Genomic DNA, 56,065 nt, shown 5'->3' on the forward strand with positions numbered 1-56,065 from the left:
CAGCTCCAGGCGCGGAAAACGAGTCAGGTGTTGTAAAGGCATAAATTCTCCGGAAACGGTTGCCGTGACATCCTTTTATTATGAACATCTATAGTATTACGCACATGCCATAACGAAAAAAGGCGCCATCAGCGGCACCTTTATCAGGCAGACAGATAAATTATTTGGTCACATCAGCGCCAAACCATTTTTCAGACAATTTCGCCAGCGAACCGTCTTTCTGCATTTCGGCGATCGCCTGGTTGATGGCGTTGAGCAAGTCGTCATTGCCCTTACGCACCGCCACGCCGGCCTCCTGACGGGAGAATGGCTCACCGGCCACCGCCAGCGTTGCGTTAGTTTTCTTCACCAGATCGAGGGCCGCCAGGCGGTCGACCAGAATCACGTTAATGCGGCCGACGCGCAGATCCTGATATTTGGTCGGATCATCATCATAAGTGCGAATATCGACACCTTTGACGTTCTGGCGCAGCCACTCTTCATAGTTGGTGCCCAGCCCAACGCCGACTTTTTTCCCCTGCAGATCGGCGGCGGTTTTAATCGCGGCTTCCTCGCCCTTTTTCACCAGCGCCTGAATGCCGGACACGGTATACGGGGTGGAGAAATCATATTTCTTTTTACGGGCATCGGAGATAGTGACCTGGTTCACCACCACATCAATACGCTTTGAGTCCAGGGACGCCAGCATCCCGTCCCACTTGGTGGGTTTCAGCTCGGCTTTAACGCCCATATGTTCGGCGAGTTGTTGAGCGAATTCGACTTCAAAACCGGTTAATTTCCCGTCTTCGCCCTGAAAACTGAATGGCGGATAAGTGCCTTCCAGTCCGACCAACAGGGTACCGCGTTGTTTAATCTTATCCAGCAGATTTTCTGCCGCAAAGGTCGGCACGCTGGCGCCGGCCACTACCGCCACCGCCAGCACGCCCATCAGCGCCTGGCGGCCAAATTTAACCAGTTTCATCATTAACTCCGGATATAGAATAGTTGTTATGAAATAGTGTAATGCGCCGGTAAAAAATACCAAAAAACAATTCGCTACCACTTATTCTTTTTTAATATATATCAGAGGTAGATTTTATAGATTCAGGCGTAGCGGCACTGCGGTCGAGAAATTCGGCGTATTTCCGCAGCGCGATGCGGTAATTATCGGTGCTGGTCGCCGGTAGCCACGGTTCAAGCTGTTGCTCCATGTGACGTTGTAACAAAAGCCCCTGCGGCAGTTGATGACGGCTCAGATCATTGCCCAGACGACGCAAACGCACGACATATTCGTGAATGGTACTGATGCGGATATTGGTCTGCTCAAACAGGTATTGTTTAAAACCGAGGATATCAAACCAGCTTTCCTGCTCATGGCACCACAGGTCGCTGCAAAAACGGCACATCGCCGACCACTCTTTACTGGCTTCCTGCCAGGTATGATCGTCCATCGGTCTTTCCAGTTGTGGAATCGCGTTTTTCTTTATCACCTGGCCGTTATGCACCAGCGTCACGCGCTGTAGCGGTTTACGGCAGTGGGCGCATTGGGTTTGGGCAAGTTTAAAATCTTTGAGGTAGCGGCTCAGGGGCCGCGTTCTGGCCTGTTGTCTGGTCATAATTAGCCTGTCAAAAGATGGTCGATGTCAGGATCTTCCCCGCTCCAGGCGGCTGCGCAGGCGTTTTATGGCCTGGCTGTGCAACTGACTGACCCGTGATTCCCCTACCTCCAGCACGGCGCCAATCTCTTTGAGATTCAGCTCTTCCTGGTAGTAGAGCGTCAGTACCCGTTGCTCGCGCTCCGGCAGGGCTTCAATAGCCGCCACCACGCGCTCGCGCAAATCGCTCTCCAGAAGCAGTTGCAGAGGGTTGGTCTGGCGGTGTTCGTCGGTCATCAGCTCAATACTGTCGCCGTACTCTTCCTGCCATTCATCCCAGGAAAAAAGCTGGCTATTGTTGGTATCAAGCAGCATCTGGCGATACTCTTCAGGAGAGAGGTTCAGCCGTTGGGCGACTTCGTTTTCGCTGGCATGGCGCCCCAGTTCCTGCTCGAGTTGCCCGATAGCCTGCGCCACTTCGCGGGCATTGCGCCGCACGCTGCGCGGCGCCCAGTCCCGGCTGCGCAACTCATCGAGCATCGCGCCGCGAATGCGCTGTATCGCAAAAGTGGTGAAGGCCGTCCCCTGCAGGGCGTCGTAGCGTTCCACGGCGTGCAACAATCCGATGCCGCCGGCCTGCAACAGGTCATCCAGTTCGACATTCGCCGGTAGCCGTACCTGCAGGCGCAGCGCTTCATGGCGCACCAGCGGGATATAGCGCAGCCACAGCGAGTGTTTATCCATGACACCGTCAGCGGTATACAGAGAATCCACGATCAACAGCCCTGCTATTTGTAAGTTATCAACCCGATTATCCGTTCCCGCCGGGCTTTTAATCGTCAGAATAGTGGGTGAAATGTGAGGTTATTTGGCAGGATAACCGCTGGCGAAATGTAAAACCCCGCCGCAACGGGGTTCCGGGGTTCGCCCACACCGACGTTGCTATCGGTGCGGGTTGTCGTGCGCTTAACGCAGCAGAGACAGCACGTTTTGCGGTACCTGATTGGCCTGCGCCAGTACCGAAGTGCCCGCCTGCTGGAGGATCTGCGCGCGGGACATATTGGAAACTTCGGTGGCGTAATCGGCATCTTCAATACGGCTACGGGCGGAAGTCAGGTTATCCACCGTATTGCCGAGGTTGGTGATGGCGGAGTCGAAACGGTTCTGTACCGCACCGAGGTCAGAACGCAGCGCATCGACCTGCGCCAGCGCGGCATCGATCACCGCCAGCGGGCTGTCGGTTTTTTTGCTGCTCTGGGCGGCGGAAGCCGTCAGCAGCTCAGTCTTACCGGCGCTGTCAGTACCGATGTACATCTGTTCGCCAGCGGCGTTTTTCACCACCCCGGATGAGTCAACGCTGTAGGATGCGCCGCCCACCTGCAATGAAGCGGTTTTCACCGAACCCGGCGCTTTTTGCAGATCGGTCTCCGTCAGGGCTTTATTGTCGGTGGTGGATTTGGTGGTCAGAATGCCGCTGCCTGCCGCGGTATACACCGCTTTGTCGGTCTGAATTTCCGCGCCGGTACCGGTAGCGGTAGTCGAGGCGGAGATGGTGAAGTTCACCACCGTACCGTCGAGGGTGGCGGAAAACGAGCCGTTGCCGCTGGCGTCTGCGCTACCAACAGTAAACTCAACGCCCTGATAAGTGAATTTATCACCGGCGTTTGTACCAGCGGCCAGCGTCGCCAGATCAGTTGCTTGCGTACCGGGAGTGGCCGTGGTGGTGTAAGCAGTGGAGGCGGCATTGGCCTGTGAGGAGTTGGTGACATAGGCGCCGGTCACGGCGTCAGAATAGATGGTCTGGCCGCCGGCGTTCTTCACGTCGGTACCGCCAATCGCCACGGTATAGGTCTGGCCGCCCACGGCATAGTTATTGGTGCCGGTCGCGCCAAATTTCGCCACCAGGCTATCGGCACTGGCTTTATCGGCGCCGGTCACGGTGAAGTTGCTCAGGTTCAGGCTCTGGGTATCAATCTTTTTCAGATCGATATTGATGATCTCGCCATCGTTGGCGCCAACCTGAATTTTCAGGGTGTTGTCTTCGGACAGCACTTTTACGCCGTTAAACTGGGTCTGCTGGGAGACGCGGTCGATTTCACTCAGGCGCTGGGTGATTTCCGCCTGAATAGAGGACAAGTCGCTATCCGAGTTGGTGCCGTTGCTGGCCTGGACCGACAGTTCGCGCACCCGCTGCAGGTTGTTGTTAATTTCATTCAGCGCGCCTTCGGTGGTCTGGGCCACCGAGATACCGTCGTTGGCGTTGCGCGAGGCCTGAGTCAACCCCTTAATATTGGAAGTAAAACGGTTGGCGATGGCCTGACCGGCGGCATCGTCTTTGGCGCTGTTGATCCGCAGGCCGGAAGAGAGACGCTCAATGGCGGAACTCAGGGAGGACTGGGATTTATTGAGGTTATTCTGGGTCAACAGCGACAGGCTGTTCGTATTAATGACTTGTGCCATAGTTCAGTTCCTTCGTTGATTCACTGGGAGTTGGGCTGTTGCCCGCGGCTTGCGCCGTCTCCCCATGTATCGGCACGCGGTTTTTGAACTTTAGGAAATTTTTGCACCTGCCATGAGCGATCATTAGCCGCCGAATTAGCGCCCGGAACAGAGATTATTCCGCCTATTAGCGCTACAAAAGAGCGTTAAACTTTGCCCGCAAATTGCCGATACCCTGCGATATCCTGTTCGCGATCATAAGGAATGACTAATGGCTTCGATTTCATCTCTGGGCATCGGCTCTAACCTGCCACTGGACACCTTGCTGACTAATCTCACGACGGCGGAAAAAGCGCGCCTGACGCCGATTACCAGGCAACAGTCGGCCAACAGCGCGAAGCTGACTGCCTACGGTACCCTGAAAAGCGCGTTAGAAAAGTTCCAGACCGCCAATACCGCCCTCAACAGCGCCGATCTATTCAAAAGCACCACTGCCACCAGCAGCAGCGATAAACTCGCCGTCACGACATCGGCCGGCGCGGCCGCCGGCACCTATACCATCAGCGTCAGCCAACTGGCTCAGGCGCAGTCGCTGGCCACCCGCACTCTGACCTCCAGTTCCGCCCCCCAGGGCGACAGCGCTATTGCTTCCCGTACCCTGGTCATCAGCCAGAAGGGACGCGACAAGCCGCTGGAGATAGAACTCTCCGCCGAACAGACTTCACTGGAGGGGATCCGCGACGCCATTAATGAGGCGGACGGCGGCGTGACGGCCAGCATCGTCAAACTCAAAGACGACAGCTACCAACTGGTGCTCAGCGCCACCGACAGCGGCGTGGATAACGCAATGACGATCTCCGTTTCCGGCGACGCTACCCTGCAAAACCTGCTCGGTTACGACAACAGCACCGGCAGCGGCGCCATGACTCAGTTGGTGGCGGCACGCAACGCGCTGCTCACCGTCAACAACATCGCCATTGAGCGCGCCAGCAATACCGTGACCGATGCGCCGCAGGGGCTAACCCTCAATCTCAGCCAGACGCTGGAAAACGCCACGGTGATCGTCAGTAAAAGCAACGACAAGGCGACCAGCGCCGTCAATGACTGGGTAAACGCCTGGAATTCGCTGGTGGATACGTTCAACTCCCTGACCAAATACACGGCCGTCGACCAGGGAGCCGAAACACAGGACGCCAGCAATGGCGCCCTGGTCGGCGACAGTATCGTACGCAATATCCAGACCGGTATCCGGGCGCAATTCAGCAACAGCGCCACGGGCTCCACCTTTAAGACCCTGGCGGAAATTGGCGTAACCCAGGATCCGACCACCGGAAAGCTGAAAATTGACGATGACAAACTGCAAAAGGCGCTCACGGATAACAGCAGCGCCACGCGTCAGTTGCTGGTCGGCGACGGCAAAGAGACCGGCATCACCAGCAAAATCGCCGGGCTGGTCAGCGGCTATCTGGCTGACGACGGCATTATCGACAGCGCCAAAGACGGAATTAACGCCACCCTGAAAAGTCTCACCAAACAGTATCTGGCGGTCAGCAACAGTATTGACGAAACCATCGCGCGCTATAAAACCCAGTTTACCCAGCTTGATACCATCATCAGTCAGCTTAACAGCACCAGCTCTTATCTGACCCAGCAGTTTGACGCACTGAGCAGTTCCTGACAAAAGAGGTCGTTATGTACAACAGCAGTGGCACCACCGCCTATGCGCAAATCGGCGTAGAAAGTGCGGTCATGAGCGCCAGCCCGCACCAGCTTATCGTCATGTTGTTCGACGGCGCTCTGAGTGCGCTGGTACGGGCGCGCCTGTTTATGGACCAGGGTAACGGCGCCGCCAAAGGTGCTGCCCTGAGCCAGGCAATCAATATCATCGATAATGGCCTGAAAGCCGGGCTGGATCCGGCTCAGGGGGGAACGCTGCCGGAACAACTGGCCGCGCTGTATGATTACATGGTACGCCGCCTGCTACAGGCCAATCTGCGTAATGACAGGCGCGCCATCGAAGAAGTGGAAACCCTGCTGAGCGGTATCGCCGACGCCTGGAAACAGATTTCCCCCGCCCAACAACCGGTACAGGAGCCAGGCTAATGTCAGCGCATCCGGAGTTCTTGAGCCGCTGGCTGCGCGTGGCGATGCTCAGTGAGTCCCTGCTGGAGCTGGCGCGCTGCGGCGAGTGGCAGCAACTGGTGGATCAGGAAGTTAGCTACCTGCAAAGTATTGAAAATGTCATGCGGCTGGAGATGCCGCCGGACCTCAGCCCGCCGGTACGCCGCCATCTGCGCCAACTGGTCGGCAACGTGCTGGACAATGAGCAGCAGTTAAAAACGCTGCTCCAGAAACGTATGGAAGAACTCAGCGCGCTGATCGGCCAGTCGGCGCGCCAGCAAAACATCAACAATACCTATGGCCGGTTGTCCGGGGTGCTGCTGATGCCGGAGTCGCCACGCTAAATCTTTCGTCATTCCCCTGCCGTTTTGCTTAACATCCGTCATACTCCAGAAGTCCCTTCCTGACTTCTGGAGCACAAGTCATGAATAATCCGGTTATTTTGCAATGCTTTCACTGGTATTACCCCGGCGGCGGCCAATTGTGGCAGGAGGTCAGCCAACGTGCTCCCCATCTACAAGAAACGGGTATTTCGATGGTCTGGCTGCCTCCGGCCTACAAGGGCAGCAGCGGCGGCTATTCCGCCGGTTACGACAGTTACGATCTGTTCGATCTGGGAGAGTTTGATCAAAAGGGGTCGGTGGCCACCAAATACGGCGACAAACAGCAGCTTCTCGACGCTATTGCCGCGCTGCAGCAGCATCATATCGCGGTGTTGATGGACGTGGTGGTGAACCACAAGATGGGCGCCGATGAGAAAGAGCCGGTACGGGTTAACCGGGTCAATCCGGACGATCGTACCCTGATCGCCGATGAGGTTATTGAATGCGAAGCCTGGACCCGCTACACCTTCCCGGGGCGCAGCGGAAAGTATTCGCAATTCATCTGGGATTTTCGCTGCTTCAGCGGCATCGACCATATCGAAAATCCCGACGAAGACGGCATCTTTAAAATCATTAATGACTATACCGGCGATGGCTGGAACGATCAGGTTGACGATGAGCTGGGCAACTTCGACTACCTGATGGGCGAAAATATTGATTTCCGCAACCGGGCGGTTACTGAGGAGATCAAATACTGGGCGCGCTGGATGCTCAGTCAAACCCACTGCAACGGCTTTCGGCTTGATGCGGTTAAACACATTCCCGCCTGGTTTTACAAAGAGTGGATCGACCACGTACAGGACGTGGCGCCTGAACCGCTGTTTATCGTAGCCGAATACTGGTCCCACGAAGTGGACAAACTGCAACAGTACATAAGCCAGGTCGAAGGCAAAACCATGCTGTTTGACGCCCCGCTGCAGATGAAATTCCACGAAGCCTCGCGCTCCGGCCGCGACTACGATATGAGCCAGATCTTTACCGATACGCTGGTCGAGGCGGATCCTTTTCACGCCGTCACGCTGGTGGCCAACCACGATACTCAACCGCTGCAATCGCTGGAAGCGCCGGTGGAACCCTGGTTTAAACCGCTGGCCTACGCGCTGATTCTGTTGCGCGAAAACGGCGTGCCATCGGTCTTTTATCCGGACCTGTTCGGCGCCAGCTATGAAGATACCGGCGGCGACGGCAACAGCTACCAGATAGAGATGCCGATCATCCATCAGCTCGACGCCTTAATCCAGGCGCGCCAGCGCTTTGCCCACGGCGTCCAGACGCTGTGGTTCGATCACCCGAACTGTATTGCTTTCAGCCGTAGCGGAACCGAAGAGGCGCCGGGCTGCGTGGTGGTGATATCTAACGGCGATGACGGGGAGAAGACCCTGACGCTGGGAGAGAATTACGGGCAAAAAACCTGGCGTGACTTCCTCGGCAACCGGGAGGAGACCATCGCCACTGACGAACAGGGCAGCGCTACCTTTACCTGCAATGGCGCCAGCGTCAGCATTTGGGTCATGGAAGAGGTACTGTAATCGTCCGGCCCGCCAGCCACGGCGGGCCATCGCGCGATCAGGGCAGCGGCGAAGAGAGCGACTGTTGCGCCAGCGCCTGCGCGCAGGCAGCGGTTGGCCGCTCCACGCGCTGTAGCGTCATGCCGTCATAGGACAGCGTAGCGTGAGTACGCTCAATCGGGTACACATCAAGTTTTTCCGTGACATTGACCAGTTCTCCGTCGTCGATGGTCAGTTTACCGGGTAGCGCAATCACCCGCTGCCACTCGCGGCAGTCGAGGGTGTCCCCCTGCTCTGTCACAATCAGACTGGCTATCGCCTCCGGGCTGACCAGCGCGCTCTGCGGCCCCTGGGATTGCCAGTACCCCGCCAGCCCCGACGGCGCCGGCGCCTTCACCACCTGACGGTAATCATTCACCTGGGCGCAGCCGCTGAGAACCAGCAGCGCGGCAACGGTTGCTAACTTTTTCATTGTTTTATCCGGCTGATAAGCAAAAACATATTCTGGCATTAATGGCCGCCGCTCGCCAGCGCCCGAACGGCGGCGCAAATATCGATCCCCCACGATTTTTAGATTTTTTATGGGCCTTCCCGCCGCAGAAGGCGTATTATTGCGCGCTCCTGTTGCGCCTGATGGCGCGTTTTAGTTCCGTCTGAGTTCAGAGGCTAAAATTCATGTCATGGTCTGACTTTAAACAACACTATCTGATTAAGTTCTGGTCACCGGTTCCGGCTGTTATCGCCGCCGGGATCCTCTCCACCTACTACTTCGGCCTTACCGGCACCTTCTGGGCAGTCACCGGCGAATTCACCCGCTGGGGCGGTCAGTTGTTGCAACTGCTGGGCGTCGATACTGAAAACTGGGGGTATTTCAAACTGATTGATCTGCACGGTACGCCGCTCACCCGGGTGGATGGCGTGATGATCATCGGTATGTTCGGCGGCTGTTTCGCCGCTGCCCTGTGGGCCAACAATATTAAGCTGCGCCTGCCGCAACACCGTATCCGCATCCTCCAGGCGCTGGTGGGCGGGATTATCGCCGGCTTTGGCGCCCGCCTGGCGATGGGCTGCAATCTGGCGGCTTTCTTTACCGGCATTCCCCAGTTTTCGGTACACGCCTGGTTTTTCGCCCTGGCGACCGCCATTGGCTCATGGTTCGGCGCCCGCTTCACCCTGCTGCCGCTGTTTCGTATTCCGGTTAAGCTGCAAAAAGTCAGCGCCGCCCATCCCCTGACCCAGAACCCGGACCAGGCGCGGCGGCGTTTTCGCATCGGCATGCTGGTGTTTATCGGCATGGTCGGCTGGGCGCTGCTCACCGCGGCAAACCAGCCGAAACTCGGGATCGCCATGCTGTTCGGTATCGGTTTCGGTCTGTTGATCGAACGGGCGCAAATCTGCTTTACCTCAGCGTTCCGCGATCTATGGATCACCGGCCGCACCCAGATGGCGAAAGCGATTATTCTCGGGATGGCGGTCAGCGCGATCGGCATCTTCAGCTATACCCAGTTAGGGGTGGCGCCGAAAATCATGTGGGCCGGACCGAACGCGGTGATCGGCGGTCTGCTGTTCGGATTTGGTATTGTGCTGGCCGGCGGCTGCGAAACCGGCTGGATGTACCGCGCCGTGGAGGGCCAGGTACACTACTGGTGGGTGGGGCTGGGCAACGTCATCGGCTCCACGCTGCTGGCCTTCTTCTGGGATGACCTGTCCCGACCGCTGGCCACCAGTTGGGACAAGATTAACCTGCTGACCACCTTCGGGCCGCTGGGCGGCCTGCTGGTCACCTATCTACTGCTGCTGGGCGCGTTTTTGCTGGTGCTCGGCTGGGAAAAACATTTCTTTACCACCCGTAACCGGACCCCGGCGGCCGTGAAGGAGAGCGTATGACCACGATAGTGCCTGATTTCCGTCTCGATATGGTGGGCGAACCCTGCCCCTATCCGGCCGTGGCGACCCTGGAAGCGATGCCACAGCTGGAAAAAGGGCAAATCCTTGAAGTCATCAGCGACTGCCCGCAGTCAATCAATAATATCCCGCTGGACGCCCGCAACCACGGCTATACGGTGCTGGATATTCAACAGGACGGCCCTACCATCCGCTACCTGATTCAGCGTTAAACATCCTCTGATTTTGCCGGGACCGCGTAGGCCCCGGCTTTCACCATAAACTCTTCAACCCGTTTAATTCGCGCCACGGCATCATCACCCTGGCGCGCCACCAGCGACGCCAGCAGACATTCCGCCAGCCCCATCCCGGCAATCACCGACGGGAAAAATGACGGGCTATCGGTAGAAAACCACAGCGACGCCGTAGCGCCCGCCGCCAGCGGCGATGCCGGGGTATCGGTCAGGGCCACCACTCTGGCGCCTATCTGGCGGGCGGCCTCCAGCACCCGCAGTGACTCCCGCGAGTAAGGCGCAAAACCAATGATCACCAGTACATCATCGGGACCGATTTCACGGGTAAACATCTCATCATTGCTGGCGAAGCCGTCAATCAGCGACACCTGCTTCTTAAACAGCCGGTAGACATAATAAACCGACCAGGCAATCGGAAAACTGGCGCGGAATCCGCAAATATAGACGTGCTGCGCGCTTTCCATCAGATCCACCGCGGCGGTCAGTGATTCACGATTCTCTTCGCTGGTGCGCTCCAGATTGGCATGATGAGTATTGAACACCTCGTCATACAGCCGATCGCCTTCTCCTTTTTCCACCAGGCGACCGGCGCGGACGCCGTAACTTTCATGCTGGAAGCCGACCGAAACAATAAAGCTGTTTTTCAGTTCTACCCAGCCGCTGAATCCGACCCGCTGGGCCAGACGCAGCAGGGTGGCGGGTTTCACCTGCGCCAGAGTGGCGAAGGCACGCATCGAAAGGGTAATCACATCATGGGTATGAGACAGGGTAAAATCAGCCGCGCGCTGCAGTTCCGGAGTGAGCTGAGGGTAAAAATCAATGATCGTCTGACGAGGATTCATGCACGGACATTCCTGATTGTCGCCGCAGACCACCCATTGATCTGCGTATAACAACAATCTAGCGGATTCAGATGCGCAACTTAAGACCCAGACGCATCCCTCCCTGCAATGAGTGCTTTTCAGTAGGGAAAAATGTGACAGAGATCGGTTTATACCGCCATGGACATCACTTCCTGATAGGCTGCCACCAGTTTGTTGCGCACCTGAATTCCCATTTGCAGCGAGACCGACGATTTTTGCAGATCGACCATCACATCATTCAGCGCTACCCCCGGCGTCCCCAGCGTGAACTGTTCAGTCTGCGTGCGGGCGTGATTCTGTACTGCGCTGATTCTGTCGAGCGCCGCGGTCAATTCGCCGGCAAAACTTACCGTCGACCGGACACCGTTGTCCTGCCCCGCCGCCAGCGCGGTGGCCTGCAACTGCTGAACCACACCGTCAATTGCCTGAATGCTCATAGCGCCTCCTGTGAAATCTCTACTCAGGCTACCACGCCCTCGCAGCACTAAAGAGGCTAAATAACCCCAAAAAACAGCGTTATCCGACGCATCGAATTTGCGCGCTGCGAAAATAATGTCACGGTCAGTATGACGAAAGCGGCCGTTCTTTCAGGGGGCATTTTGTTGAGTTTTTCTTTTTCCGCGCGCCATGCGCTGAGCCGCGAGGCCATCCATGAGTGAGACCGTCTCCGGCGCAACGCTACAAACCCGGGCGCAAGCGTGGCTTGGCCGGCTGCGCGCCGCACCGGGCCTGGCGCTGATCGTCAGCGCGGCGGCGGCTATCGCGATAGTTTTCGTGATGGTGATGTGGGCCAGATCGCCGGATTACCGGGTCCTGTTCAGCAATCTGTCCGATCGCGACGGTGGCGAAATCATCGCCATGCTTAATCAGATGAATGTCACCTATCAGTTTTCCCCTGACGGCGGCGCGCTCCTGGTGCCCTCCGACAAGGTTCACGAACTGCGGCTGCGGCTGGCGCAGGCCGGGTTACCGAAAGGCGGCGCCGTCGGTTTTGAACTTCTCGATCAGGAAAAATTCGGCATCAGCCAGTTCAGCGAACAGGTCAACTACCAGCGGGCGCTGGAAGGCGAGCTGGCGCGCACCATTGAAACCCTGGGGCCGGTAAGCAACGCGCGGGTGCACCTCGCCATTCCGCGCCCCACCCTGTTTGTCCGCGAACAAAAAGCGCCGTCCGCTTCGGTCACCCTGACGCTACTCAGCGGACGGGCGCTGGATGAAGGGCAGATCAACGCCATTGTCCATCTGGTCTCCAGCGCCGTATCCGGCCTGCCGCCGGGCGGCGTAACGCTGGTGGATCAAACCGGTCGGCTGCTGACTCACGGCGCTGGCGGCGATCGGGACTTAAACAATAGCCAGTTGAAATATACCGGTGAAGTGGAAAACCGCATTCAGCAGCGTATTGAAGCCATCCTGCAACCGGTGGTCGGAAGCGGCAACGTTCACGCCCGGGTCAGCGCCCAGCTCGATTTCGCCGATAAAGAACAAACCGAGGAGCAATATCGACCAAATGGCGATCCGCAGCAGGCGGCGGTCCGTTCGCGCCAGCTCAATGAAAGCCAACAGACCGGCTCCCCGTATCCCGGCGGCATCCCCGGCGCCCTGTCGAATCAACCGGCGCCGGCCAACAGCGCCCCGATTACCGCCCCGGCGCGCAACGCCGCCAGTACCGGAACGGCAAACACCGCCAGCCAGGACAGCCAGAGCAAACAGCCGGGCAGCAATCAGCGGGATGAAACCACCAACTATGAACTGGATCGCACTCTGCGCCACACGAAGCTGAACATTGGCGATATCCAGCGCCTGTCGGTGGCGGTAGTGGTGAACTATCGCGCCACCGCGGACGGTAAACCGCTGCCCCTGAATGCCGATCAGTTAAAACAAATTGAAGCGCTGACCCGCGAAGCGATGGGCTTTTCCGCCGCCCGCGGCGACACCCTGAATGTCGTCAACTCTCCGTTTGTCGCCAGTGATGAAAACGCCAGCGCCCTGCCATTCTGGCAACAACAGTTGTTCATCGACCAGATGCTGGTGCTGGGCCGCTGGCTGGTGGTCCTACTGGTCGCCTGGCTGCTGTGGCGCAAAGCGGTACGCCCGCAACTACTGCGCCGCGAGGCGGTACTGAAAGCCGCCGCCCAGCCGCAGCAGATGCGCCAGACGGAAGAGCCGGCGGTGGAAGTCCGGCTCAGTAAAGATGAACAGCAACAGCAGCGCCGCAACAACCAGCGCCTGAGCGCCGAGGTAATGAGCCAGCGTATTCGCGACATGGCGGACAGCGATCCGCGGGTGGTGGCGCTGGTGATCCGCCAGTGGATGAGTAATGAACTATGAGTGATCTCAGCGGAACAGAAAAAAGCGCTATTTTATTGCTGACTATCGGCGAGGATCGGGCGGCGGAAGTGATGAAACACCTCTCCGCCCGCGAGGTACAGCACCTCAGCGCCGCCATGGCCAACGTGCGCCAGATATCCAATAAAACGCTTACCGATATCCTCCACGAGTTCGAACAGGAAGCCGAACAGTATACGGCGCTGAGCGTCAACGCCGGCGATTATCTGCGCAGCGTACTGGTAAAAGCGCTGGGCGAAGAGCGGGCCGCCAGCCTGCTGGAAGATATTCTTGAGACCCGCGACACCACCTCGGGAATCGAAACCCTGAACTTTATGGAGCCCCAGAGCGCCGCGGACCTGATTCGCGACGAACATCCGCAGATTATCGCCACTATTCTGGTCCACCTGAAACGCGCCCAGGCCGCCGACATTCTGGCGCTGTTCGATGAGCGCCTGCGCCACGACGTGATGCTGCGTATCGCCACCTTTGGCGGGGTTCAGCCGGCGGCGCTGGCGGAGCTGACCGAAGTACTCAACAACCTGCTCGACGGCCAGCACCTTAAACGCAGCAAAATGGGCGGCATCCGCACCGCAGCGGAAATTATCAATCTGATGAAGACCCAGCAGGAAGAGGCGGTGATCGGCGCGGTACGCGAGTTCGACGGCGAGCTGGCGCAAAAAATCATTGATGAAATGTTCCTGTTCGAAAACCTCGCCGACGTCGACGACCGCAGTATTCAACGGCTGCTTCAGGAAGTGGAAAACGAATCGCTGCTGATTGCGCTCAAAGGGGCGCAACAGCCGCTGCGCGAGAAATTCCTGCGCAATATGTCGCAGCGGGCGGCGGATATCCTGCGCGAAGATCTCGCCAATCGCGGCCCGGTGCGTCTTTCCCAGGTGGAGAACGAGCAGAAGGCGATTCTGCTGATTGTCCGCCGCCTGGCGGAAAGCGGCGAGATGGTGATTGGCAACGGCGAGGATACCTATGTCTGACCCTCTGGACTGGCAGCGCTGGCAGCCTGATGATCTGGCCCCCGCGCCATTCGCTCCCGTCATAGCGCAGACGCCTGCGCCGCAGACGCAGCCGGATATCCCGCGGGATGACGCGGCGCCATCGCTGGCGGAACGCCAGGCCCGGGCTGAAGAACAGGGCTTTAACGACGGCTTTGCCCGCGGCCAGCAACAGGGTCTGGAACAGGGGCGCCAGCAGGGTTTTCAGCAGGGTCTGGAACAGGGCCTCGCCCAGGCAAACCAACAGCAGGCGCCGCAGCAAGCGCGAATGCAGCAACTGGTCAACGAATTCCAGCATACCCTTGAAGCGCTGGACAGCGTTATCGTCTCACGCCTGACGCAGATGGCTCTCGAAGCGGCGCGTCAGGTTATTGGCGAGAGTAGCCATATCGATAACCGCGCGCTGGTCAAACATATTCAGCAACTGATGGCCCAGGAGCCGATGTTCAGCGGTAAACCGCTGTTGCTGGTGCATCCGGAAGATCTCAGCCATGTGGAAACCATGCTCGGCGCCACCCTGAGCCTGCACGGCTGGCGGCTGCGCGGAGACCCGACGCTGCATCCCGGCGGATGTAAGATCTCCGCCGATGAAGGCGATCTCGACGCCAGCGTCGCCACCCGCTGGCAGGAATTGTGCCGCCTGGCGGCGCCGGGGGTTCTGTAATGGCCGCCCGCCTCGCCCGCTGGCTGGGCCAGCTCGATCAGTTAGAAAATCGCATCACGCAGTTACCGCGGGTACGCCGCTACGGGCGCCTGACCCGGGCCGCCGGACTGGTGCTGGAAGCCAGCGGGCTGCAACTACCGCTGGGAGCCACCTGCGTGATTGAACGCCAGCAGGGTCGGGATGTGGAGAGCGAAGTGGTGGGCTTTAACGACCAGCGCCTGTTTCTGATGCCGCTGGAGGATGTGGAAGGTATTCTGCCCGGCGCCAGAGTCTACGCCCGTGGTAGTGCCGACAGCGGCCGAACCCTGCCGCTGGGCCCGTCGCTGCTGGGACGCGTGCTGGACGGCGCCGGTCGACCGCTGGACGGGCTGGCGCCGCCGGACAGCGCCGAGCGCGGCACCCTGAGCAGCACGCCGTTCAACCCCTTACAGCGCTCGCCGATTGAGCATATTCTTGATGTCGGTATTCGTCCGGTCAATGCGTTGTTAACGGTGGGCCGCGGCCAGCGTATGGGGCTGTTCGCCGGTTCCGGGGTCGGAAAAAGCGTTCTGCTCGGCATGATGGCGCGCTACACCCGGGCGGACGTCATTGTGGTCGGGCTGATTGGCGAACGTGGACGGGAAGTCAAAGACTTTATCGAAAATATCCTTGGCGCCGAAGGACGCAGCCGATCGGTGGTGATCGCCGCGCCGGCTGATGTCTCCCCGCTGCTGCGCATGCAGGGAGCGGCATATGCCACGCGCATTGCCGAAGACTTCCGCGATCGCGGGCAGCACGTCCTGTTGATCATGGACTCGCTGACCCGCTACGCCATGGCTCAGCGGGAAATCGCTCTTGCTATCGGCGAACCGCCGGCCACCAAAGGCTATCCGCCGTCAGTGTTCGCAAAACTGCCGGCGCTGGTGGAGCGCGCCGGTAATGGCGCCCACGGCGGCGGCTCCATTACCGCGTTCTATACCGTACTGACCGAAGGCGACGATCAGCAGGATCCCATCGCCGACGCGGCGCGGGCGATTCTTGACGGCCATATTGTCCTTTCCCGACGCCTGGCGGAAGCCGGACACTACCCGGCTATCGACATTGAAGCCTCAATAAGCCGGGCGATGACCGCGCTGATTGACGACAGCCACTCTGCCCGGGTCAGGCGCTTTAAACAGTTGTTGTCCAGCTACCAGCGCAACCGGGATCTGATCAGCGTAGGTGCCTGGAGCCGCGGCGCGGACCCGCAGCTCGACGCCGCCGTCGCGCTGTGGCCGCAAATGGAAGCCTTTCTACAGCAGGATATTCACCAACAAGCGGACCAGGAAACAGCGCTGCATCAGCTTGCGCAGCTGTTTCCTGACCCCTGAAATGCGCGGAGAGAATCATGAAACCCTCCAGTCCTCTGGTCATTCTGCGGGAGCGGGCGGAAGCAGCGCTGGAAAACGCCACCCGAAAACTGGGTGAAGTACAGCGCCAGCATCAGCACGCCGGGGAACAACTGGAGGCGCTACTGACCTGGCAGCAGGAGTACCGCCATAGCCTGAATAACAGTATGCAAAGCGGTATTACCGGCCAGCGCCGGGAGAACTACATCCAGTTTATTCAGTCGCTGGAGCTGGCGATTGAGCAACAGCGCCAGCAACTGATGCGCTGGAGCGAAAAAGTCGCCCAGGCTCTGAACGACTGGCGCGATCACCAACAGCGTCTGTTGACCTGGCAGACCCTGGAAAGCCGTAAGGCCAGCGAAGCGCAGTACCAGGCACAGCGCCAGGAACAGAAACAGATGGATGAATATGCCCGCCGGGCCAGCAGGGGAAAAACATCATGATCGCTTTACCCGCGCTGACCAGCGGCAGCGAATCGCCGGCTCCGACCCCGGCATCCGCCGCCCCCTCTGACGACGGCGCTTTCCCGGCGCTGCTCAGCGCGCTGCAACAAACGCTCGCGGCCTCCCCTTGCAGCGCGACGACCTCCCGGCACACGGTGACTGCCGTGCTTGCGGGAGAGAAGCGGACAGTCGTCGCGACCAGTAAAATCCCTGCGCCGCTGGCTATCGCTGGCGCGGCTCCAGAGCGCGGAAATCCGCGGCGTCCGGGTCCATCGGCAGGGAGCGCCAACGCGGACGCCGCGGATGACAGCGCCGCGTCGCTTCCGGCGCTGCTTATCGCTATGCTTCCCGGGGCGCCGCCGCAGGATTTACCACCCCTGACGGCCGTCGCTGACGCCGATCGCCCGGCAAACGCTCCGCTGGCGCCTGCGACGACTGGCGCTGCGCCGCGTCAGTCTGGTTATGACGCCGCGCTGCCCGGGCACATCACCGCTAACCCGACATCAGCAGTTAGCGCCGCCCCGGAGACGATCGCAACACCAGCGCCAGCCGCAGACGGTTTCAGCGCGCCTGCGCCACGGCATACCGACGCAACGCCGCTGCTTCAGGCGTCGCCGACGCCACCGGCGCTGCCTCATGTCGCCGTCCCCGTGACGCTCCCTGCCGCCGCGCCACCATCGCCATCACCCGCCCTGCCGACACTGTCTCTGGCGGAACCGCCCGGTCAACAGCCCTGGCAGCAGACCCTGGGCCAGCACATCACACTACTGACGCGCAGTGGAAAACAGAGTGCCGAACTCAAACTGCATCCCGATAACCTGGGCCAAATCCAGATCACCCTGAAGCTGGAAGACAATCAGTTGCAGTTACAGATGACCGCCGCCCACGGCGCGGTACGTTCAGCGCTGGAAGCGGCCCTGCCGGTGTTGCGCGCCCAACTGGCGGAGAACGGCATCGACCTCGGGCAAAGCTCCATCGGCCAGCAGGGAGAACAGACCTCGTCACAGCACCATCACGGGCGGGAATCCCCCGCCCATCAACCGCGCATTGCGCACGATGATGACACTCTGGCGATTCACAGCGCCATAACTGACCCACCGCAGGGCATATTGAGCGTTTTTGCCTGACGGCGTACCAGCTAAACGCCCGAGCTAACGCTGTTATTGGCGTCTGTTTCGGGCTTTGGCCTGGCGGAGTGGCGGGATAATCCCGGGTAGCTGTATTGATACAGGACCTGCGTTCCATGACTGATTCCGCATTAACCCGGCGCCGTAAACGGACGCTGTTATTGCCATTACTGATTGTCATTACCCTTATCGCCTGTGCCGGCGCCGGTTACGCCTGGTGGCGGCTACAACACCAGGACACGTCGCAGTCCCTGAAAAATCCGCCGCCGGCGGCGCCGGTGTTCTATGCCCTGGAGACCTTTACGGTAAATCTCGGCGACGCCGACCGGGTGCTGTATATCGGTATCACACTGCGCCTGAAGGACGAAGAAACCCGGCGACGGATGAATGATTTTCTGCCGGAAGTGCGCAGCCGCCTGATTCTGCTGTTTTCCCGCCAGGATGGCGCTACGCTGGCCACCGACAAGGGCAAACAGGCGCTGATCCAGGACATCAAAGATACCCTGAAAAAGCCGCTCGTCCGCGAACAGCCGGACCAGATCGTCACCGACGTTCTGTATACCGCGTTTATTCTGCGCTGACGCTATGGGCGACAATATCCTTTCCCAGGCCGAAATTGACGCGCTGCTCAATGGCGAGAGCGACGATCGGGCCGAGCCGCGCAGCAGCATACCCGCCGACGACGTGCGCCCCTACGATCCCACCACGCAGCGCCGGGCGGTGCGCGAACGGTTGCAGGCGCTGGAAATCATTAACGAACGCTTTGCCCGCCAGTTCCGGATGGGACTCTTTAATTTGCTGCGCCGCAGTCCGGACATCACTGTCGGCGCGATCGGCATTCAGCCGTACCATGAGTTTGCCCGCAATCTGCCGGTGCCCACCAACCTGAATCTGGTGCATCTTAAGCCGCTGCGCGGCACCGGACTGTTCGTGTTCTCCCCCGGTCTGGTATTTATCGCCGTCGATAACCTGTTCGGCGGCGACGGGCGCTTCCCTACCCGGGTTGAGGGGCGCGAATTCACCCATACTGAACAGCGGGTGATTAACCGCATGCTGAAGCTGGCGCTCGACGCCTACAGCGATGCCTGGAAGGCAATTCACCCGCTCGAGGTGGAATACGTCCGCTCAGAGATGCAGGTGAAATTCACCAATATCACCACCTCGCCCAACGACATTGTCGTTAATACCACCTTTCACATCGAGATCGGTAATCTGGCCGGGGAATTCAATATCTGCCTGCCGTTCAGCATGATTGAGCCGCTGCGCGAGGTGCTGGTCAATCCGCCGCTGGAGAACTCACGCCACGAAGACCAGCACTGGCGCGACACGCTGGTGCGCCAGGTGCAGCAATCCGAACTGGAGCTGATCGCCACCTTTGTCGATATCCCGCTGCGGCTGTCGCAGATCCTGAAGCTGAAGCCCGGCGACATCCTGCCGGTCGACAAACCCGAGCGCATTATCGCCCACGTGGATGGCGTACCGGTGCTAACCAGCCAGTACGGTACGCTCAATGGCCAGTACGCGCTGCGCGTTGAGCATCTGATTAACCCAATACTGAACGCCCTGAATGAGGAACAGCCCAAATGAGCGATATCAACCAACCGTCTGACGATCGCAGCGATGCAGCGGACGATCTGTGGGCTGAAGCGCTGAACGAGCAGAAGAACGCCACCAGCGGCGCGGAGACGGTTTTTCGCCAGCTCGATGCCGGCGAAGCCGCCGCGTCGCTGCAGGATATCAATGTGATCATGGATATCCCGGTCAAATTGACCGTGGAGCTGGGACGCACGCGCATGACGATTAAAGAGCTGCTGCGTTTGACCCAGGGAACCGTCGTGGCGCTGGACGGTCTGGCGGGAGAACCGCTCGATATCCTGATTAACGGTTACCTGATAGCCCAGGGGGAAGTGGTGGTGGTGGCGGATAAATATGGGGTACGCATTACCGACATTATTACCCCTTCCGAACGTATGCGTCGCCTGAGCCGTTAACCGATGACCAGTAGCGCCACGATTAGCGCCGCCGCGCCAACCCTTTCCGCCACCCTGATTCAGGTCAGCGGCGCCCTGTGCCTGATTGTACTGGTGATCCTCGGCGCCGCCTGGCTGGCGCGGCGCTACGGACTGGCGCAGCCGCGCTCGCGGCACGGCGAACTGAATATCTGCGCCAGCGTCAGCGTCGGCCAGCGCGAAAAGGTGGTGATCGTCGCGGTGGAAAACGCCCGCCTGGTACTGGGGGTCACCGCCAGTCAGATCACCCATCTGCATACTCTCCCGGCGGCGGAACAGACGGTGCCGGCGGATAACCAAACGCCCGGAAATTTCCGCCAGATGATGCGCGCCCTGCGGCAGCGCGACGGGGGAAGCGCATGATGCGCTACTACCGGATATTCGCCGCCCTGCTGCTGCTCGGCATCGCCCCGCCGCTACAGGCGCAGTTGCCGGGAATTATCAGCCAGCCGCTGGCCAATGGCGGCCAGAGCTGGTCGCTGCCGGTCCAGACGCTGGTATTTATCACCTCGCTGACCTTCCTGCCGGCGCTACTGTTAATGATGACCAGCTTCACGCGCATCATTATTGTCTTTGGCCTGCTGCGCAACGCGCTGGGTACGCCTTCCGCGCCACCCAATCAGGTGCTGGTGGGACTGGCGCTGTTTCTGACATTTTTCATTATGTCGCCAGTGGTGGATAAGATTCACAGTAGCGCCTGGCGCCCGTTCACCGAAGATAAAATCGCGCTGCAGGAGGCCCTGCAACGCGGCGCCCAACCGCTGCGCGAATTTATGCTCGGCCAGACCCGGGAGACCGATCTGGCGCTGTTCGCCAGACTCGCCAGAACGCCGCCCATCGCCGGCCCCGAAGCGGTGCCAATGCGCATTTTGCTGCCGGCCTACGTGACCAGTGAATTAAAAACCGCTTTTCAGATCGGCTTTACCATTTTTATCCCTTTTTTAATTATCGATCTGGTGGTCGCCAGCGTACTGATGGCGCTGGGGATGATGATGGTACCGCCGGCCACCATTGCGCTGCCGTTCAAACTGATGCTGTTTGTGCTGGTGGATGGCTGGCAGTTGCTGATCGGTTCGCTGGCCCAGAGTTTCTATAGCTGACGGAGGTAAGTGATGACGCCGGAATCGGTCATGATGCTCGGCACCGAAGCGATGAAAGTAGCGCTGGCGCTGGCCGCCCCTCTGCTGCTGGTGGCGCTCGTGACAGGGCTTATCATCAGTATGTTACAGGCGGCGACCCAGATAAATGAAATGACCCTGTCATTTATCCCGAAAATTGTCGCGGTTTTCGCTGCTCTGGTGGTGGCTGGCCCGTGGATGCTCAACCTGTTGCTGGACTATGTGCGCACCCTGTTCAGCACTATACCGGCAATGATCGGTTAGGCTGGCGGATGCTGCAGTTTACCAGTCAGCAATGGATGTACTGGCTCAATCTCGGCTTCTGGCCTTTCTTACGTATTCTGGCGCTGATTGCCACAGCGCCGCTGCTCAGCGAAAGGCAGGTTCCAAAGCGGGTAAAGCTGGGGCTGGCGCTGGTGATTACCGTCGCCATCGCCCCGGTACTGCCGCCCGCGCCGCAGGTTCCTCTGTTCTCCATCGGCGCCGCCGGGCTGATTGTGCAGCAACTGCTGATTGGCACCCTGCTGGGATTTACCCTGCAACTGGCGTTCGCCGCGGCGCGCCTGGCGGGGGAAACCATCGGGCTGCAGATGGGACTGTCTTTCGCCACCTTTTTTGACCCTGGTAGCCGGCTGAATATGCCAGTACTGGCGCGACTGCTGGATCTGCTGGTCATGTTACTTTTTCTGACCTTCAACGGCCACCTGTGGCTGTTGTCGCTGCTGGTGGACACCTTTCATACTCTGCCGGTAGGCCAGCTCGCCATAGACCGTAATATCTTCCGGGCGCTGGCTGACGCCGGCGGGCTGGTGTTCCTTAATGGGCTGATGCTGGCTCTGCCGCTGGTGACGCTGCTGCTGGCTCTGAATCTGGCGCTGGGACTACTTAACCGTATGGCGCCTCAGTTGTCGGTATTTGTTATTGGCTTTCCACTGACGCTGACCGTCGGGATTATGGTGATGGCCGCGCTAATGCCGCTGCTGGCCCCGTGGAGTGAACGGGTATTCAGCGAACTATTCGATCTTCTGGCAGAAATACTCCACCACATGCCGTCTCCATAGCGGCCGGAATACGTCTGGCTCCCCCATCACGCTATTTAACGGTTCTCCTGCACAATGGCGCGGCGTTATTTAAGCACTCTTTTCAGGGATTTTTATCGGGATATCTGACTAGCCCGGCTTCCATTGTTGGTTATTTTTGCGCCACTCGTGGAAGTGCTTTCACTATAAATGCCTTTTTGTTTAACAGTTATTAAACAACATTCCAACCGGATATTATAATATGACCAGTATCATTCAGAGAGCCGATAAAATATAACCGCTTCCCCGGAGACCCGCTTCTGTCGCGCCCGGAAGAGCGGAAATTCCGCGTCACCGCACAATCGGCAGGCTGTAACACGGATATATCGGCAGTTCACTATGGCCCGTAAAGACAATGGAGAAAAAAAGCTCATGGTTGCCGCCATTATCATCGCTACTTTTATTATCAGCGTTATTTACGCACATTCCCGGGGCGTGGAAAAACAGAAGTTTTCCCGCCAGCTATTTGACCATTCGACATTTATGGCGCCGGTTAATATGTTTATGACCGGGTTTTCGCGCCTGCCGACCAGACAACCCTTTTTTGATACTGATACCTTTCCGGAACTGCAAAAACTCAGCGACAGCTGGCCGGTGATCCGTGAAGAAGCATTGCGCCTCCAGGATCATATTAAAGCCGCGCAGGCGCACAATGACGCTGGCTTTAACACTTTTTTTAAACGCGGCTGGAAGCGCTTTTATCTGAAATGGTACGGCGACGCCCACCCTTCGGCGCAAGTCCTGTGCCCGGAAACCACCCGCCTGGTCAGCGAGATCCCCTCCATTAAGGCGGCGATGTTTGCTGAACTCCCGCCCGGCGCGCATCTGGGAAAACATCGCGATCCGTATGCCGGCTCGGTGCGCTATCATCTCGGGCTGGCGACCCCCAATGACGATCGCTGCTTTATTGAAGTCGACGGACAGCGCCACAGCTGGCGCGACGGGGAAGCAGTATTGTTTGATGAAACCTATGTACACTGGGCGCAGAATAAAACCGACCACACGCGGATTATCCTGTTTTGCGATATTGAACGGCCGATGAAATGGCGCTGGGCGCAGCGGGTTAATCAGTGGACTGGGGCAACGCTGATGGCAGCCGCCAGTTCACCTAATGACGACAACGACCGCACCGGGGCAATTAACCGGATTTTTAAATACGTCAATGCGCTGCGCGACGCCGGACAGCGCCTGAAAAAGCGCAACCGTCGGCTTTATTATGGACTGAAGTACCTGATCATTATCGCCATCTTCGCCGCCATCATTATTTCCGGCATCATGTAATATCGCGTCCCGCCGCGGCGGGGCGCTATTTACTCGACTTTTTCAACAAAAATCCCGTCCGGGTGGCCCGTCTCATTAAAAAACCAGATGCCCATCGGGTAGTCTTCAAGGGACACCAGATACATCGTCCCTTCGCTGAACTCCTCTTTTGCCAGAACCACTCCGGCCCGACGCGGCCCGCCATCGGTCTTGACTGTCACCCGATCGTTGATATTCATATAACCCCCTGTGTCTACTACTGAAAGTAGTGTAGCCCAAAACCACCTGCCGGGCAGCAGCCTCGCGGCTGGTCGCCGGTTTATTCACCGCCCGCCCGCTTTACCAGCCGCCCAGGCGGTCCCCGACCAACGTCCGGGACCGCGCCGCCGCTTGCGACATGACTTTGTGTATATACTTAAAGGTGGGGTAAACAACCAGAGGCAGAAATCATGAAGATGGCGAAAGTCTATAGCGAGACGGCGCACCGCGAGGTGGATGTCGACGTCGATGCGCTGCTGGCGGCAATCAACGAAATCTGCGAAGGCGATATTCGCCATGGGCAGACCCCGGACTATCCTCACCGGGTGAGTATTGATGGTCGGGAATTTCACACCTACAGCGAACTGGCGGAAGCGTTCGAACTGGATATTCATGACTTCAGCGTTGGCGAGATCAATCGCTGAATAAAAGCATCCCCGCCGAAGCGGGGATGGAATTTGCTATTGCAAAAAGCACTCAAAAAATTCGTTACATCAGGAAATCCGATGTAGCTAAGACCTTATCGTCAAACATTTTGCGGTACAAGAACATATTTCTCATATGAAAATTCTTAATCGTTCTTTTTTTAAACCCCGGTTTCTCTGATACCTTTCTCCACGCGGGTTATCCGGAATTTTTTTCATCTGGCGGACAAATATACTTTAAGAATAGTCCTGGACAACATTTAACTTAAATATCTGGTCAGATGAGCAGAAATATCCACTGTTCCATAGACCACATTCCTACGCAGACCATCAGGACGCCACGACCCGGTTACGGCCGCCGGTCTTGGCTTTATACAACCGCTCATCGGCCAGCGACTGTAAACGTTCGAAATCATAGTCCCCCTGCTCCTGAGCGCTACTGACGCCAAATGAAGCGCTCAGCCGCAGTGTGGTCCCCGGCTTCACCAGCAGCTCTTTATTGTGAATCCGCAGCCGAATACGTTCGGCAATACGCCGGGCATCCGCCAGCGTCGCCCCCGGCAGCAGCACTGCAAACTCTTCTCCGCCCACCCGGCCCGCGATATCCTGCCCCCGCAACGCCTGACTAATCAGCGCGGCGGCATGGGCCAGCACTTTGTCGCCGGCGTCATGGCCATAGTTGTCATTCACGTTTTTGAAGTGATCGAGATCGAGCTGGATCACCGAAAACGCTTCGCCGCGCGCCGCACAATCGCGGGAGATCCGGTGGGCGCGGTCAAAAAACGCCCCGCGATTCAATAAACGGGTCAGCGCGTCATAGTTCGCACGCCAGCTAAGGGCGCTTTGCAGATTCATCATGCCGGCGACCAGCCTTCTGACCACCAGCCAGCAGGCGATGAGCATTCCGGTGGATAACAGCCAGAGCATCGCCAGCACAATACTGATTCGGCCAAATTCGCCATGTACCCCTTCCTGCAGGGTATGAATTTTGATTAACACGCCGCTGAAGTTATGCAGCCTTGCCCAGGTGACAAAGCGACTGTCAAACCGCAACTCTCCCTGATTAGCCTGTTCCATGGAAGACGCAATCTCCGCGCGCTGAGCGGCGCTAAACAGCGATGAGACCGGCAGCGCGTCGTCACTGGAGGCAATAATGTTAAAGCGGTTGTCGTACAGCAATACCGTCCCTTCGCGATCCTCATGCATGGCTTCCACCAGGAAACGGCGCATAGAGCGCATGGTGAAATCCATCCCCAGTACACCGTACCAGCGCTGCTGGTAATCCAGCGGCACACTGGCAGTGATCACCTGATCGTCCGAACTGCGCGGATCCCAGCTATGATTCCATAAAATCCCCCTGGCGCGGTTATTCTGCCAGGCGTGTTCGGCAAAATAGGGCCGCTTCACCAGCCGCTCATAGCGGGAAATGATCTGCGGATCGTCGGCAGTGGGCGTGCTGGTCAGGTAGAAACCGGCCCGAGAGGTATAGAACGTCCGGCGCTGCAGGTCCATCGTGTAGTCGGACAGTTGCATGATGTAGCTAAATTCCAGCGCCGCGCTGATTTCGTTATGCAGATAGTCGGGATCGCGCGCCAGTAGCGGGTAGTGGGAGACCAGCGCATCGGAGACGCCGTTAATCGGGATACTGCGGTTAAAATCCAGCAGCAGTTGCCAGGAGGGCAGTACCCGGCGTTCGTCAAATTGCGCCAGAGCACGGCGCGATTTATCTGTTGAAATGGGCGTCTGGAGAGCATAATGCATGACGTTGCGGTAAAACAGCAGATTGTCGATGCTGTGCTGCAACTGGCGATCGAGAGCAGTGGCGATATTTTCCAGGCTATTGCGCTGGCTGGCGGCATAGGCCTCTTCCAGCACCGCCACTTCACGCCAGGTCAGCAACGTTGAAAACGCCAGCACCATCATAAAACAGACGTTTACTACTCGCTGCGGATTTTTAACACGGCGGAATTTAAACTGGAAAAGTTGTTCAGGCACTACCACACTCCCGGGTTGCTGGTTAACGACAGCGCTTTGCTGCCACGCTAAGGAGCAATCTGATTACCCATGACATATAAATGATAATTATGCATAAAATAAACAAATAACCCAGAATGCCATTTATTACCAGGAATCCGCTGTGACCGATCAGACCCCGCACGAACATCTGGTTATCGCCCTTGCTGAATGGATCGAAGATCACCTCGACAGCGGCATTGCACTCCCGGAACTGGCCGCCGTTTCCGGGTTTTCGGTGTGGTATATGCAAACCATTTTTCGTACCACGACGGGTATCGCCATCGGACGCTATATCCGCGAACGAAAACTCACCGAGGCGGTGAAACGCCTGCGCACCACCGACCAGCGGATCCTCGATATCGCGGTGGATTATGGTTTTAACTCCCAGTCGCAGTTCGCCACGCTTTTTCGCAAATACTTCGGCATTACCCCGCAGGCCTGCCGCCAGAATCCGCATCTCGCGCTACCGCTAACTCCCCCGCTGACGCCCGAATTACTGCGCGTTGCATAGATAAAGCCCGGCCAAATGACCGGGCTTCAACTGCCGGGATGGCAGCACAGCAGAGAGAGATTGGATGTTGCCCACGCAGATTTTTCTGCCGCCGGCTTACGCCTGCGGGGCCGGGATTACTGAACCCCGCGACTCACATCTTTGGGCTGGCAGGAGTATGGCGCTCAGGCCACCGCGGCCACCTGTTTTTCCCCGGGGAGCAGTTCCTCTTCATGAAACGCTTCACGCCGCACGCTAAACCCGTCATACCAGCGGCATTCCACCATTCCGCCGGAATATCCGGTGACAATCATGCGTTCCCCGCCATTTTTGTGCCTGACTTCATCGCTGACGACATAGACCATAACTGACTCCTGTATCAGAGGTGAAAACCTCTACAGTTATAGTCAAAAATGACGACCTTTGCCTGGAAAAACCACGCCTTTTAATGCGCCGCTTTTCCTCGCAGCCGCGAAATACCCGTTACCGCCAGCAGCACTATACCGCCGACAATGAAGCCCAATACCACGTTAGCCAGGCTGGGGATAAGTGCCCCTACCCAGGCGCCGCTCTGCGTCGCCCACCCCTCCACCAGATGGTGAACCGGCGCCACGCCGTGGACCAGAATACCGCCGCCGACCAGAAACATTGCCAGCGTCCCTACCACTGACAGCACCTTCATCAGTTTCGGCGCCAGCGCCAGCAATCCCTGCCCCAGCACCTGAGCGATGCGCGAGGATTTCTCCGCCAGCCAGTAGCCCATATCGTCCAGTTTGACGATTACCGCCACAATGCCGTAGACACCCACGGTGACCAGAATGGCGATCCCCGACAGCACCAGAATCTGATTCATCAGCGGGGCTTGTGACACGATGCCAAGGGTAATCGCGACAATTTCCGCCGACAGAATAAAATCGGTCCGTACCGCGCCTTTGACTTTGTCCCGCTCAAAGCCTTGCGGATCCTGGGCCGCCAGCGCCTCAAGCCGCTGTTGACGCGCCTCGGGAGACACCTTTTCTTTACGCTGCGCCAGAGAGTGCAGCACTTTTTCCACCCCTTCATAGCACAGGAACGCGCCGCCAATCATCAGCAACGGCGTAATCGCCCAGGGAATAAATGCGCTGATTAATAACGCCAGCGGCACCAGAATCAATTTATTGATAAACGACCCTTTAGCCACACTCCAGACCACCGGCAATTCGCGGTTGGCCCGTACTCCGGTGACCTGCTGGGCGTTCAGCGACAAGTCATCTCCCAGCACCCCTGCCGTTTTCTTCGCCGCCAGTTTGCCCATCACGGAAATGTCGTCCAGCAGCGTCGCGATATCATCAAGTAGAGTTAATAAACTGCTCCCGGCCAAGATAATGTTCCTTCTTTGAATTGGTTTCTGCACATTGAGTATGGTGTAAAAAACCAGAGTCTGATCCCGTCGACTCCGTCAACTGAAATTGTAACCTCTCTGTGAAGTAAAGTGCTCGCCAGCTCGCAAAAATTAACGTTAACTATCCTTCCTGATCCTGACTGCTGTTGCGAGGGAATATGCATCCTGGCCGCCTGTTGCCACTCATTGGCGCACTTTTTGCGCTGTATATCATCTGGGGTTCCACCTATTTCGTGATTCGCCTTGGCGTCGCCAGTTGGCCGCCGCTGACCATGGCTGGCGTGCGCTTTCTGTGTGCCGGCCTGTTGCTGATGGGCTTTTTGCTGCTACGCGGCGAACGCCTCCCACCGCGGCGCCAAATCCTCAACGCGGCGCTGATCGGCTTCCTGTTGCTGGCGGTAGGCAATGGCCTGGTCACCGTGGCGGAACACCAGGACGTGCCTTCAGGCATCGCCGCCGTCATGGTCGCCACCGTGCCGCTGTTCACCCTGTGCTTCAGCCGGTTATTCGGTATCGCCACCCGCAGGATTGAGTGGCTGGGGATCGCCATCGGTCTGTGCGGGATTATCATGCTCAACAGCGGCGGTAACCTCAGCGGAAATCCGTGGGGCGCGTTACTGATTCTGGTGGGGTCCCTGAGCTGGGCGTTTGGTTCGGTGTATGGCTCGCGCATTGCGCTGCCGCAGGGGATGATGGCCGGGGCGATTGAGATGCTGGCTGCCGGGGTGATTTTGATCGTCGCGGCGCTGCTCAGCGGAGAAAATGTGCTGGCGGCATCACCGGATTTGCAGGGATGGCTGGCCGTGGGCTATCTGGTCGTTTTTGGCTCGATTATCGCCATCAACGCCTATATGTACCTGATTCGCAATGTCTCGCCGGCGGTGGCGACCAGCTATGCCTATGTCAACCCGGTGGTGGCGGTATTACTGGGAACCGGGTTTGGCGGTGAGCGCCTGTCGACCGTGGAATGGCTGGCGCTTGCGGTTATCATCTTCGCCGTCCTGCTGGTCACGCTCGGCAAATATCTGTTGCCGGCGAAGGGGCAACCGCGCGCCCTGAAGAAATAATCCCTCCGGCACGGCCTTAACGCGGGCGAATCCCCTGAATATCGATCTCCGCCCGCTGGCCGCCGCCGCAAATCCACTCTTCCAGGCGCTCACTGAGCGCCGCGTCAGCAAGCTTTTCTCTGCCCCGTAGCGCGCATTCCCAGACCACCAGCACCCGCCATCCCTCTTCCAGTAACCGGGCACTATCCCGCTCGTCCCGCGCCACATTCTGGCCAATTTTATTCATCCAGAATTCAGTACGCGTCGCCGGTACTTTAAATAAATAGCAATCATGGTGATGCCAGAAACAGCCGTGAGTAAAAATTACGCAGCGATATTCATCAACCACAAAGTCAGGACGCCCGGCAAGCGTCCGATCCTGGGCCCGCCACTCGAAACCAATCTGATCGAGCAGCCCGGCGAGGCGTTTTTCTATTGCCGTGTCATGGGTGGCGATAGCGCGCATATTTTTACTGCGAATCGCCTTGCTGTGCACATCCGCCATTTCCTGTCCCCCGGTTAACGTTTTTGCACCGCCTGGAGAATTTTCGCTTCCAGCAGCCGGGCCACGGCGGCAAATGCCGGCACTACCACCGAATTACCAAACTGGCGGTAGGCCTGTGTATCCGAAACCGGGATCCGAAAATGGCTGGCTCCGGGCGCCTCAAATCCCATCAGCCGGGCGCATTCGCGCGGCGTTAAGCGACGCGGACGACGCGCCATATTGCCGGGATCGCCAAACTGCTTCTCACCCAGTTCCCGATCCCAGCCGCGATCGACCAGGATTTCCGCGCCATCTTTGTAATAGCGCGCCGACAGTGTACGCGCCACGCTGTCGGGGTTGAGCGGGTTCACCAGCCCAAATCCGAAGCCATTGCCCTTCGCCTGATGTTTTTTTGCGTACTGATAAAGGTAGCGCCACAGGACCGGGGTGAGGATATAGCGACTGTCCACCTCGTGGTCCAGCAACTCACCGAAGGATGGCCGTCGGGCTGGATAAAACTGTGGTAGATCGCGCAGCGTAAACCCGTGATGCAACTGGAGATCGCGGCGAAACCCTACCAGTACGATACGTTCACGGTGCTGCGGGAGGAAATGTTGACCATCAATAATTTTCGGATCATTGGCCCCGGCGACATCGGCATCCGCCACCTGATAACCCAGTTGATCGAGGGTTTGCATGATGATGCGGAAAGTGTTGCCTTTATCATGACTTTTCAGATTCTTAACGTTTTCCAGCACGAAAATAGCCGGACGTTTTGCGGCGATAATCCGCGCGACGTCAAAAAACAGCGTTCCCTGGGTTTCACAGGCAAAACCGTGCGCCCGTCCCAGCGCGTTTTTCTTCGACACCCCCGCCAGAGAGAAAGGCTGGCAGGGGAAACCCGCCAGCAGCACATCATGGTCGGGCAGCGTCGCCTGAACGTGCGCCATCGCCATATCATCGCTGACGTCCTGGCGATTACTTAAGGTGACATCGCGGATGTCTTCATTAAACTGGTGCTCCGGGGAGCAATACCAGTTGGCTTTATAGGTGCGCACCGCGAATTTATTCCATTCACTGGTAAAAACGCACTGCCCGCCAATAGCTTCAAAACCGCTGCGGATACCGCCAATACCGGCGAACAGATCGATAAACCGGAAGCGATAATCCGGGTAATAAGGCGGCGGCGACGGCAGCAGCGCCCGCAACGTCCGCCGTTCATTTTCCGACAGAGCTATCGCCCCGTCTGCCGCCCGCAGTAGCTGCGCCCGCGACCATTTATTTTCGCCCAGGCTCTGCAGAGCCTGTAGTACGCCAGTTATCGCGTAAATTTCCAGCGTTTTTTCCAGCAGTTCCACCTGCGATAGAGGCGAGGTGTGCAACAACTGCGACGCCGACGGCGCCTGCGGAATTTTTACTTCGGACATCGTGTCAACCCATAAAAAAATAGTCGCCACAGAGTACCATAGTTCTGTGCGCTTGCCTGGTGGCAATTAGTCCGCTTCTGGCCTGCCTGGCGAGAACAGAAAGCGTTCCAGAACCCGGGGATCGGGATTCATCGGCTCGCCCTGTAATTCAGCGCTAATTTTGGCCAGGAAATGCACCATGTAATTGGCATTGTGCATCGCCAACCGTTTACCCGCGGCGGTGCGCATTGTTTGCGGCAGGGTGAACAGCTTGGTCTGGAAATGATCGAGCGCATAGCGTTTATCATCCAGCTCGCGATGCAACGCCAGCGGATCGCCGCCTTCAAAAATATCGCATCCCAGCGACGCCGCTACGAACAACATTCTCGCCAGACCAATGGCGCCAAGCGACTCCAGACGATCGGCATCCTGAACAATGCAGGCCTCCGGGGTCCGCGGGACAATCCCGGCGCTAAAGCTATGGGCCTCAATAGCATGGAACACGGCGTCATAATGTTGCGCCGGATAATCAGGAAAGTGGTCGCGCAAGATGGTTATCGTTTTCTCTGCAGCCAGGGAAGAGGCGCGATGGCGCTGCGGGTGATTCTTAGGGAGATTTACCACGTCATGGAAAAAGCAGGCGGCCACCACCACCAGCGGGTGGGCAGGCATATCGGACATTATCTGCTGCGCAGTATGCCATACCCGGCGCGCATGGCCGGCATCATGCGCTTTATCACATTGAGAGATCTGAGATTGCAGGTAGTTTTCAAAACGAACCGGCCAGTTATCCATCGCTCCTCCTGGTTAAGATGCGGGAGGACGGAATATTACTCTTGCTGCGGGCCTCCTCTCGGCCGAGTGTACCACGCCAGCCAGCCCAACAGCGCGCCAACAGATCCGAGCACCATAAAGCCTAACAACGCTCCCAACCATTTTCCCGAGGTCGATCCCATATCCCCGCCGACACTGGAGTCGATACTGCTGACCACCCAAAAATAACGCGCCATTACCCATAGAGACCAGACGCAAAACCCGTAAAACAGCCACAGCGCCAGGCGCCCACCGGGATTTCTTGATATTTTTTCATCCATTATTCGAGACATACCTTCTCACAACAACACGTGCTTACCTGCAACAGCACTTACCCTCATGTGATTTGAATCACATTTTAGTGCAAGAAAATCCAGATCGGGAACAAATTTACACTGTGCTATTTTTTCGCCATTCCCCCGCGGCGCGCCTCACTGTGATGTTTTTTTCGCCTCTTCAGCACAATAACCAGACGAATACATAAGAAAAACTAATCAAATCACCATGCAATAGGTTGACTCATCATGATAAATTAATGAATGGCCTCTCCACTGTCTGATAATCACCTGTCTGCATAATTTTTTATTCACCGGGCAGACTCTTACGCCTATAATTTCCGCCGTTATTAGCCCGTTGTACTTATTACCCTTTTCTCTATCACATCCTTCATTGAGTGGTACGCCTGGTTTTTTAAAAGCCAGGCGCTTTTTTAATCATTAAGAAAAGAAATATTCTCACTGATTTATAAGACATCAAATATATTCATAATTGAAATTTTCAAAATCAAACCATAAAAATAACATATAGTTACATTCCGAATTATTTAGCAACAACTTGTTACGCCCTTCTTTTATATTCAGAATCCGATTTGCAAGCGGTCGCGTTTTTCATTTTTGTTCAAACTTCAGAACATTTTACAAAACCGTCCATGTCGTAGTGACTATAAGGAAATAGCTTCATGAAAAGAAAAGTACTGGCACTCGCGATTCCAGCGCTGTTAGCCGCTGGGGCTGCTAACGCGGCAGAAATATACAACAAAAATAGCAACAAACTGGATTTATACGGTAAGGTTGATGCCCGTCATCAGTTTTCTGATGACGCAGGTGCAGATGGGGATAAAACTTATGCCCGTCTGGGTTTTAAAGGCGAAACACAGATCTCCGACGAGCTGACCGGATTTGGCCGGTGGGAATACAACATGCAGGCCAACGGCGTTGAAACGGGCGGTCAGTCCTGGACACGTCTTGGTTTCGCTGGCTGAATACGGCTCCCTCGACTATGGCCGTAACTACGGCGTTCTGTATGACGTAGAAGCCTGGACGGATATGCTGCCGGTATTCGGTGGCGATACCTACACCAGCGCCGACAACTACATGGTTGGTCGCGCCAACGGCGTTCTGACCTACCGTAACACCGATTTCTTCGGTCTGGTAGACGGCTGGAATTTTGCTCTGCAGTACCAGGGCAACAATGAAAGCGCGGGCAACGGTAACGAAGGCACTAACAACGGCCGTAAGAGCAGCAAAGCCAATGGCGACGGTTGGGGTATCTCCACCAGCTATGATTTCGGCATGGGGATTGCCGCCTCCGCAGCTTATGCTTCATCTGACCGCACCACCGATCAAACTCGTACTGGCAATGCCAACCAGTACTTCGCCGGCGGCGACACCGCTGAAGCCTGGACCGTTGGCCTGAAGTATGATGACAATAACATCTACCTGGCTACTATGTACGCTGAAACGCGTAACATGACGCCGTTTGGCTCTCTGGGCGGTATTGCTAATAAAACCCAGAACATTGAAATTGTTGCCCAGTACCAGTTCGATTTCGGTCTGCGCCCGTCCCTGGCTTACCTGAAATCAAAAGGCAAAGATCTTGACGGAAACGGTTATAATAAAGATCTGGTAGAATATGTTGATATTGGCGCGTATTACTACTTCAATAAGAACATGTCCTTGTATGTTGATTACAAAATCAACCTGCTGGATGAAGATAAGAACAAAACCTACGAAACTCACGGAATTTCTACCGACGATGTCGTAGGTATCGGCCTGGTATATCAGTTCTGATTTCCTTTCCCCCAGGGCCCGCTCTCGCGGGCCTTTTTTATCTCTGCCAGCAGCCCCTGTTTATCTCTCCTGAAAATCAGCTTAATTACCCCTTTCAAATGCTTTATGGCGCAATAGCTATTTGTGCCTGATGACATTACTCATTTACCTGTAACACTCACACCTCATCTTAAATAAGAGATTTAAACCAGTTTCATTTTCCATATCGATGTTCATCCCTGGCCACCCGGGCAGTCGAACCAGCCTGTCTGGCTAAAATCGATTAATCCTTCTTATACATCAAGTTACAACATGTTGTTTTTTAAGATTAAATTCCGAAACATTTCGGAGAGAAATCCCAAAATGCAACCCAGATAACAAAAAAATCATTTTCAGGTTGAATTAATTCGCAATTTTCAATAAAAAATGAGGCGCTGTAAGTAAATGTAATAAACAGTTACAGTGAAAATAATTGCGTAAGCAATCAAAAACAATAAGGACATAACAATGAAGATTAAGTTGATAGCAGTGGCAGTAACGTCCATGTTGGCTGCAACCGTGGCAAATGCGGCAGAAGTATACAACAAAGACGGTAACAAACTTGACATGTATGGCCGCGTTAAAGCCATGCATTACTTCTCTGACAACAAAGGTGTTGATGGCGATCAGACCTATGTTCGTCTGGGCTTTAAAGGCGAAACCCAGATCGCTGACCAGCTGGTTGGCTATGGCCGCTGGGAATACCAGTTCCAGGGTAACCGCGTTGAAGGCGATACCTCCGGCGACAAAACGCGTCTGGCTTATGCTGGTCTGAAGTTTGGTGAGTACGGTTCTCTCGACTATGGCCGTAACTTCGGTGTTAACTATGACATTGGCGCCTGGACCGATATGCTGCCTGAGTTCGGTAACGACACCACGACTCAGACTGATATCTTTATGACTGGCCGTACCACTGGCGTGGCAACCTACCGTAACAACGATTTCTTCGGTCTGGTTGACGGCCTGAACTTCGCGCTGCAGTACCAGGGCAGAGAAGAAGGTAACCGTACCGTAGCTAAACAGCACGGTGACGGCTGGGGTATGTCTTCTTCCTACACCTACGAAGGTTTTGCAGTAGGTGCGTCCTATGCGAAATCTGACCGTACTGATGCTCAGGTTGTTTCCTCCGCTCGTGGCGAAAACGCTGAAATCTGGAACGTGGGTCTGAAATACGACGACAACAACGTCTATCTGGCCGCGCTGTATGCTGAAACCCGCAACATGACTACCTATGGCAGCAGCATCGCCAACAAAGCTCAGAACTTTGAAGTCGTTGCTCAGTATCAGTTCGATTTTGGTCTGCGTCCGTCCATCGCTTATCTGCAGTCTAAAGGTAAAGACCTGAACGGCGGCTGGGGTGACGAAGATCTGATGAAATACATCGATATCGGCGCAACCTACTACTTCAACAAAAACATGTCTGCATTTGTTGACTATAAAATCAACCAGCTGGACAGCAACCGCTTCACCAGAGCACACGGTCTGAACACCGACGACGTTGTTGCGCTGGGCCTGATGTATCAGTTCTAAGTCAACTGTTGTTGATAACACTCTCGGGCCGCAGTTTACTGCGGCCTTTTTCGTTTCAGTAAAATGTGACGAACATCCACCGTGCCCACGCGTCGTTCCCTGAGGCAGATTCAGAAAGATTCTTATTGACTAAAAAGGATGCATTCAGCCCGACAGGCTGGCATGAGTGTGATACGGGTCGTAGACGTAAAGCGTGGTAAGTGTTTGAATACTGGCGGAGAGAGGGGGATTTGAACCCCCGGTGGAGTTGCCCCCACTCCGGTTTTCGAGACCGGTCCGTTCAGCCACTCCGGCATCTCTCCGTGCTGATGGTTGCCATCATGCCAGGGAATTTGGCATTTTAACAGACCTGAGTTCATCAATTTCGTTCAAGTGACGACTTTACGAGCAGCTGAAAATGATTAAGTGGCCCTGGAAAACGAATGATATTGCCGACGCAGCACCTTATCCCTGGGATCAGGCGCTGGCGATGCCAATTCTTGCTTCGCTGAATAGCGGCGAACAAGAACGACTGATTCGTATGGCCGGGAAATTTCTGCAACAGAAGCGTCTGGTCCCTCTGCAGGGCTTTGAACTGGATGAACTGAAGTCTGCCCGTATCGCCCTGCTCTTTTGCCTTCCGGTGCTGGAACTGGGATTTGAGTGGCTGGACGGCTTCCATGAAGTCATGATCTACCCCACTCCCTTTGTGGTGGACGACGAATGGGAAGATGATATCGGTCTGGTACATAATCAGCGAGTGGTGCAGTCCGGGCAAAGCTGGCAACAGGGGCCGATTATTCTCAACTGGCTGGACATTCAGGACTCATTCGACGCCTCCGGATTCAATCTGATTATCCATGAGGTAGCCCATAAGCTGGACATGCGTAACGGCGATCGCGCCAGCGGCATTCCATTTATTCCACTGCGCGAAGTTGCCGGCTGGGAGCACGATCTCCATGCCGCGATGGAAAATATTCAGGATGAGATTGATCTGGTCGGAGAGAGTACAGCCAGTATTGATGCCTATGCTGCCACCGATCCAGCCGAGTGCTTCGCGGTGCTTTCCGAGTATTTCTTTAGCGCGCCGGAGTTGTTCGCGCCCCGTTTCCCTTCACTGTGGCAACGGTTCTGTCATTTTTACCAGCAGGACCCGTTACAGCGGCTTACCGATCAGAGTCCGGGGAGCGAAACGCTACATTAATCACTGCGAATGATGGATATTCAGTCAACTGAATCAATATGTTAGATTTCGAGTTGACAGTCAGTAACGGCCCGATTATTATGCCGGGCATTCAAGCGATTCCTCTGTAGTTCAGTCGGTAGAACGGCGGACTGTTAATCCGTATGTCACTGGTTCGAGTCCAGTCAGAGGAGCCAAATTCCGATTCTTACGCTATCTTATTAGTCCTTATTTGATATTGATTCAATAAGTTAGCGTGAAAATCTTTCCAGATGTGTATTCAGTTTTCCCTCCGCATCCGGTTAATTTGGGGTCAGGTTGGTTCGATTCTGGAGTGACCCCCAAATGTCTTTAAACGATTCAAAAATCCGTAACTTAAAACCCTCTTCAAAACCCATAAAACTGTCTGATTCGCACGGTCTGTATCTGCTGGTCAATCCGGGCGGTTCGCGTATCTGGTATCTCAAGTATCGCTTCAGTGGTAAAGAGTCCCGCGTCAGTCTGGGCGCATATCCTCTGGTTTCACTTGCTGAAGCAAGACAACGACGTGACGATATCCGTAAGCTACTGACGCAGAATATTAACCCCGCCCACCAGCGCATGTCTGATAAAGCCGCAGCGTCACCGGAAAAGTATTTTAAAGCCGTGGCGCTTGCATGGCACAAAACCAACAAAAAATGGTCGCCTGATTATGCCGCGCGTATCCTCGCCAGCATGGAAAATCATATCTTTCCGGCGATTGGTCATCTGCCTGTCACTACGCTGAAAACGCAGAATTTCACTGCGTTACTGCGGGTTATTGAGGATAAAGGTTTTCTGGAAGTCGCGTCCCGAACCCGGCAGCAACTCTGCAACATCATGCGTTACGCCGTACAGCAGGGATTCACCGAAAACAACCCGGCACAGCATCTGGAAGGCGTCACTGCGCCGCCGGTTAAAAATCACTATCCCGCCCTGCCGCTGGAGCGGTTGCCCGAATTGTTTGAGCGCATTGGCGACTATCAGCAGGGACGGCAGCTTACGAGGCTGGCGGTGGTGTTGACTCTCCACCTGTTTATCCGTTCCAGCGAGCTGCGCTTTGCCCGCTGGGGTGAGATAGATTTCAGAAACAAAATCTGGACCATCCCCGCCACAAGGGAAGCGATTGAGAAAGTCCGTTTCTCTGGCCGTGGCGCAAAAATGCGTACTCCACATATAGTGCCGCTTTCTCGTCAGGCTATCGCCATTCTGAAGCAGATAAAGGAAATCTCCGGCCATCTGGAACTGGTGTTCCCCGGCGACCATAACCCGTATAAGCCGATGAGCGAAAACACTGTCAACCGGGCGTTGCGTCTTATGGGCTATGATACCAAAACTGATGTCTGTGGGCATGGATTCCGGACAATGGCGTGTAGCGCATTAGTGGAAACTGAACTCTGGTCACGGGATACCGTGGAGCGGCAGATGAGTCATCAGGAGCGCAACAGCGTTCGGGCGGCGTATATCCACCGGGCTGAACATCTCGACGCCCGTACAGCCATGATGCAGTGGTGGTCGGATTATCTGGATGTAAGTCGCGAGGGGTACGTTGCGCCGTATATTTATGCGCGGCGGCATAAGGCGGCCTGAGACAGTGGCTATATAATTTGTTAAAAATGAAAAAGCAGATCCTGATTGAATCCGGATCTGCTTTTTACATTAGGCAATCGCTGCCAGACAATCTGCACCAGAAACGCCATAACTGCACCAGTTCAGTACCACCGCTTACCTGCGCCAGTCTGCCGTCGCCTGTTTGTGTCAGGACTGCGCCAGATCTTATCGAATAAACATCAAACTGCGCCAGTGTTACGGCCCTTTCAGCCCTTTGGCCTTTTCCGGTCTGGCGCTGTTACCCTTAGCCGCCCTTTACCCTTTCCGGCCTTTTTCCTTTGCTGGCGCAATCGCCAGAAAAATCGTCAAGCTGCACCAGAAGCCTGCCAATAGGTCATACCGTTCAGAAGCATCGTTATTGAGAGGAAACCGTACAAAAAATTTCTACGTAGAAATTTCTTCGGTGGATAACGATGAATAAAGGGTATTTTATAATGTGATGGCTATCAAAAATCGATCATCCAAAAATAATTCATTGATTTATAATGAATAACCATGAATTTAATAGTCGATGATTATTGTTTTTATCAGTATTGATAGGAAAGTATACAAAAAATTTTGGCCCCAAAATTTTTTGTACGAAAACCGATGAATAACGCGAAATTAATAGGAAACCATCCAAAATTATTTGGGGCAAATAATTTTGCCCGAAAACCGATGGATAACTCGATCTTTTCAAAGCAACGGCTATCAATCAGTATCCTTTCTTCCGTAAACCTGCGCCACATACCGCCCGCGCCCGTCGCCGTGCCCCAAATCCATCGCCGTCATTGCCAGCGCTTCCTTCTCACAAAATCCCTGCGCCAGATAATGACGGATCGCATCCTGTGCCCAGGCATAGCGCAACGAGTGCGGGGAATACGCGCCCGTTAAGCCGAGACGTGCCGCCTGACTGTGCCAGTATTTCATCGCGGTTTTCAGATCCGGCTTATCTATCAGCCTGCCGTGACGATCTTCTGCCACCGCCAGCGCATTATCCAGCACTTTTTTAACTACGCCAGCATCAAGAATAATCGTCTCGCGGGGCCGTCCGCCTTTAGTGCCGAACACCACGGTTAACCGGAACTCACCGCGTTCCAGCGATTGCTTCCACGTTCTTAATGACTGCGCACTTTGTACCGCCTCCTGCGAACGCAGGCCCATCAGCCTTGAAAGTTCCAGTGCTGCCGCCATCCCCGGATCTTTTACACGGGCGGTTTCCAGCACATGGCGGTAATGCTCCGGCGTGATGGCCTGCTTCGTACCGTTACGGGATACGCCAGACAGGCCCAGCGAGCGGTTATTCAGCCGCTCACTCTGCGCCAGCCTGTCACGCCCGGCCTGTTTCAGAATGCAGCGCACCGCCGCCATCTCATTTTGCAGGGAACGCTTTGTGATACCCTGCGCCAGCCGTTCACGGACATAGCCCTCAATATGCCGCGCCTTAAGCTGCTCCACCCGGCGGATCTGCACATTCTGCGCCAGTACCAGACGTTCACAAAACCGCTGCGCCAGCTTAATGCGGTCGTGAACGGTTTTATGGCTGCCTCCCGCCTGCTGCGCCAGCCGCTTCATTTCCTGCTCCAGTATTCCCATGCATTCCCCTTTCATGATTGCCGCAAACTCATCTCCAAAAAACCAACACTGATACAGCTCTCCCCGGCGCACAGGCCGATAGCCCCTGTTTTTTTGTCGGGGCTGCGAACGATACCTGAGCGCCGGGGCGGCAGCTGTTGAGGTGTGGTGGGGCTTCGGTTGTGCTCTCAGAGCAGCCGCCCGCTTGCGCGGGTCATCCCCCGGATCGTCCAGATCCGCCTCGGTATCGGTTCATGTTCTCCTTATGGGTAAATGGCCTGAAAAGGCGGTGTCAGAATCCAGCCGTGAGCTGGCGCAGTTGAGTTTTCTGGTGCAGGTCGAAAGGGCTTGCGTGCGTCACTTTCCCGCTTTACGCGGTTAAAGTGACGCACGGGTCTGGTGCAGCATCTTAAAATTTATCGTTAGTGCAGTTTTACGGTCACGCGGCAGCAAATGCCTTGCGGCAAATGCAGGCCGCAGCCCGTAAGGTAAAAGGCGCTGAGTGTGTCAGCAGATACAGGTTAGCCAGGAGAATTCCGGCGCGGTGCAAATTCAGACCAGCAGGCTGGCGCAGTAAAAGGACGTATCGTGTCAAAACTTGGGCCTCCGCCGCGATAATCTGCGACCCGGTGTTTGCAGAGGTCTGCACCGGTAAACGGACCAACCGTCCTGATAACAGGCACTTCTTTCAGGTTGTGAAGCGTTGGGCGCTGTCAACGACAGCATAGGGCGAGGGGGAGACTATGCCAGTGCCGCTGGCGCGGAAAGAAGAAACTGTTTTTACCTGCAACAGGATTTTTTAATCACTTGTCGTTATAAAAAATGAGGGCGCTATACGTGACAGCGCCCTCGTTCAGGTTACATAAAAAGCATCAGCTCAGAATAGCTTCCAGTCGGGCCAGCACTTCATTCACGACAGCGTCGGGTATACGTTCCAGTCGCTTACCATTTCGGGCGCCCATATCAATGGTTCTGGGCTGGTCGCAGCGGATCACACCCGTTGTTTTGGTTCCCGCCCCCTCCAGTGAGACGGTAAACCCGGCTGCGCGGGCGAAGTTTCCACCGCTGGTGACGGGAACAACAACGGGTAGGCGGGTCAGCTTGTTAAACGCTGCCTTCGATACGATAAGCACCGGACGTTTTCCGCTTTGCTCGTGGCCGGCAATCGGATCCAGTGAAACGAGCCAGATTTCCCCTCTGTCCATTTACAGGATCTCCTTGCCCACCGCAGGCGCATCAATCCATCCCCGATCCTCTTCACTCATTTCGGCGTGCGGATCGCACTGCGCCAGCAGCTCCTCAAGCGAATAGCGGGGCCGTTTCTGGGGTTCAATAATCAGGCAGCCATTATCAATGGTCATACCCACTTCGCTGTCCGTCGACAGCTCCAGCGTTTTCAGCACGGCGGGAGGAACCGCCAGCATGATGGATCCGCCGACCTTTTTCAGGCGAGTTGTATACATAGAGCACCTCCGAATATTATATTTTAATATAACATCAACGGCAGGCGATGCACAATTATTCATCAGATTCATTGTGATTTCCTTAGCGTAATAAAGCGTGAAGAAAGCCTTAATCCATCGAAGGACAGATCCGGCAGTTTTCAAAGGCGGCATTGCCGGTAAAACGGCGACCATGCTGATACATCAGACGCTTCTTTCAGGTCATGAAGCATTTCGTGCAGACGGGAGCTTAGTTCGTGGTAAGAAGGCCGATAATAAAAACTGTTTTTGCGGTTCAAAGGATTATGACAAATCAGATAAACGAAATGCGGCGCAGTTTCCGTATCAGAGCTGCGCCGTAGGGACTCAGCGATAGCGCGAAGGCCAGATTTTTTCAGGCGCAACATCTAACGCTTCAGCAATCAATCTTTCACCTTTGGGCCAGCGGCGGGTAAGCGCATTAGCCAGCGTGGAGGACGCCAGCCCAGCCTGACGCAAAAGCGCTGACAGCGAAGTGCCACGTTTTTTCAGCCTGGCGATAATGTCGGCAGGATGCCAGTCAGACTGCATCATGCTTTGGCCTCCACACCGTCGATAAACTTCACGCCACCGGCAGTACGCAGCCAACGCGGGGCCTTCATTTCGGCGGCAAAATACCAGACCAGTTCACATAATAAGCCTGTTATCGTCTGCTCCACTTTTGGCTGCATCCCCTGCCCGATAAGAAGTTGCGCCAGCGTCAGTGAGTAATCACAAAGTAATTCAGCGTCGGGGACAAATCTGGGCATATCGGCAGGTAGAGCATCAACGGTCAGGCTGTCAGTCAGATGGGACGGGATGGGGTCGTTCAGAGTGGGTTGCAGTAGAGTCAGACAGGCGGCAAGCCGCCCGCAAAGCGCCAGCCTCAGCACCGGATCGTCGCTTTCGATCAGGGTTTCGGCGAAGTTTTCACAGTGATCGGCCAGTACGGTAAAATCTGTGGCAGCGCTGAAGGGAACGGAAAGTAACTCTCTGGGTGACTTAATGAAAGATAGAGTGAAATCTGGCATAAATGCCTCCGTGACATTTTTTTGAGATGGCCACATAAAGTGGTGCCGGGAGGCTCAAAACGGCTTCACGAAACCGCGGACTTATTTCCCCGAAGGGTGTTGTATTAGTCGCCCTCCCGACTTTGTTCGGGCAGCATACTCCCTCCGTTCTTACGAACGGAGGGTACAAAAAAGCCAACACTGACGGGGTTGGTTTTGGCCGCGTGAAAGAGGTTTTGAGTCCTCGTTTACTAGGATACCAACGATTAGGGGCTGACGGCAAGAGGGGGTTATGGAAGATGGATCGATATTCATACAATCGAAATCTCATTAACTCGTCATTTATATAAATTCTGACACGTCCTGAAGCCCATATTGTGAAAGGTATCACTCCAGAAAACCGTCCTCATAAGTTGGATCGCCTACAATAATTCGTTGCTAAGTTTAAAAGCGGAGAGAGAAGCTTGGATATAGTGGGATTTGTTCGCGTTACTTATTGTCTACAAGCTCAATAATTATTATTGAAGATCTGTCAAAAAATCATATATCCATTACTAACCCTTCGTAAATAATGAGTAATATAAACATTCTAAATGCCATATCTTTGGCACAACTTACAAAATTAAAAGGCACATTATATTAAAATAACATGCCTTACAATTTATTATTTAGAAGAAGCACGAACACACTTCTTACCATCAGGGTCTATATCTATTAAAGTGTATTTATACTTACCACCTAAGTTGCCTAGTACTTTGCTCAAGTTAGCAGTTTCAGTTTTATGCCGTGTATCTTTTGATATACACATAATAATCTGTTTTTCTGTTAAAGACGCATATTTCAGTAAGGCAGACATACTCTCAACATTCATAGCATGTTGTCCTGGTTCATCCATAACCAAGAACCCTGGATGATTTTTAGATGATTCTAGTAATGTCAGATAAAAAGCCCATTGAGCACGGATAAAATCGCTTGCAGACGAACTAAGTCTAATAGGTTGAACATTCCCTCGAATAATAACAACTGGAAGCAGTCTTGATGGAGGTTTATTCTGTATAGTTATATGATTTATATCGTTGCTTGTGTAAAAGAAATGTTCCTTACTTAATAACTGTTTAAATCCACCAATAAAATTAGATATTTTTACATTATCTCGCTCGTCAGAAACTTTTAAGGATTTTTTTTCATCTTTAATTTCTGACAATTCCACCAATATATCTTTGAGTTCCTTTTTTATTCTACTGAAATCATCTAAAAGCCTGTTGCAATCGTTTATTTTTTGACCTATAGTTATTTCGTTAAATATAAGGGTCCTGATATTTTTATCTTGAGATGATGATATGTCTTTTCTTAGGTTTTTAATCTCTTCTTTCTTAAGAAAAATTTCTTTTGACAAAAAAGAGCTCACGTCATTAAAGTTAGAATCCAATTCCTTATATTTTCTTATATAAATATCATATAAGTTTCGTTGACTTTTAAGAAAGCTTATCGAATCCTTTAAACTAACCTTGGAACTATCAATTTTCAGTCTTGATTCAACATCTAACTCATGATCACATACAGGGCATAGAATGAGATCTTCAGCATCAGGCATAAAACTATCCAACTTTATAGCACTATCTAACCTTTCAATCTCAATATCAATCTTTTTAGTTTCCTCAAAGTAGCCATCTATTTTTCTCTGTTCCTTTATTTTTTCATTAGTTATAGTTCTCAACTGTCTATTCAATAATGTGATTTCTGACTGTAACTTTAACTGAGATTTTTTAATATTATCTGGAGTGTTAGAACTCTCTTCACTTTTTATTTTCTTAAGAACATTAGAGCGTTCACCAATTAAATTTGATATGTAATCTTTTAGATCAATCCAATCTCTTTTTTCTTCAGAAATGACGCTTAATGATGATAATGAGACTCCTTTTAGATCATTCTTTATTAAATCAGGATAAATACCTCTCAAAGAAAATCCTTGCGAAGTTGCTCGCTCGCTAATTTTTGTATATCTCATACCCCATTCATCTTTTATATTTTTTTCACGCTGTAGTAAAATATCATTTCTTATTTCATTATCTAGGCTTTCTAGTTGCAACAAGAACTCAACAAGTTTTTGTTTTGCATCTTTAATTCCAAAGTTTGGCATCTGTGCAAAAAAATCAGACCATCCCTTTGTTTGTTCAATAAGAGCACAAGGAAATACATTCTGTAGGTATAAACTTTTACCTTGGTCTAAAGCATCCTCATGAACGATTGGTAATTTAATACCTAAAAATAAGGTTAACCAATTATAAAAGCCTTCAGGTCTATCATGATCCCCTCCAGAATGTAAGTAATACGAGGATGTACTACCATTTTCTATCACTATAATTTTATTACAGCTTTCATTGTTAAAACTTTTTATATATCTCTTTAATGTTGCTTCACGAATTCCATTTTTTATAATCAACTCTGCATAAGAATTTGTAACCTGAAGAGTGTTATTATCGTATTCAAATTCTTCAAACAAACTCTTGTCAAGAACTAAACTCCTATTTCCCCCTAGTAACTGTTCCATTCCTAAACAATAATAAATACATGAGACTATCGTTGACTTCCCACTTGAATTTTGCCCTGTTATAATATTCAAACCACTGCTAAAACCGTAACAAAAACCGAACCTTGTAGCATGATACTTTACATCTATAAGAACCTTTATTTGCTTTATTTCCATGATCTCACCAAATTAGTTTTTGATTATCTAATTTTTTCAAAGTTAACGAATGCGCCAATCTTTGAGCAGATATATTTATTTCTGAAAATAAACCTTCATTTATCATCTCTTCGACGTAACTATTACCATTTTCCGTCATATGAAATTCTAATCCAGTAGATTTCCTTTGGAATGAAAGAAGTCCATAAGAGCATAACATGACTAATAACGGTTTTAATAAAGGATTGATATTCCATGTAGATACATATTCATGATCTGTTAGGACTGTATTATTCATGACACAATCAAAGGAAAAATTGATATAATTAATTCTAACTGATTTACATCTACCTCTCACAGCATGGTATATGATGAACATTATAATTGCCGAATAGATCTCATTTGTATTAAAGCTACTAGCCAAAACTCTTTTATTTTTTAGTTTTATTTCAATCATCATTTTCATCCATAAAATCTAAATCACAATTGGCAAGCCAAAAAGCAATGTCTCTGTTACAAAGCATATGAATATCATCATCAGATAACCCTACAGGACGCAGGGCTCCTGCCAATGTAGTGAAATAATCATCACTTATTTTATGATATCGGTTATTGGCCTCAACTCTACTGGTAGCATAAAAGGTCATATCTTTATCACAAAAAGCCGAATGAGCATATGAATATCCTTTTTCGAATTCAGGTGTAACCCTCATTCTTTCGCCATATAAATAATCACCAATCATAAGACCTCTAATTACTTTCCCTTTTACAACATCTAATTTGTTTTTATTATGCAAAACACTCAACTTTCTATTGATATTATTAGCATACTCAATATTTTTTGAGTCATTTTCCCACTCATCAATAGTAGAGTCTAAAATTTCTTTTCTCATTATATTTACAGAATCTATTATTACATCACGACCATAATTATATTCACTATCATTATAAGCTTTTAATGAAGACTCTAAACTTAAAAAACCATTAGCATTACTACACACTACTTTTGCCAACATTCCTTCATCAGGAATTGATGTTATAATACCGGTTAGGATTAAATACTGATGTGTCTTAAGAAAAACTCCAGCACCAGAAATGCCTTCCATTGCATTTGCTCCCCAATTTCCTGATGAATCGCCTAATATATCCTTACTCACATTAATGATAAAACACGAATCATCATGTTGTTCTACTTGCTCTTGAGAATATAGAATCGCAGGCATAGACATAGTTATTGATTTAACTTTAGAAATTAAGTTCGTTTCTGGTTTCAAAGTCCCTGAAAAAAACACAATAGTATTTAGTTCATTAATATTACCAATTAGATAGAGTATTGCAATATCTTTTTCAGCACAAAACTTGCAGTCAGAAACTGAATAAATAGAACCACGTTCATTTTTTATTTTAATTCTATGAAAATAATTATCCATATGAGAGACAGCTGTACTAATTACATGATATGCAGTGACTACCAATATATAATTCTCATTTTTAAAAATCACTGCACAACCTTTGAATTCATCATCAACGAAAACAAACGCCATGACATCTTTTATTTTATTAACCTGTGACATTATCATATGAACACCTCGGTAGATATTATTCTATGAATTTTTATACCCAACTCATCTTCATTAACAACATCAAAAGATGACGGATGTTCATAGTTAAAATAGAAATAAACCTCTGTAAACCCTTTTGATCTGACACTAATTATTATTTTTGACAGAACTTCTGAGTCAGGATGACTATATGGTCTACTACCATCTGTTGATATGATGAATCTATTGCATGATATAAGATTAAGAAATTCAACAGTCGTATTATGCCTGCTGCCATGGTGAGATATTTTTATCAAATCAACATCTAGAACTTGGATTTTACGTGTAAACAATATTTTTCTTAACGATTTTGATATAACACTAGGGTGTGAATCCCCTAATAACAAAATCCTCTTATCATTATATTCAGCTAGCAAAGCTATTGAACTTGTATTTATAATATCCTTACATGGATTATTATCAAATTCTTCCACCATGATATCAGACGTTACAGAAAACCTCTTTTTTCTTGCTGAGACTTTGTCATTAACAATATGATGCTGGCATCGTCCATTATGAAACTCATTCCATTTTTCAGCTAAAATTTTAAGATGTTCATTATCAGGTGACAGAGCAAAAAAACTTGCCCCATCAACATTAAAATAATCACCAGAATTCATATTTTGTATATTTATTCTTAATTTTTTAACACTTTCACTTAACAAATTTCCATGATGATAACCTACCTTGTCATCATTTTTATATCTTATTAATTCTGGAGTATTAACAAAAAACTTCAAGTCAGGATGAAATGATTTTATTTCTGAATGGCTAAATATATGCAGAAAACCACCTATATGATCATAATCAATATGAGTAAGAACGAAAAAGTCAATTTCTTTTATAGGAGGTAATAAAGGATTTCGATCTTTCCTTAAGGTAGCAGGGGTTCCACTATCAATGAGCATATGATGCTTTTTCCATGATAAAAGCAGCGAATCACCTTTTCCAGCCTTGAGGACTAAAACTCGCATATCAATCTTCCTTGAAGAGATTTATATCAATAGCTACACATTGATTACACTAGAGTTTCCCATAAGCATCCTAGCATCAAGTATTCATATTTACACCATGTACAAATAAACACTGTATTTATATACATAAAAAGTTAATAGCTATAGGAAATGGGCTTCTCTTTGATATTGAAGGCTAAAGGCTTTGGGGAAAGCCCGAACTACATAAGTATATTTCAACGCAAAAAATTGCAGCTATGCCGTAGTAAGCATTCAATAAAAGGTGGTCATTCTGGTGGTCTTGACAACCACAACTTTTAGGTTTAGCTTACCTATCAGCCAGTTAATGGCTAAGGCGATCCCAGTCAGAGGAGCCAAATTTAAGAGAGCAGACGTTTCATCACGTCTGCTTTTTTGTTTTGTAGCGCGGGTGCGCCCTCCCGGATTCACCCGCCGCTCATCAAATCTGGTAATCAATCGCCGCTTCTGCGCTCTCCATCGCCTGGCGTTTGATATCCTCCACTGACAGCGCGCTGTTACACAGTTCGATAAACCGCCAGACATAATTTCGCTGCAGTTGGCCACGCTTAATCCCCAACCAGACAGTATTGGCATCGAATAAATGCCGGGCATCGAGGCGAATCAGGCGCCGATCGTCCAGCTCGTCGCTGGCCTGTTCAGCCACCAGACCAATCCCCAGCCCCAGCGCGACATAAGTTTTAATCACATCCGAGTCCTGGGCGCTGAGCACCACATCGGGAAGCAGGCCGCGACGGGAAAAGGCTTCGTCAATGCGCGAACGGCCAGTAATCCCCTGGCGATAGGTAATCAGCGGCCAGCGGCTGATATCGTCCAGCGTCAGCGGCACAGCCTGTACCAGCGGATGCCCTTCCGGCACCAGCAGACTATGGAACCAGCGAAACCACGGATAGGCAACCAGTTGCGGGTCATTACTCAGCCGCTCACTGGCGATACCGATATCAGCTTCCCCGCTTTGCAGCAGAGCCTCAATCTCCTGCGGCGTCCCCTGAATCAGCTCCACCCGCACCTCGGGAAACAATTCGCGGAAAGATTTTATCACCGGCGGCAGGCTATAGCGCGCCTGAGTGTGGGTAGTAGCAATCGTCAAAACGCCGGAGGCATCATTGGCAAACAAATCCGCCAACCGCCGGACATTACTGGCCTCGTTGAGAATCCGCTCGGCGATCGCCAGTAGCGCCTTCCCGGGCTCGGTCATGCCTAACAGGCGTTTACCACGGCGGACAAAGATTTCGATACCCAATTCGTCTTCCAGCTCGCGGATATGGCGGCTGACGCCGGATTGAGAGGTAAAAAGCATGCTGGCGACCTCGGTCAGATTGTAATCTCGCCGGGCCGCCTCCCGGATAATTTTTAATTGCTGGAAATTCACAGTGTCCCCACAGGCCTGTCTGACATATCTCTATTGATAAAGTCTCAGCCCGGGCGCCACAAATAATAAAAATATGCAATTTATAGCATTACGGAATAAGTCATTAGCTGGCCAGCATCAGTTCCCGGCGCTCGGGGACCGGACTGGTCGCCAGAGTCATCAACAACTCCCTGACCGCCTGAGCCTGCGGCGTCAGCGAACGACAGGCGCACTGGTTCAGCGACAGCGGCAGAGTCAACCCCGGCGCGGTAATCTTTGCTATCCATCCCGCGGTCTGGTTTACCAGCGCGCGCGCCGCGGACTCCGGCAGCACAGTGGCCCCCATGCCGCTGGCGATCGCCGCCGCCAGCATAGAAGCCGACTCAATTTCACCGATAATATTGGCTGACAGACGGCGCAGGGTGAACGCCTCGTCAATGCGTTTGCGCACCGCGCTATAGTCCTGAGGCAGGTAAAGCTGCATTTGCGCCACCTGAGCCAGTTCCACGCTTTGCCCCGGGTAATCGCCGGTGCCGACCAGAAAGAGATCTTCTTTGAACAGCGGCTGGCTGATAATACCGGCGCCAGGCGAACGATCGTAAAGCACCGCCATATCCAATTGACCGCTAATCAGGCGCTCATTCAGCAGCGTCCCGCTGTTTTCGTGCAGATACACCTGAATATCGGGAAGTTCCGCCCGCACGGCCTGCAACAGCGGTATGGTAATCGATGCCGCCGCAGTCCCCGGCGCCAGGCCGATGGAAACTTGACCACGCAGGGTTTGCCCGACATTGTTTACCGCCATCTGCGCCTGTTCGCACTGGCGTAAAATAGTTCTGGCATGGGTATAAAGTATTTTCCCGGCCTCGGTTGGGGTTACGCCGCGTTTACTGCGGATCAACAGCAACTGGTTCATTTCCCCTTCAAGGGTCGCCACCTGTTGGCTGAGGGCGGGTTGGGCAATGTGCAATACTTCAGCGGCCTGGGTAAGGCTGCCAATATCAACAATTTTAACGAAATACTTCAGCCTTCTTAGATTCATTTTGCCTCCTGAAGGGAATGCCAGTGCCGGATATAGATTTGATGGTCAGTTTCAGGATTTGCAATATACTTGCCAGGATTAGCCTGCCAGTGGCGCTTAAATTAACTTACTGAATGATAAGTGAAACATATTGTGTTGCGTCGAACCTCCCCAATGCCGAGGTTTTTCTTATGCCCCATTCGGAGGAGACGCACTAAAAAAGTGCACAGTTTGCTGATTTTGTCAGCGATCAATTTCCGCCACTGCCCAGCCCTTTGACAAGCCCGCAACGGGCCGTTATTATGCGCCCCGTTCACACAATTCCTCTGTAGTTCAGTCGGTAGAACGGCGGACTGTTAATCCGTATGTCACTGGTTCGAGTCCAGTCAGAGGAGCCAGATTCAGAAAAGCCTGCCTGCGAGCAGGCTTTTTGCTTTTCGTCGGTTTGATGTAGGGAGCGAATCATCCTCCTGAGCTACGCCGCTCGTCCCCTGCCGCCATCACTTTCGCTGACGGCCGCGAACCTTCTCCCCGGACTCTTTCTGGTATGCTGCTTCAGGCAGCCTGCACAGCTCAGTCGGACGCTGTTCCAGCGGCCAGGTCGAATTGCGACTCAGGCAAATACCAACCTGTGATCTGTCTATCGGGGAAATGATGAAATATCAGAAGGCATTGCAGCGGCTATTGTTAGACGATCCGCTAAGGATGAAGGCTCTTTACGCTGTTCAGGCGTTAAAACTTAGCGATAGCTGGATCGGCGCCGGATTTGTGCGCGATGCAGTCTGGGACCACTTACACGGATATGGGCACAGATCCGTCGCGGGTGATGTGGATGTTGTCTGGTGTGATCCGCAACGCTGTCATCCTGCTCACGATAGCGGCCTGGAAGAGCAGCTTCGTCAACAATCTGCAACGTTCAACTGGTCGGTAAAGAATCAAGCCAGAATGCATCAACGCAACGGTAATAACCCATACCGCTCCACAGAGAATGCTCTACGGTATTGGCCTGAGACAGCAACGGCTGTCGCAGTCAGAGCAGGAGGCCCGGATCGTATTGAGATTATTGCGCCTTATGGACTTGACGATTTGTTTGAATTACGTCTCCGGCCCACCCCTCAATTCAGGAATGAAAAACTGGATGTTTTCAGGCAACGCTTAGCCACAAAACGCTGGCCAGAGCGCTATCCCCTGTTGCAGCTCATCGCGCCCTGATAATCAAACTATCGATATAGCAATACGCCACTCAATCAGCGACCGTCAGATACATAGTCAGCCGCTTCAGGCGGAGAGCCAGCCTGACAGTGTGGTGTATTTATCACCACGCAGCGAGTCGGTGCCCTCCGGGCTCACACTTTTCAGGTTTAATAATTCCTATATATAAAACATGTGTTATCATTCACCCGTAAATACCTCTCAACTCAACCCGAGGCTTTGATGCTGGAGAATGTAATCATCTGATAATCAGCTCCCCGACCTTTTCAGGCCGGACTGGTTATCAATGCGCTGAAATCGAATGCGAATACCGCTGTGTATTTGCACGTTTTGCACATGATGATTAAACAGGTTTTCCAGTATGAATTTATCCCGTCAGGAACAACGTACCTTACACGTTCTCGCCAAAGGTGGACGTATTGTGCACGTCCGTGATGCGTCAGGCCGCGTCACGTCCGTTGAATGCTATAGCCGAGATGGACTGTTACTCGCTGACTGCACCCTCGCCGTCTTCAAAAAACTTAAAACCAAAAAGCTGATCAGGTCCGTCAACGGTCAGCCCTACCGCATTAATACCACCGGGCTGAACAACGTTCGCCCCCAGCCGGATAACCGTTAAGGAGAGAATGATGGATATCCCACGTATTTTTACCATTAGCGAAAGCGAACACCGCATCCATAACCCGTTCACGCCAGAAAAATATGCCACGCTTGGCCGCGTATTGCGCATGAAGCCGGGTTGGCGAATTCTCGATCTGGGCAGCGGCTCGGGTGAGATGCTATGCACCTGGGCCCACGAACATGGGATTACCGGCGTTGGCATCGACATGAGTCCACTCTTCACCGCGCAGGCAAAACGGCGCGCAGAAGAACTCAACGTCACTGAACGCGTGCATTTTATCCATAGCGACGCCGCCGGTTACGTCGCCGATGAAAAATGCGACGTGGCGGCCTGCATCGGCGCTACCTGGATTGCTGGCGGCGTCGCCGGGACCCTTGAACTGCTGGCGCAGAGCCTCAGGCCAGGCGGAATGCTGCTTATCGGTGAGCCGTACTGGCGTCATCTGCCTGAAACTGAAGAGCTGGCCCAAGCCTGTGGCGTCACATCCGTGGCCGATTTCCTGACCCTTCCCGACCTCGTCGCCTCTTTCGACGCACAGGGTTATGACGTGGTGGAGATGGTGCTGGCAGACCAGGAAGGCTGGGACAGATATGAAGCCGCGAAGTGGCTGACGATGCGCCGCTGGCTGGAGCAAAACCCGGATGATGAATTTGCGCAGGACGTTCGGGCAGAGTTGACTATCTCGCCCAAACGCCACGTCACATACACGCGGGAATACTTTGGCTGGGGAGTGTTTGCGTTAATCGCGCGGTGAGGTGAAACAGAAGGCCTCCGGCGCCGGAGCCTTACTTAGTAAGGGTGCAACTGGCGGGTGAACTTACCCGCCGGCTGTTAGTAGCGAACAACCTGCCAGACACCGCAAGGCGGCCGGCATGCGCATGCCGGCTTGCTCACATTTCCCTCTCACTTACAAGCGCCAATTGTGAAGAAATAATGAATAAGAATGAATAAATCATGAATATTCACCACGCCAATATGAAATACAAATAACAATCATTATCATGCGCATTCTCTAAATATGAATAAATAATGGAGAGTTTGGGGATGACGATGTCAAGGATTCACACCATGCGTCCACTGGCGCTGTTTTTAACCACGTTGATGGCGAGCAGCGTATTTGCCGCGGAAAACGAGGATCAGATGGTGGTGCGCGCCACGGCCGAAGAGGAACTGAAACAGCAGCCTGGCGTTTCCATCATCACGGCGGAAGATATTAAAAAAGAGCCGCCGGTGAACGACCTTTCCGATATCATTCGCAAAATGCCCGGCGTCAACCTCACCGGCAACAGCGCCACCGGCAGCAGGGGTAACAACCGCCAGATCGACATCCGCGGTATGGGGCCGGAAAACACGCTGATCATGGTCGACGGCGTTCCCGTCAGTTCCCGTAACTCGGTACGCTACAGCTGGCGTGGGGAGCGCGATACCCGCGGCGATACCAACTGGGTGCCGGTTGAACTGGTTGAGCGTATCGAAGTGATCCGCGGCCCGGCAGCCGCCCGCTATGGCTCCGGCGCCGCCGGCGGTGTGGTTAACATCATCACCAAACGCCCGACCAACGACTGGCACGGTTCGCTCTCTCTGTACACTAACCAGCCGGAAGACAATAAAGAAGGCGCCACCAGGCGCGCCAACTTTAATCTTACCGGCCCGCTGGCTGGCGATGCTCTGACCATGCGCCTGTACGGCAACATCAACAAAACCGAACCCGATGCCTGGGATATCAACACCGCCCAAAACGGTTCTTACGCCGCCGGGCGCGAAGGAGTGCGCAACAAGGACATCAACGGCCAGCTATCCTGGAAAATCACCCCGACGCAGATTGTCGATGTCGATTACGGCTACAGCCGCCAGGGGAATATTTACGCCGGCGATACCCAGTACAGTAACGGTAACCTCAGCCCCAATGGTCTGGTCAGCTCCCTGTATGGCCAGGAAACCAACCGTATGTACCGCCAGAATTACGGCATCACCCATAACGGCGTCTGGGACTGGGGCCAGTCGAAAACCGGTTTCTACTACGAGAAAACCAATAACACCCGCCTGCAGGAAGGGTCCACGGGTAAAGTCGAGGGGATGATCAACAGCGATGTGTATGACACCAGCCGCCTTGAGAGCTATCGCGCCACCACCGAGATCAACTTCCCGGTCACTCTGTGGGTCGATCATATGGTCACGCTGGGCGCTGACTGGGATCGCGAAGCGCTTAACGATCCGGCTTCCATGTCCGCCACTGACGCCTCCGGGGAAACTATCGGTAATATCTCCGGCGATCCTTCCCGGCGCAGCAGCAAAAACAGCGCAGAAATCACCGGACTCTACTTTGAAGATAATATCGAGGCGCTGCCCGGCACCTTTATCATTCCGGGGCTGCGCTTCGACTATCACAACAAGTTTGGTTCCAACTGGAGCCCGAGCCTCAACGCCTCTCAGGAGTTAGGGGAATACTTTAAGGTTAAAGCCGGTATCGCCCGGGCTTACAAGGCTCCGAACCTCTATCAGTCCAGCGAAGGTTATCTGCTCTCCACCCGCGGCAACGGCTGCCCAAACACCATCGCCAGCGGCAGTTGCTACCTGTTGGGTAACGATGACCTGAAACCGGAAATCAGCGTCAACAAAGAGATTGGCCTTGAGTTCAACTACGATGGCTATATTGCCGGTATCACTTATTTCCGTAACGATTATAAAAACAAAATCGTTTCCGGTAGCGATATCATCGGTTATGCCTCAAACGGCAATAATATTCTGCGCTGGGAAAACGGCGGCAAGGCAGTGGTGGAAGGCCTGGAAGGTAACCTGACCATTCCGCTGGTGCGTGACACCCTGACCTGGCGAACCAACGCCACCTATATGATCCAGTCAGAAAACAAAGATACCGGCAACCCGCTGTCGATCATTCCGGAATACACCATTAACACCATGCTGGACTGGCAGGTTACCGATAAACTGTCCACCAACGTTAACTGGACAATGTATGGCCGCCAGAAACCGCGTGAATACGCCGAGATTCGCACCGAAGTCGACGCCATGTCGAACCGCGAAGTGGGCGCCTATTCCATCGTCGGTATTGGCGGTAATTACCAGTTAACCAAAAATCTGCTGGTTAACGCCGGCGTCAGCAACCTGTTCGACAAACGCCTGTACCGTGAAAACGACGGCGCATCCACCTATAACGAACCGGGCCGCGCTTATTATGCCGGTGTAACCATGTCCTTCTGATCCTCCCGGGCCGTCGCCAGTCGGCGGCCCTTTTGCCGCTTTTCGCTTCCGTTCTCCTTATGCCATGACATACTACAAAGACCGGCACCCGGCGACCGGGCCACGGCTTGATTAAGGAGATACCATGACTCACCCCACATCGCGTCAGCGTCTGACGCCCGCTGAAGCGCTCGACCAATTAGAAGCGCAGTATGATGCCGCGGTGGACGCTCTGCGTCACGCCATTGCCCGATTTATTGAGGATGGCAGCATCCCCGACCCGCAAGTCCGCCATCAGGGGCTGTTCGTCTACCCACAGCTCAGCGTCACCTGGGACGGCGATGCCATCACGCCGCCGAAAACCCGCGCCTGGGGCCGCTTTACGCATCCGGGCTGCTATACCACCACGGTAACCCGCCCGGCGCTGTTCCGCCACTATCTGCTGGAACAGTTAACCATGCTGGTGGAGGATTACGGCGCCACTATCGAAGTGGGACCATCGCTGCATGAAATCCCTTATCCGTATGTGATTGACGGCTCCAGCCTGGCGCTGGACCGTTCGATGAGCGCCGGCCTGACGCGCCACTTCCCCACCACCGAGCTGGCGCAGATTGGCGATGAAACCGCCGATGGCCTGTTCCATCCAACCGAGTTTTACCCGCTGTCCCATTTCGACGCCCGGCGGGTGGATTTCTCACTGGCGCGTCTGCGCCACTACACCGGCACGCCGGTGGAACATTTTCAGCCCTTCGTACTGTTTACCAACTACACCCGCTATGTGGATGAGTTCGTGCGCTGGGGCTGTAGCCAGATCCTCGACCCCGACAGCCCGTATATCGCCATGTCCTGCGCCGGCGGCAACTGGATAACCGCCGAGACCGAAGCGCCCGAGCAAGAGATTTCCGATCTGGCGTGGAAAAAGCACCAGATGCCTGCCTGGCATCTGATCACCGCTGACGGCGAGGGCATTACGCTTATCAACATCGGCGTCGGGCCGTCGAACGCCAAGAACATTTGCGACCACCTGGCAGTACTGCGCCCGGCGGCCTGGCTGATGATCGGCCACTGCGGCGGGCTGCGCGAAAGCCAGAACATCGGCGATTATGTGCTGGCGCACGCCTATTTGCGCGACGACCATGTGCTGGATGCGGTCCTGCCGCCGGATATCCCGATCCCGAGCATCGCGGAAGTGCAGCGCGC

The 56,065-nt window shown here is 53.7% G+C and carries 58 protein-coding genes, 3 tRNA genes and 1 pseudogene (2 of these 62 cut by a window edge); 34 read left to right on the forward strand and 28 right to left on the reverse strand.

From position 1 onward, the window contains the following. The 5 genes from dcyD to AQ981_RS07770 form a co-directional block, all read right to left on the reverse strand. Window positions 1-42: the beginning of a D-cysteine desulfhydrase gene (gene dcyD, locus AQ981_RS07750; protein WP_058911181.1), read on the reverse strand. 945 nt of this gene lie to the left of the window's left edge; only the first 42 of its 987 coding nucleotides appear in the window; its start codon is at window positions 40-42; its stop codon lies off the left edge, out of view. A gap of 118 nt (window positions 43-160) precedes the next feature. After that, entirely contained in the window at window positions 161-961 is an 801-nt protein-coding gene (gene tcyJ / locus AQ981_RS07755; protein ID WP_058911182.1) for a cystine ABC transporter substrate-binding protein, read from the reverse strand. 91 nt (window positions 962-1,052) lie between these two features. After that, window positions 1,053-1,595: a flagella biosynthesis regulatory protein FliZ gene (gene fliZ, locus AQ981_RS07760; RefSeq protein ID WP_058911183.1), complete on the reverse strand. Its 543-nt coding sequence runs from the start codon at window positions 1,593-1,595 to the stop codon at window positions 1,053-1,055. Window positions 1,596-1,622: 27 nt separating this feature from the next. Further along, on the reverse strand, window positions 1,623-2,348 hold the full coding sequence (locus tag AQ981_RS07765) for an RNA polymerase sigma factor FliA (RefSeq protein WP_058911184.1): 726 nt from the start codon (window positions 2,346-2,348) through the stop codon (window positions 1,623-1,625). Between the two features lie 192 nt (window positions 2,349-2,540). Further along, window positions 2,541-4,034 (reverse strand): flagellin N-terminal helical domain-containing protein, encoded by a 1,494-nt coding sequence (locus AQ981_RS07770; protein ID WP_058911185.1) that lies wholly within the window; start codon window positions 4,032-4,034, stop codon window positions 2,541-2,543. Window positions 4,035-4,284: 250 nt separating this feature from the next. Here AQ981_RS07770 and fliD point away from each other — a divergent pair, with 250 nt between their 5' ends. The 4 genes from fliD to amyA all read left to right on the forward strand — a co-directional run bounded on the left by fliD (window position 4,285) and on the right by amyA (window position 8,046). After that, complete coding sequence (fliD, locus tag AQ981_RS07775) at window positions 4,285-5,691, forward strand: flagellar filament capping protein FliD (RefSeq protein ID WP_058911186.1); 1,407 nt, start codon at window positions 4,285-4,287, stop codon at window positions 5,689-5,691. 14 nt (window positions 5,692-5,705) lie between these two features. Beyond that, window positions 5,706-6,116, forward strand: a complete 411-nt coding sequence (gene fliS / locus AQ981_RS07780; protein WP_058911187.1) for a flagellar export chaperone FliS — start codon at window positions 5,706-5,708, stop codon at window positions 6,114-6,116. After that, entirely contained in the window at window positions 6,116-6,478 is a 363-nt protein-coding gene (gene fliT / locus AQ981_RS07785; protein ID WP_058911188.1) for a flagella biosynthesis regulatory protein FliT, read from the forward strand. The genes fliS and fliT overlap by 1 nt, the downstream gene beginning before the upstream one ends. Before the next feature lie 80 nt (window positions 6,479-6,558). Beyond that, the gene (gene amyA / locus AQ981_RS07790; protein WP_058911189.1) at window positions 6,559-8,046 is read left to right on the forward strand and encodes an alpha-amylase; all 1,488 of its coding nucleotides are present in this window, start codon (window positions 6,559-6,561) and stop codon (window positions 8,044-8,046) included. Window positions 8,047-8,083: 37 nt separating this feature from the next. Here the strand turns inward: amyA and yedD are convergent, their stop codons facing one another. Next, on the reverse strand, window positions 8,084-8,497 hold the full coding sequence (yedD, locus tag AQ981_RS07795; RefSeq protein ID WP_058911190.1) for a lipoprotein YedD: 414 nt from the start codon (window positions 8,495-8,497) through the stop codon (window positions 8,084-8,086). Between the two features lie 203 nt (window positions 8,498-8,700). Between yedD and yedE the strand changes: the two genes are divergently transcribed. Beyond that, window positions 8,701-9,912, forward strand: coding sequence for a selenium metabolism membrane protein YedE/FdhT (gene yedE, locus AQ981_RS07805; RefSeq protein WP_058911192.1), 1,212 nt, complete (start codon window positions 8,701-8,703; stop codon window positions 9,910-9,912). Beyond that, a complete protein-coding gene (yedF, locus tag AQ981_RS07810; protein ID WP_058911193.1) occupies window positions 9,909-10,142 on the forward strand; it encodes a sulfurtransferase-like selenium metabolism protein YedF in 234 nt (77 codons plus the stop codon). The genes yedE and yedF overlap by 4 nt, the downstream gene beginning before the upstream one ends. Here yedF and AQ981_RS07815 read toward each other — a convergent pair. Continuing rightward, window positions 10,139-11,005 carry a MurR/RpiR family transcriptional regulator gene (locus AQ981_RS07815; protein WP_058911194.1) on the reverse strand — a complete coding sequence of 289 codons (867 nt, stop codon included), beginning with the start codon at window positions 11,003-11,005 and terminating at the stop codon, window positions 10,139-10,141. The genes yedF and AQ981_RS07815 overlap by 4 nt on opposite strands. A 149-nt stretch (window positions 11,006-11,154) precedes the next feature. After that, on the reverse strand, window positions 11,155-11,463 hold the full coding sequence (gene fliE / locus AQ981_RS07820) for a flagellar hook-basal body complex protein FliE (RefSeq protein ID WP_058911195.1): 309 nt from the start codon (window positions 11,461-11,463) through the stop codon (window positions 11,155-11,157). 214 nt (window positions 11,464-11,677) lie between these two features. Here fliE and fliF point away from each other — a divergent pair, with 214 nt between their 5' ends. From fliF to lpxO, 14 genes are all read left to right on the forward strand, one after another. Continuing rightward, complete coding sequence (gene fliF / locus AQ981_RS07825; RefSeq protein ID WP_058911196.1) at window positions 11,678-13,354, forward strand: flagellar basal-body MS-ring/collar protein FliF; 1,677 nt, start codon at window positions 11,678-11,680, stop codon at window positions 13,352-13,354. Beyond that, entirely contained in the window at window positions 13,351-14,346 is a 996-nt protein-coding gene (gene fliG / locus AQ981_RS07830) for a flagellar motor switch protein FliG (protein ID WP_058911197.1), read from the forward strand. Before fliF ends, fliG begins: the two co-directional genes overlap by 4 nt. After that, complete coding sequence (fliH, locus tag AQ981_RS07835; RefSeq protein WP_058911198.1) at window positions 14,339-15,028, forward strand: flagellar assembly protein FliH; 690 nt, start codon at window positions 14,339-14,341, stop codon at window positions 15,026-15,028. The genes fliG and fliH overlap by 8 nt, the downstream gene beginning before the upstream one ends. Next, window positions 15,028-16,377 carry a flagellar protein export ATPase FliI gene (gene fliI / locus AQ981_RS07840; RefSeq protein ID WP_058911199.1) on the forward strand — a complete coding sequence of 450 codons (1,350 nt, stop codon included), beginning with the start codon at window positions 15,028-15,030 and terminating at the stop codon, window positions 16,375-16,377. The genes fliH and fliI overlap by 1 nt, the downstream gene beginning before the upstream one ends. A 17-nt stretch (window positions 16,378-16,394) precedes the next feature. Further along, window positions 16,395-16,838, forward strand: coding sequence for a flagellar export protein FliJ (fliJ, locus tag AQ981_RS07845; protein ID WP_058911200.1), 444 nt, complete (start codon window positions 16,395-16,397; stop codon window positions 16,836-16,838). Further along, complete coding sequence (locus AQ981_RS07850) at window positions 16,835-17,965, forward strand: flagellar hook-length control protein FliK (RefSeq protein WP_058911201.1); 1,131 nt, start codon at window positions 16,835-16,837, stop codon at window positions 17,963-17,965. The genes fliJ and AQ981_RS07850 overlap by 4 nt, the downstream gene beginning before the upstream one ends. 116 nt (window positions 17,966-18,081) lie before the next feature. Continuing rightward, the gene (gene fliL / locus AQ981_RS07855; RefSeq protein ID WP_058911202.1) at window positions 18,082-18,546 is read left to right on the forward strand and encodes a flagellar basal body-associated protein FliL; all 465 of its coding nucleotides are present in this window, start codon (window positions 18,082-18,084) and stop codon (window positions 18,544-18,546) included. 4 nt (window positions 18,547-18,550) lie between these two features. Then, complete coding sequence (gene fliM / locus AQ981_RS07860) at window positions 18,551-19,552, forward strand: flagellar motor switch protein FliM (RefSeq protein ID WP_058911203.1); 1,002 nt, start codon at window positions 18,551-18,553, stop codon at window positions 19,550-19,552. Next, the gene (gene fliN / locus AQ981_RS07865; protein ID WP_058911204.1) at window positions 19,549-19,956 is read left to right on the forward strand and encodes a flagellar motor switch protein FliN; all 408 of its coding nucleotides are present in this window, start codon (window positions 19,549-19,551) and stop codon (window positions 19,954-19,956) included. Before fliM ends, fliN begins: the two co-directional genes overlap by 4 nt. Before the next feature lie 3 nt (window positions 19,957-19,959). Continuing rightward, on the forward strand, window positions 19,960-20,337 hold the full coding sequence (gene fliO, locus AQ981_RS07870; RefSeq protein ID WP_058911205.1) for a flagellar biosynthetic protein FliO: 378 nt from the start codon (window positions 19,960-19,962) through the stop codon (window positions 20,335-20,337). Beyond that, window positions 20,337-21,074, forward strand: coding sequence for a flagellar type III secretion system pore protein FliP (gene fliP / locus AQ981_RS07875; RefSeq protein ID WP_121500631.1), 738 nt, complete (start codon window positions 20,337-20,339; stop codon window positions 21,072-21,074). The genes fliO and fliP overlap by 1 nt, the downstream gene beginning before the upstream one ends. 12 nt (window positions 21,075-21,086) lie before the next feature. Continuing rightward, a complete protein-coding gene (fliQ, locus tag AQ981_RS07880; RefSeq protein ID WP_058911207.1) occupies window positions 21,087-21,356 on the forward strand; it encodes a flagellar biosynthesis protein FliQ in 270 nt (89 codons plus the stop codon). 8 nt (window positions 21,357-21,364) lie between these two features. Continuing rightward, complete coding sequence (gene fliR, locus AQ981_RS07885) at window positions 21,365-22,153, forward strand: flagellar biosynthetic protein FliR (RefSeq protein ID WP_058911208.1); 789 nt, start codon at window positions 21,365-21,367, stop codon at window positions 22,151-22,153. Window positions 22,154-22,543: 390 nt separating this feature from the next. Continuing rightward, window positions 22,544-23,452, forward strand: a complete 909-nt coding sequence (lpxO, locus tag AQ981_RS07890; RefSeq protein ID WP_058911370.1) for a lipid A hydroxylase LpxO — start codon at window positions 22,544-22,546, stop codon at window positions 23,450-23,452. 29 nt (window positions 23,453-23,481) lie between these two features. Here lpxO and dsrB read toward each other — a convergent pair whose 3' ends face one another. Then, window positions 23,482-23,670, reverse strand: a complete 189-nt coding sequence (gene dsrB / locus AQ981_RS07895) for a protein DsrB (protein WP_058911209.1) — start codon at window positions 23,668-23,670, stop codon at window positions 23,482-23,484. 210 nt (window positions 23,671-23,880) lie between these two features. Between dsrB and yodD the strand changes: the two genes are divergently transcribed. Then, a complete protein-coding gene (gene yodD / locus AQ981_RS07900) occupies window positions 23,881-24,114 on the forward strand; it encodes a YodD family peroxide/acid resistance protein (RefSeq protein ID WP_058911210.1) in 234 nt (77 codons plus the stop codon). Window positions 24,115-24,444: 330 nt separating this feature from the next. On the opposite strand, the gene dgcQ is transcribed toward yodD, so the two are convergent. Next, window positions 24,445-26,109 carry a cellulose biosynthesis regulator diguanylate cyclase DgcQ gene (gene dgcQ / locus AQ981_RS07905; protein ID WP_058911211.1) on the reverse strand — a complete coding sequence of 555 codons (1,665 nt, stop codon included), beginning with the start codon at window positions 26,107-26,109 and terminating at the stop codon, window positions 24,445-24,447. 142 nt (window positions 26,110-26,251) lie between these two features. Between dgcQ and AQ981_RS07910 the strand changes: the two genes are divergently transcribed. Further along, entirely contained in the window at window positions 26,252-26,641 is a 390-nt protein-coding gene (locus AQ981_RS07910; RefSeq protein ID WP_058911212.1) for a helix-turn-helix domain-containing protein, read from the forward strand. 164 nt (window positions 26,642-26,805) lie between these two features. On the opposite strand, the gene AQ981_RS07915 is transcribed toward AQ981_RS07910, so the two are convergent. Together AQ981_RS07915 and AQ981_RS07920 are read right to left on the reverse strand one after the other, a co-directional pair. Then, the gene (locus AQ981_RS07915) at window positions 26,806-26,985 is read right to left on the reverse strand and encodes a YodC family protein (RefSeq protein ID WP_058911213.1); all 180 of its coding nucleotides are present in this window, start codon (window positions 26,983-26,985) and stop codon (window positions 26,806-26,808) included. An 80-nt stretch (window positions 26,986-27,065) separates the two neighbouring features. Continuing rightward, on the reverse strand, window positions 27,066-27,980 hold the full coding sequence (locus tag AQ981_RS07920) for a DUF808 family protein (RefSeq protein WP_058911214.1): 915 nt from the start codon (window positions 27,978-27,980) through the stop codon (window positions 27,066-27,068). A gap of 179 nt (window positions 27,981-28,159) precedes the next feature. Between AQ981_RS07920 and yedA the strand changes: the two genes are divergently transcribed. Beyond that, window positions 28,160-29,068, forward strand: a complete 909-nt coding sequence (gene yedA / locus AQ981_RS07925; RefSeq protein WP_058911215.1) for a drug/metabolite exporter YedA — start codon at window positions 28,160-28,162, stop codon at window positions 29,066-29,068. 16 nt (window positions 29,069-29,084) lie between these two features. Here the strand turns inward: yedA and AQ981_RS07930 are convergent, their stop codons facing one another. The 4 genes from AQ981_RS07930 to drpB all read right to left on the reverse strand — a co-directional run bounded on the left by AQ981_RS07930 (window position 29,085) and on the right by drpB (window position 32,031). Then, window positions 29,085-29,552, reverse strand: coding sequence for a very short patch repair endonuclease (locus AQ981_RS07930; protein WP_058911216.1), 468 nt, complete (start codon window positions 29,550-29,552; stop codon window positions 29,085-29,087). A gap of 14 nt (window positions 29,553-29,566) precedes the next feature. Further along, window positions 29,567-30,958 carry a DNA (cytosine-5-)-methyltransferase gene (gene dcm, locus AQ981_RS07935; protein ID WP_082683163.1) on the reverse strand — a complete coding sequence of 464 codons (1,392 nt, stop codon included), beginning with the start codon at window positions 30,956-30,958 and terminating at the stop codon, window positions 29,567-29,569. A 66-nt stretch (window positions 30,959-31,024) separates the two neighbouring features. After that, on the reverse strand, window positions 31,025-31,732 hold the full coding sequence (locus tag AQ981_RS07940) for a phosphohydrolase (protein WP_058911217.1): 708 nt from the start codon (window positions 31,730-31,732) through the stop codon (window positions 31,025-31,027). 35 nt (window positions 31,733-31,767) lie between these two features. Beyond that, window positions 31,768-32,031, reverse strand: a complete 264-nt coding sequence (drpB, locus tag AQ981_RS07945; RefSeq protein ID WP_058911218.1) for a cell division protein DrpB — start codon at window positions 32,029-32,031, stop codon at window positions 31,768-31,770. 677 nt (window positions 32,032-32,708) lie between these two features. On the opposite strand from drpB, the pseudogene ompC (AQ981_RS07950) reads away from it, so the two are divergent. After that, window positions 32,709-33,819, forward strand: a pseudogene (gene ompC, locus AQ981_RS07950) (porin OmpC). 486 nt (window positions 33,820-34,305) lie between these two features. Beyond that, the gene (gene ompC, locus AQ981_RS07955; protein ID WP_058911219.1) at window positions 34,306-35,367 is read left to right on the forward strand and encodes a porin OmpC; all 1,062 of its coding nucleotides are present in this window, start codon (window positions 34,306-34,308) and stop codon (window positions 35,365-35,367) included. A gap of 212 nt (window positions 35,368-35,579) precedes the next feature. Here ompC (AQ981_RS07955) and AQ981_RS07960 read toward each other — a convergent pair. Beyond that, a tRNA-Ser gene (locus tag AQ981_RS07960) sits at window positions 35,580-35,669 on the reverse strand. 95 nt (window positions 35,670-35,764) lie between these two features. On the opposite strand from AQ981_RS07960, the gene mtfA reads away from it, so the two are divergent. The 3 genes from mtfA to AQ981_RS07975 all read left to right on the forward strand — a co-directional run bounded on the left by mtfA (window position 35,765) and on the right by AQ981_RS07975 (window position 38,137). Then, window positions 35,765-36,550 (forward strand): DgsA anti-repressor MtfA, encoded by a 786-nt coding sequence (mtfA, locus tag AQ981_RS07965; protein WP_058911220.1) that lies wholly within the window; start codon window positions 35,765-35,767, stop codon window positions 36,548-36,550. Between the two features lie 100 nt (window positions 36,551-36,650). After that, window positions 36,651-36,726, forward strand: a tRNA-Asn gene (locus AQ981_RS07970). A 148-nt stretch (window positions 36,727-36,874) separates the two neighbouring features. Beyond that, window positions 36,875-38,137, forward strand: a complete 1,263-nt coding sequence (locus tag AQ981_RS07975; RefSeq protein ID WP_058911221.1) for a tyrosine-type recombinase/integrase — start codon at window positions 36,875-36,877, stop codon at window positions 38,135-38,137. 711 nt (window positions 38,138-38,848) lie between these two features. On the opposite strand, the gene AQ981_RS07980 is transcribed toward AQ981_RS07975, so the two are convergent. From AQ981_RS07980 to nac, 11 genes are all read right to left on the reverse strand, one after another. Then, entirely contained in the window at window positions 38,849-39,733 is an 885-nt protein-coding gene (locus AQ981_RS07980; protein ID WP_058911222.1) for an integrase domain-containing protein, read from the reverse strand. Between the two features lie 851 nt (window positions 39,734-40,584). Next, window positions 40,585-40,917 (reverse strand): type II toxin-antitoxin system PemK/MazF family toxin, encoded by a 333-nt coding sequence (locus AQ981_RS07985; protein ID WP_058911223.1) that lies wholly within the window; start codon window positions 40,915-40,917, stop codon window positions 40,585-40,587. Beyond that, window positions 40,918-41,175: an AbrB/MazE/SpoVT family DNA-binding domain-containing protein gene (locus AQ981_RS07990; protein WP_058911224.1), complete on the reverse strand. Its 258-nt coding sequence runs from the start codon at window positions 41,173-41,175 to the stop codon at window positions 40,918-40,920. It abuts the gene before it with no gap. 345 nt (window positions 41,176-41,520) lie between these two features. Next, window positions 41,521-41,727, reverse strand: coding sequence for a helix-turn-helix domain-containing protein (locus tag AQ981_RS07995; RefSeq protein WP_058911225.1), 207 nt, complete (start codon window positions 41,725-41,727; stop codon window positions 41,521-41,523). Beyond that, entirely contained in the window at window positions 41,724-42,203 is a 480-nt protein-coding gene (locus tag AQ981_RS08000) for a hypothetical protein (protein ID WP_058911226.1), read from the reverse strand. The genes AQ981_RS07995 and AQ981_RS08000 overlap by 4 nt, the downstream gene beginning before the upstream one ends. Window positions 42,204-42,846: 643 nt before the next feature. Continuing rightward, complete coding sequence (locus AQ981_RS08005; protein ID WP_154675915.1) at window positions 42,847-44,889, reverse strand: hypothetical protein; 2,043 nt, start codon at window positions 44,887-44,889, stop codon at window positions 42,847-42,849. Window positions 44,890-44,893: 4 nt separating this feature from the next. Beyond that, window positions 44,894-45,328, reverse strand: coding sequence for a hypothetical protein (locus AQ981_RS27600; protein WP_125400859.1), 435 nt, complete (start codon window positions 45,326-45,328; stop codon window positions 44,894-44,896). Further along, window positions 45,318-46,442, reverse strand: a complete 1,125-nt coding sequence (locus tag AQ981_RS08010; protein ID WP_154675916.1) for a hypothetical protein — start codon at window positions 46,440-46,442, stop codon at window positions 45,318-45,320. The genes AQ981_RS27600 and AQ981_RS08010 overlap by 11 nt, the downstream gene beginning before the upstream one ends. A 2-nt stretch (window positions 46,443-46,444) precedes the next feature. Next, window positions 46,445-47,443: a ComEC/Rec2 family competence protein gene (locus AQ981_RS27220; protein ID WP_071608835.1), complete on the reverse strand. Its 999-nt coding sequence runs from the start codon at window positions 47,441-47,443 to the stop codon at window positions 46,445-46,447. 439 nt (window positions 47,444-47,882) lie between these two features. Further along, complete coding sequence (gene cbl, locus AQ981_RS08015) at window positions 47,883-48,833, reverse strand: HTH-type transcriptional regulator Cbl (RefSeq protein ID WP_058911229.1); 951 nt, start codon at window positions 48,831-48,833, stop codon at window positions 47,883-47,885. Between the two features lie 103 nt (window positions 48,834-48,936). Beyond that, a complete protein-coding gene (nac, locus tag AQ981_RS08020; RefSeq protein ID WP_058911230.1) occupies window positions 48,937-49,854 on the reverse strand; it encodes a nitrogen assimilation transcriptional regulator NAC in 918 nt (305 codons plus the stop codon). 301 nt (window positions 49,855-50,155) lie between these two features. Between nac and AQ981_RS08025 the strand changes: the two genes are divergently transcribed. The 6 genes from AQ981_RS08025 to AQ981_RS08050 form a co-directional block, all read left to right on the forward strand. Beyond that, window positions 50,156-50,231 (forward strand) — tRNA-Asn (locus tag AQ981_RS08025). Between the two features lie 256 nt (window positions 50,232-50,487). Continuing rightward, window positions 50,488-51,045: a nucleotidyltransferase family protein gene (locus AQ981_RS08030; RefSeq protein WP_058911372.1), complete on the forward strand. Its 558-nt coding sequence runs from the start codon at window positions 50,488-50,490 to the stop codon at window positions 51,043-51,045. A gap of 361 nt (window positions 51,046-51,406) precedes the next feature. Next, window positions 51,407-51,664, forward strand: coding sequence for a YjhX family toxin (locus AQ981_RS08035; protein WP_058911231.1), 258 nt, complete (start codon window positions 51,407-51,409; stop codon window positions 51,662-51,664). Between the two features lie 10 nt (window positions 51,665-51,674). Then, window positions 51,675-52,421 (forward strand): SAM-dependent methyltransferase, encoded by a 747-nt coding sequence (locus AQ981_RS08040; protein ID WP_058911232.1) that lies wholly within the window; start codon window positions 51,675-51,677, stop codon window positions 52,419-52,421. A 296-nt stretch (window positions 52,422-52,717) separates the two neighbouring features. Continuing rightward, window positions 52,718-54,886: a TonB-dependent siderophore receptor gene (locus AQ981_RS08045; RefSeq protein WP_420809748.1), complete on the forward strand. Its 2,169-nt coding sequence runs from the start codon at window positions 52,718-52,720 to the stop codon at window positions 54,884-54,886. Between the two features lie 124 nt (window positions 54,887-55,010). Then, window positions 55,011-56,065 carry the 5' portion of an AMP nucleosidase gene (locus AQ981_RS08050; protein WP_058911234.1) on the forward strand. 406 nt of this gene lie beyond the right edge of the window, so only the first 1,055 of its 1,461 coding nucleotides appear in the window; its start codon is at window positions 55,011-55,013; its stop codon lies beyond the right edge, outside the window.

This window comes from Entomohabitans teleogrylli, assembly GCF_001484765.1.
Classification (GTDB): Bacteria; Pseudomonadota; Gammaproteobacteria; order Enterobacterales; family Enterobacteriaceae; genus Entomohabitans; species Entomohabitans teleogrylli.

Excerpts from the sequence above, each read along its gene's own strand:
- yedF (WP_058911193.1), top strand. The coding sequence starts at position 9,909 with ATGACCACGATAGTGCCTGATTTCCGTCTCGATATGGTGGGCGAACCC.
- fliM (WP_058911203.1), top strand. The coding sequence starts at position 18,551 with ATGGGCGACAATATCCTTTCCCAGGCCGAAATTGACGCGCTGCTCAAT.
- fliI (WP_058911199.1), top strand. The coding sequence starts at position 15,028 with ATGGCCGCCCGCCTCGCCCGCTGGCTGGGCCAGCTCGATCAGTTAGAA.
- AQ981_RS08000 (WP_058911226.1), bottom strand. The coding sequence starts at position 42,203 with ATGCCAGATTTCACTCTATCTTTCATTAAGTCACCCAGAGAGTTACTT.
- AQ981_RS07980 (WP_058911222.1), bottom strand. The coding sequence starts at position 39,733 with ATGGGAATACTGGAGCAGGAAATGAAGCGGCTGGCGCAGCAGGCGGGA.
- AQ981_RS07995 (WP_058911225.1), bottom strand. The coding sequence starts at position 41,727 with ATGATGCAGTCTGACTGGCATCCTGCCGACATTATCGCCAGGCTGAAA.
- AQ981_RS08010 (WP_154675916.1), bottom strand. The coding sequence starts at position 46,442 with ATGTCACAGGTTAATAAAATAAAAGATGTCATGGCGTTTGTTTTCGTT.
- AQ981_RS08040 (WP_058911232.1), top strand. The coding sequence starts at position 51,675 with ATGGATATCCCACGTATTTTTACCATTAGCGAAAGCGAACACCGCATC.
- fliN (WP_058911204.1), top strand. The coding sequence starts at position 19,549 with ATGAGCGATATCAACCAACCGTCTGACGATCGCAGCGATGCAGCGGAC.
- fliT (WP_058911188.1), top strand. The coding sequence starts at position 6,116 with ATGTCAGCGCATCCGGAGTTCTTGAGCCGCTGGCTGCGCGTGGCGATG.
- mtfA (WP_058911220.1), top strand. The coding sequence starts at position 35,765 with ATGATTAAGTGGCCCTGGAAAACGAATGATATTGCCGACGCAGCACCT.
- AQ981_RS08030 (WP_058911372.1), top strand. The coding sequence starts at position 50,488 with ATGAAATATCAGAAGGCATTGCAGCGGCTATTGTTAGACGATCCGCTA.
- AQ981_RS07985 (WP_058911223.1), bottom strand. The coding sequence starts at position 40,917 with ATGGACAGAGGGGAAATCTGGCTCGTTTCACTGGATCCGATTGCCGGC.
- AQ981_RS08005 (WP_154675915.1), bottom strand. The coding sequence starts at position 44,889 with ATGGAAATAAAGCAAATAAAGGTTCTTATAGATGTAAAGTATCATGCT.
- yedD (WP_058911190.1), bottom strand. The coding sequence starts at position 8,497 with ATGAAAAAGTTAGCAACCGTTGCCGCGCTGCTGGTTCTCAGCGGCTGC.
- AQ981_RS08045 (WP_420809748.1), top strand. The coding sequence starts at position 52,718 with ATGTCAAGGATTCACACCATGCGTCCACTGGCGCTGTTTTTAACCACG.
- dsrB (WP_058911209.1), bottom strand. The coding sequence starts at position 23,670 with ATGAATATCAACGATCGGGTGACAGTCAAGACCGATGGCGGGCCGCGT.
- ompC (WP_058911219.1), top strand. The coding sequence starts at position 34,306 with ATGAAGATTAAGTTGATAGCAGTGGCAGTAACGTCCATGTTGGCTGCA.
- amyA (WP_058911189.1), top strand. The coding sequence starts at position 6,559 with ATGAATAATCCGGTTATTTTGCAATGCTTTCACTGGTATTACCCCGGC.
- dcm (WP_082683163.1), bottom strand. The coding sequence starts at position 30,958 with ATGTCCGAAGTAAAAATTCCGCAGGCGCCGTCGGCGTCGCAGTTGTTG.
- fliP (WP_121500631.1), top strand. The coding sequence starts at position 20,337 with ATGCGCTACTACCGGATATTCGCCGCCCTGCTGCTGCTCGGCATCGCC.
- nac (WP_058911230.1), bottom strand. The coding sequence starts at position 49,854 with ATGAATCTAAGAAGGCTGAAGTATTTCGTTAAAATTGTTGATATTGGC.
- fliO (WP_058911205.1), top strand. The coding sequence starts at position 19,960 with ATGACCAGTAGCGCCACGATTAGCGCCGCCGCGCCAACCCTTTCCGCC.
- lpxO (WP_058911370.1), top strand. The coding sequence starts at position 22,544 with ATGGTTGCCGCCATTATCATCGCTACTTTTATTATCAGCGTTATTTAC.
- fliJ (WP_058911200.1), top strand. The coding sequence starts at position 16,395 with ATGAAACCCTCCAGTCCTCTGGTCATTCTGCGGGAGCGGGCGGAAGCA.
- tcyJ (WP_058911182.1), bottom strand. The coding sequence starts at position 961 with ATGAAACTGGTTAAATTTGGCCGCCAGGCGCTGATGGGCGTGCTGGCG.
- fliD (WP_058911186.1), top strand. The coding sequence starts at position 4,285 with ATGGCTTCGATTTCATCTCTGGGCATCGGCTCTAACCTGCCACTGGAC.
- AQ981_RS07850 (WP_058911201.1), top strand. The coding sequence starts at position 16,835 with ATGATCGCTTTACCCGCGCTGACCAGCGGCAGCGAATCGCCGGCTCCG.
- AQ981_RS07770 (WP_058911185.1), bottom strand. The coding sequence starts at position 4,034 with ATGGCACAAGTCATTAATACGAACAGCCTGTCGCTGTTGACCCAGAAT.
- AQ981_RS07975 (WP_058911221.1), top strand. The coding sequence starts at position 36,875 with ATGTCTTTAAACGATTCAAAAATCCGTAACTTAAAACCCTCTTCAAAA.
- fliH (WP_058911198.1), top strand. The coding sequence starts at position 14,339 with ATGTCTGACCCTCTGGACTGGCAGCGCTGGCAGCCTGATGATCTGGCC.
- yedA (WP_058911215.1), top strand. The coding sequence starts at position 28,160 with ATGCATCCTGGCCGCCTGTTGCCACTCATTGGCGCACTTTTTGCGCTG.
- fliR (WP_058911208.1), top strand. The coding sequence starts at position 21,365 with ATGCTGCAGTTTACCAGTCAGCAATGGATGTACTGGCTCAATCTCGGC.
- AQ981_RS07990 (WP_058911224.1), bottom strand. The coding sequence starts at position 41,175 with ATGTATACAACTCGCCTGAAAAAGGTCGGCGGATCCATCATGCTGGCG.
- yodD (WP_058911210.1), top strand. The coding sequence starts at position 23,881 with ATGAAGATGGCGAAAGTCTATAGCGAGACGGCGCACCGCGAGGTGGAT.
- AQ981_RS27220 (WP_071608835.1), bottom strand. The coding sequence starts at position 47,443 with ATGCGAGTTTTAGTCCTCAAGGCTGGAAAAGGTGATTCGCTGCTTTTA.
- fliE (WP_058911195.1), bottom strand. The coding sequence starts at position 11,463 with ATGAGCATTCAGGCAATTGACGGTGTGGTTCAGCAGTTGCAGGCCACC.
- fliS (WP_058911187.1), top strand. The coding sequence starts at position 5,706 with ATGTACAACAGCAGTGGCACCACCGCCTATGCGCAAATCGGCGTAGAA.
- AQ981_RS07940 (WP_058911217.1), bottom strand. The coding sequence starts at position 31,732 with ATGGATAACTGGCCGGTTCGTTTTGAAAACTACCTGCAATCTCAGATC.
- AQ981_RS07915 (WP_058911213.1), bottom strand. The coding sequence starts at position 26,985 with ATGGTCTATGTCGTCAGCGATGAAGTCAGGCACAAAAATGGCGGGGAA.
- AQ981_RS07815 (WP_058911194.1), bottom strand. The coding sequence starts at position 11,005 with ATGAATCCTCGTCAGACGATCATTGATTTTTACCCTCAGCTCACTCCG.
- AQ981_RS27600 (WP_125400859.1), bottom strand. The coding sequence starts at position 45,328 with ATGATGATTGAAATAAAACTAAAAAATAAAAGAGTTTTGGCTAGTAGC.
- fliL (WP_058911202.1), top strand. The coding sequence starts at position 18,082 with ATGACTGATTCCGCATTAACCCGGCGCCGTAAACGGACGCTGTTATTG.
- yedE (WP_058911192.1), top strand. The coding sequence starts at position 8,701 with ATGTCATGGTCTGACTTTAAACAACACTATCTGATTAAGTTCTGGTCA.
- fliG (WP_058911197.1), top strand. The coding sequence starts at position 13,351 with ATGAGTGATCTCAGCGGAACAGAAAAAAGCGCTATTTTATTGCTGACT.
- fliQ (WP_058911207.1), top strand. The coding sequence starts at position 21,087 with ATGACGCCGGAATCGGTCATGATGCTCGGCACCGAAGCGATGAAAGTA.
- fliF (WP_058911196.1), top strand. The coding sequence starts at position 11,678 with ATGAGTGAGACCGTCTCCGGCGCAACGCTACAAACCCGGGCGCAAGCG.
- fliZ (WP_058911183.1), bottom strand. The coding sequence starts at position 1,595 with ATGACCAGACAACAGGCCAGAACGCGGCCCCTGAGCCGCTACCTCAAA.
- drpB (WP_058911218.1), bottom strand. The coding sequence starts at position 32,031 with ATGGATGAAAAAATATCAAGAAATCCCGGTGGGCGCCTGGCGCTGTGG.
- AQ981_RS07930 (WP_058911216.1), bottom strand. The coding sequence starts at position 29,552 with ATGGCGGATGTGCACAGCAAGGCGATTCGCAGTAAAAATATGCGCGCT.
- AQ981_RS08035 (WP_058911231.1), top strand. The coding sequence starts at position 51,407 with ATGAATTTATCCCGTCAGGAACAACGTACCTTACACGTTCTCGCCAAA.